The 57061-nt window shown below is 64.9% G+C and carries 49 protein-coding genes and 1 riboswitch (1 of these 50 only partly in view); of the genes, 18 read left to right on the forward strand and 31 right to left on the reverse strand.

Features of this window, described 5'->3' with window-relative positions; genetic code table 11:
* Genes artQ through ACB033_RS12845 form a run of 3 tightly spaced genes read right to left on the reverse strand, consistent with a single transcriptional unit; the run spans position 1 to position 2158 of the window.
* Positions 1-651, reverse strand: a complete 651-nt coding sequence (gene artQ / locus ACB033_RS12835) for an arginine ABC transporter permease ArtQ (RefSeq protein ID WP_017765288.1) — start codon at positions 649-651, stop codon at positions 1-3.
* 3 nt (positions 652-654) lie between these two features.
* Entirely contained in the window at positions 655-1392 is a 738-nt protein-coding gene (locus ACB033_RS12840; protein WP_005308673.1) for a transporter substrate-binding domain-containing protein, read from the reverse strand.
* Between the two features lie 25 nt (positions 1393-1417).
* Positions 1418-2158: an ATP-binding cassette domain-containing protein gene (locus tag ACB033_RS12845; protein ID WP_113995212.1), complete on the reverse strand. Its 741-nt coding sequence runs from the start codon at positions 2156-2158 to the stop codon at positions 1418-1420.
* 201 nt (positions 2159-2359) lie between these two features.
* Between ACB033_RS12845 and argR the strand changes: the two genes are divergently transcribed.
* Positions 2360-2830, forward strand: a complete 471-nt coding sequence (argR, locus tag ACB033_RS12850) for a transcriptional regulator ArgR (RefSeq protein WP_005308670.1) — start codon at positions 2360-2362, stop codon at positions 2828-2830.
* A gap of 82 nt (positions 2831-2912) precedes the next feature.
* Here the strand turns inward: argR and ACB033_RS12855 are convergent, their stop codons facing one another.
* The 5 genes from ACB033_RS12855 to glnK form a co-directional block, all read right to left on the reverse strand.
* A complete protein-coding gene (locus tag ACB033_RS12855; RefSeq protein ID WP_139725756.1) occupies positions 2913-3818 on the reverse strand; it encodes a Dyp-type peroxidase in 906 nt (301 codons plus the stop codon).
* Positions 3819-3921: 103 nt separating this feature from the next.
* Positions 3922-4956 (reverse strand): ABC transporter ATP-binding protein, encoded by a 1035-nt coding sequence (locus ACB033_RS12860; protein ID WP_042051430.1) that lies wholly within the window; start codon positions 4954-4956, stop codon positions 3922-3924.
* Between the two features lie 82 nt (positions 4957-5038).
* The gene (locus ACB033_RS12865) at positions 5039-6664 is read right to left on the reverse strand and encodes an ABC transporter permease (protein ID WP_371140544.1); all 1626 of its coding nucleotides are present in this window, start codon (positions 6662-6664) and stop codon (positions 5039-5041) included.
* A 39-nt stretch (positions 6665-6703) separates the two neighbouring features.
* Complete coding sequence (locus tag ACB033_RS12870; protein WP_214454305.1) at positions 6704-7711, reverse strand: Fe(3+) ABC transporter substrate-binding protein; 1008 nt, start codon at positions 7709-7711, stop codon at positions 6704-6706.
* A gap of 206 nt (positions 7712-7917) precedes the next feature.
* Positions 7918-8256: a P-II family nitrogen regulator gene (gene glnK, locus ACB033_RS12875; protein ID WP_005308655.1), complete on the reverse strand. Its 339-nt coding sequence runs from the start codon at positions 8254-8256 to the stop codon at positions 7918-7920.
* Between the two features lie 201 nt (positions 8257-8457).
* Between glnK and arfB the strand changes: the two genes are divergently transcribed.
* Both arfB and ACB033_RS12885 read left to right on the forward strand, forming a co-directional pair.
* Positions 8458-8874, forward strand: a complete 417-nt coding sequence (arfB, locus tag ACB033_RS12880) for an alternative ribosome rescue aminoacyl-tRNA hydrolase ArfB (RefSeq protein ID WP_139725759.1) — start codon at positions 8458-8460, stop codon at positions 8872-8874.
* 23 nt (positions 8875-8897) lie between these two features.
* Positions 8898-9392, forward strand: coding sequence for a methylated-DNA--[protein]-cysteine S-methyltransferase (locus ACB033_RS12885; RefSeq protein WP_017765282.1), 495 nt, complete (start codon positions 8898-8900; stop codon positions 9390-9392).
* A gap of 345 nt (positions 9393-9737) precedes the next feature.
* On the opposite strand, the gene ACB033_RS12890 is transcribed toward ACB033_RS12885, so the two are convergent.
* The 7 genes from ACB033_RS12890 to ACB033_RS12920 form a co-directional block, all read right to left on the reverse strand.
* Positions 9738-10934, reverse strand: a complete 1197-nt coding sequence (locus tag ACB033_RS12890) for a NupC/NupG family nucleoside CNT transporter (protein WP_005308649.1) — start codon at positions 10932-10934, stop codon at positions 9738-9740.
* Positions 10935-11116: 182 nt separating this feature from the next.
* Positions 11117-12052, reverse strand: a complete 936-nt coding sequence (locus ACB033_RS12895; protein ID WP_162519917.1) for a LysR family transcriptional regulator — start codon at positions 12050-12052, stop codon at positions 11117-11119.
* A gap of 82 nt (positions 12053-12134) precedes the next feature.
* Positions 12135-12671 (reverse strand): glutathione peroxidase, encoded by a 537-nt coding sequence (locus tag ACB033_RS12900; RefSeq protein WP_139725761.1) that lies wholly within the window; start codon positions 12669-12671, stop codon positions 12135-12137.
* A 62-nt stretch (positions 12672-12733) separates the two neighbouring features.
* Positions 12734-13297: an NnrU family protein gene (locus ACB033_RS12905; protein WP_139725762.1), complete on the reverse strand. Its 564-nt coding sequence runs from the start codon at positions 13295-13297 to the stop codon at positions 12734-12736.
* A gap of 210 nt (positions 13298-13507) precedes the next feature.
* On the reverse strand, positions 13508-14641 hold the full coding sequence (locus tag ACB033_RS12910; protein ID WP_139725763.1) for a glycerate kinase: 1134 nt from the start codon (positions 14639-14641) through the stop codon (positions 13508-13510).
* Between the two features lie 9 nt (positions 14642-14650).
* A complete protein-coding gene (locus ACB033_RS12915) occupies positions 14651-15913 on the reverse strand; it encodes a GntP family permease (RefSeq protein ID WP_017765278.1) in 1263 nt (420 codons plus the stop codon).
* A gap of 119 nt (positions 15914-16032) precedes the next feature.
* Positions 16033-17148, reverse strand: coding sequence for a sugar diacid recognition domain-containing protein (locus ACB033_RS12920; RefSeq protein ID WP_139725764.1), 1116 nt, complete (start codon positions 17146-17148; stop codon positions 16033-16035).
* Positions 17149-17470: 322 nt separating this feature from the next.
* On the opposite strand from ACB033_RS12920, the gene ACB033_RS12925 reads away from it, so the two are divergent.
* The 5 genes from ACB033_RS12925 to ACB033_RS12945 all read left to right on the forward strand — a co-directional run bounded on the left by ACB033_RS12925 (position 17471) and on the right by ACB033_RS12945 (position 21467).
* Positions 17471-17845 carry a YacL family protein gene (locus ACB033_RS12925; RefSeq protein WP_139725765.1) on the forward strand — a complete coding sequence of 125 codons (375 nt, stop codon included), beginning with the start codon at positions 17471-17473 and terminating at the stop codon, positions 17843-17845.
* A 62-nt stretch (positions 17846-17907) separates the two neighbouring features.
* Positions 17908-18201: a hypothetical protein gene (locus ACB033_RS12930; RefSeq protein WP_005308637.1), complete on the forward strand. Its 294-nt coding sequence runs from the start codon at positions 17908-17910 to the stop codon at positions 18199-18201.
* Positions 18202-18362: 161 nt separating this feature from the next.
* Complete coding sequence (locus ACB033_RS12935; RefSeq protein WP_139725766.1) at positions 18363-19193, forward strand: CPBP family intramembrane glutamic endopeptidase; 831 nt, start codon at positions 18363-18365, stop codon at positions 19191-19193.
* A gap of 172 nt (positions 19194-19365) precedes the next feature.
* A complete protein-coding gene (locus ACB033_RS12940) occupies positions 19366-20682 on the forward strand; it encodes a sphingomyelin phosphodiesterase (RefSeq protein WP_017765275.1) in 1317 nt (438 codons plus the stop codon).
* On the forward strand, positions 20679-21467 hold the full coding sequence (locus ACB033_RS12945) for a hypothetical protein (RefSeq protein ID WP_139725767.1): 789 nt from the start codon (positions 20679-20681) through the stop codon (positions 21465-21467). Before ACB033_RS12940 ends, ACB033_RS12945 begins: the two co-directional genes overlap by 4 nt.
* Before the next feature lie 39 nt (positions 21468-21506).
* Here the strand turns inward: ACB033_RS12945 and ACB033_RS12950 are convergent, their stop codons facing one another.
* Both ACB033_RS12950 and ACB033_RS12955 read right to left on the reverse strand, forming a co-directional pair.
* Positions 21507-22988 (reverse strand): alkaline phosphatase D family protein, encoded by a 1482-nt coding sequence (locus ACB033_RS12950; protein ID WP_371140545.1) that lies wholly within the window; start codon positions 22986-22988, stop codon positions 21507-21509.
* Between the two features lie 158 nt (positions 22989-23146).
* Positions 23147-24367, reverse strand: a complete 1221-nt coding sequence (locus ACB033_RS12955; protein WP_017765272.1) for a DEAD/DEAH box helicase — start codon at positions 24365-24367, stop codon at positions 23147-23149.
* A gap of 158 nt (positions 24368-24525) precedes the next feature.
* On the opposite strand from ACB033_RS12955, the gene ACB033_RS12960 reads away from it, so the two are divergent.
* Positions 24526-25335 (forward strand): ABC transporter substrate-binding protein, encoded by an 810-nt coding sequence (locus tag ACB033_RS12960; RefSeq protein ID WP_371140546.1) that lies wholly within the window; start codon positions 24526-24528, stop codon positions 25333-25335.
* A gap of 68 nt (positions 25336-25403) precedes the next feature.
* Here the strand turns inward: ACB033_RS12960 and tpx are convergent, their stop codons facing one another.
* Positions 25404-25904: a thiol peroxidase gene (gene tpx / locus ACB033_RS12965; protein ID WP_005308624.1), complete on the reverse strand. Its 501-nt coding sequence runs from the start codon at positions 25902-25904 to the stop codon at positions 25404-25406.
* A gap of 217 nt (positions 25905-26121) precedes the next feature.
* On the opposite strand from tpx, the gene ACB033_RS12970 reads away from it, so the two are divergent.
* On the forward strand, positions 26122-28533 hold the full coding sequence (locus ACB033_RS12970; RefSeq protein ID WP_371140547.1) for a zinc/cadmium/mercury/lead-transporting ATPase: 2412 nt from the start codon (positions 26122-26124) through the stop codon (positions 28531-28533).
* Between the two features lie 195 nt (positions 28534-28728).
* On the opposite strand, the gene pulA is transcribed toward ACB033_RS12970, so the two are convergent.
* Complete coding sequence (gene pulA, locus ACB033_RS12975; RefSeq protein WP_139725769.1) at positions 28729-32763, reverse strand: pullulanase-type alpha-1,6-glucosidase; 4035 nt, start codon at positions 32761-32763, stop codon at positions 28729-28731.
* Positions 32764-33043: 280 nt separating this feature from the next.
* On the opposite strand from pulA, the gene ACB033_RS12980 reads away from it, so the two are divergent.
* Positions 33044-33454, forward strand: a complete 411-nt coding sequence (locus ACB033_RS12980; RefSeq protein ID WP_010635173.1) for a hypothetical protein — start codon at positions 33044-33046, stop codon at positions 33452-33454.
* Positions 33455-33516: 62 nt separating this feature from the next.
* Here the strand turns inward: ACB033_RS12980 and dmeF are convergent, their stop codons facing one another.
* On the reverse strand, positions 33517-34458 hold the full coding sequence (gene dmeF, locus ACB033_RS12985; RefSeq protein ID WP_139725770.1) for a CDF family Co(II)/Ni(II) efflux transporter DmeF: 942 nt from the start codon (positions 34456-34458) through the stop codon (positions 33517-33519).
* 71 nt (positions 34459-34529) lie between these two features.
* On the opposite strand from dmeF, the gene ACB033_RS12990 reads away from it, so the two are divergent.
* From ACB033_RS12990 to ACB033_RS13000, 3 genes are all read left to right on the forward strand, one after another.
* On the forward strand, positions 34530-34805 hold the full coding sequence (locus ACB033_RS12990; protein ID WP_005308614.1) for a metal/formaldehyde-sensitive transcriptional repressor: 276 nt from the start codon (positions 34530-34532) through the stop codon (positions 34803-34805).
* A gap of 168 nt (positions 34806-34973) precedes the next feature.
* Positions 34974-36170, forward strand: a complete 1197-nt coding sequence (locus ACB033_RS12995; RefSeq protein ID WP_139725771.1) for an amino acid aminotransferase — start codon at positions 34974-34976, stop codon at positions 36168-36170.
* 123 nt (positions 36171-36293) lie between these two features.
* Positions 36294-37217 (forward strand): LysR family transcriptional regulator, encoded by a 924-nt coding sequence (locus ACB033_RS13000; RefSeq protein WP_371140548.1) that lies wholly within the window; start codon positions 36294-36296, stop codon positions 37215-37217.
* A gap of 43 nt (positions 37218-37260) precedes the next feature.
* Here the strand turns inward: ACB033_RS13000 and ACB033_RS13005 are convergent, their stop codons facing one another.
* The 6 genes from ACB033_RS13005 to ACB033_RS13030 all read right to left on the reverse strand — a co-directional run bounded on the left by ACB033_RS13005 (position 37261) and on the right by ACB033_RS13030 (position 41971).
* Positions 37261-37584 carry a DUF1820 family protein gene (locus ACB033_RS13005; RefSeq protein WP_043169320.1) on the reverse strand — a complete coding sequence of 108 codons (324 nt, stop codon included), beginning with the start codon at positions 37582-37584 and terminating at the stop codon, positions 37261-37263.
* A 179-nt stretch (positions 37585-37763) separates the two neighbouring features.
* Positions 37764-38615: a YjjW family glycine radical enzyme activase gene (locus ACB033_RS13010; protein WP_139725819.1), complete on the reverse strand. Its 852-nt coding sequence runs from the start codon at positions 38613-38615 to the stop codon at positions 37764-37766.
* Between the two features lie 37 nt (positions 38616-38652).
* A complete protein-coding gene (locus tag ACB033_RS13015) occupies positions 38653-40179 on the reverse strand; it encodes a YjjI family glycine radical enzyme (RefSeq protein WP_139725772.1) in 1527 nt (508 codons plus the stop codon).
* Between the two features lie 116 nt (positions 40180-40295).
* Entirely contained in the window at positions 40296-40637 is a 342-nt protein-coding gene (locus ACB033_RS13020) for an AzlD domain-containing protein (RefSeq protein WP_010635181.1), read from the reverse strand.
* 2 nt (positions 40638-40639) lie between these two features.
* On the reverse strand, positions 40640-41359 hold the full coding sequence (locus ACB033_RS13025) for an AzlC family ABC transporter permease (RefSeq protein WP_139725773.1): 720 nt from the start codon (positions 41357-41359) through the stop codon (positions 40640-40642).
* Between the two features lie 135 nt (positions 41360-41494).
* On the reverse strand, positions 41495-41971 hold the full coding sequence (locus tag ACB033_RS13030; protein ID WP_005308598.1) for a murein L,D-transpeptidase family protein: 477 nt from the start codon (positions 41969-41971) through the stop codon (positions 41495-41497).
* Positions 41972-42231: 260 nt separating this feature from the next.
* On the opposite strand from ACB033_RS13030, the gene ACB033_RS13035 reads away from it, so the two are divergent.
* A complete protein-coding gene (locus ACB033_RS13035) occupies positions 42232-45378 on the forward strand; it encodes a S41 family peptidase (RefSeq protein ID WP_139725774.1) in 3147 nt (1048 codons plus the stop codon).
* A gap of 100 nt (positions 45379-45478) precedes the next feature.
* Here ACB033_RS13035 and ACB033_RS13040 read toward each other — a convergent pair whose 3' ends face one another.
* Positions 45479-46822 (reverse strand): zinc-dependent metalloprotease, encoded by a 1344-nt coding sequence (locus tag ACB033_RS13040; protein ID WP_139725775.1) that lies wholly within the window; start codon positions 46820-46822, stop codon positions 45479-45481.
* Positions 46823-46842: 20 nt separating this feature from the next.
* Positions 46843-47505, reverse strand: a complete 663-nt coding sequence (locus ACB033_RS13045) for a hypothetical protein (protein WP_162519912.1) — start codon at positions 47503-47505, stop codon at positions 46843-46845.
* Positions 47506-47837: 332 nt separating this feature from the next.
* Between ACB033_RS13045 and ACB033_RS13050 the strand changes: the two genes are divergently transcribed.
* Positions 47838-50033 (forward strand): glycoside hydrolase, encoded by a 2196-nt coding sequence (locus ACB033_RS13050; RefSeq protein WP_371140549.1) that lies wholly within the window; start codon positions 47838-47840, stop codon positions 50031-50033.
* A gap of 21 nt (positions 50034-50054) precedes the next feature.
* Here the strand turns inward: ACB033_RS13050 and ACB033_RS13055 are convergent, their stop codons facing one another.
* Both ACB033_RS13055 and ACB033_RS13060 read right to left on the reverse strand, forming a co-directional pair.
* Positions 50055-50846, reverse strand: coding sequence for an ABC transporter substrate-binding protein (locus ACB033_RS13055; protein WP_139725778.1), 792 nt, complete (start codon positions 50844-50846; stop codon positions 50055-50057).
* A gap of 77 nt (positions 50847-50923) precedes the next feature.
* Positions 50924-52771 (reverse strand): M3 family metallopeptidase, encoded by a 1848-nt coding sequence (locus tag ACB033_RS13060; protein WP_139725779.1) that lies wholly within the window; start codon positions 52769-52771, stop codon positions 50924-50926.
* Positions 52772-53063: 292 nt separating this feature from the next.
* On the opposite strand from ACB033_RS13060, the gene ACB033_RS13065 reads away from it, so the two are divergent.
* Both ACB033_RS13065 and gbpA read left to right on the forward strand, forming a co-directional pair.
* Positions 53064-54755: a methyl-accepting chemotaxis protein gene (locus ACB033_RS13065; protein WP_126881070.1), complete on the forward strand. Its 1692-nt coding sequence runs from the start codon at positions 53064-53066 to the stop codon at positions 54753-54755.
* Positions 54756-55020: 265 nt separating this feature from the next.
* A riboswitch (cyclic di-GMP riboswitch) is annotated at positions 55021-55106 on the forward strand.
* A 61-nt stretch (positions 55107-55167) separates the two neighbouring features.
* Positions 55168-56592, forward strand: coding sequence for an N-acetylglucosamine-binding protein GbpA (gene gbpA / locus ACB033_RS13070; RefSeq protein WP_371140550.1), 1425 nt, complete (start codon positions 55168-55170; stop codon positions 56590-56592).
* 82 nt (positions 56593-56674) lie between these two features.
* Here the strand turns inward: gbpA and cbl are convergent, their stop codons facing one another.
* A protein-coding gene (cbl, locus tag ACB033_RS13075) for an HTH-type transcriptional regulator Cbl (RefSeq protein ID WP_005308577.1) crosses the window boundary here: on the reverse strand, positions 56675-57061 show its 3' portion. The gene runs 561 nt beyond the window's last position; 387 of the gene's 948 nt are visible here — the last part of the coding sequence; its start codon lies beyond the right edge, outside the window; its stop codon occupies positions 56675-56677.

Here is a 57061-nt window from a genome sequence, read left to right on the forward strand (position 1 = left end):
TCAACCTCCGTAACGGCGGGTGTAACGGGCAGCCTGCTTCAAACCGAACTCACTCACCAAGCTGATAGCCAGATAGATGAGAGCGGCAGCGGCATACCAGGTGAAGGGTTGATAGGTACTGGCCGAGGCCATCTGGGCCTGGCGCATCATCTCGTTCACCCCAATGAGGGAGACCAGTGCGGTGTCCTTGAGCAGCACCAGCCACTGGTTGCCGAGTCCCGGCAGGGCGTGCCGCCAGGCCTGGGGTAGCACGATGCGAAAGAAGATGTGACGCTTGCCAAGGCCGAGCGCCAACGCCGCCAGCCGCTGCCCGGCGGGCACCGCATTGAGGGCGGCCCGCAGGGTCTGAGTGGCGTAGCTGGCGAACAGCAGGGAGAGCGCCAGCACGCCGCAGGCGAACGGGCTGAACTCCACGTACTCGCCGGTGATGAGGAACAGCACCTGGGTCGAGCCGAAGTAGATGAACAGCACCACCAGCAACTCGGGCAGGCCGCGAATAAGCGTGGTGAGGGTGGCCACCGGCCACACCAGCCACCGCTGCTTGCTCAGTTCGGCGGCGCTGAACGCCAGCGCCAGCACCATGCCCCCGACCAGGGAGGCCAGGGCCAGCCCGAGGGTCATCCAGGCTGCATCCAACAACAGGCTCAACATGGCTTAGTGCGCGAAATATTTGTCGTAGATCTTCTGATAGGTGCCGTTGGCCTTGATGTCGGCCAGCCCCTTGTTCAGCTGGGTCAGCAGTTCCTGATTGCCCTTGGCCACCGCGATGCCAAAACCGGTACCGAAGTACTTGGCGTCAGTCACAGGCGTGCCGATCACGGCATACTCTTTGTGCTGCTTGAGCCAGTCGGCGGCGACCGCGGTATCGGCAAACACGCCGTCGGTGCGGCCATTCATCATGTCGAGGAAGGCACTCTGGTAGCTGGCGTAGGGCACGGTCAGCAGCCCCTTGCTCACCCAGTTGTCCACCAGATAGGACTGGTGGGAGCTGCCGTTCTGCACGCCGACAGTCTTGTCCACCAGGTCTTCCGGCCCCTTGAAGGCGTCCTTCTTGGTCACGAACACGGCGGAGTTCTGGTAATAGATGTCGGAGAAGTCGACCTGGGCGGCCCGCTCTGGAGTCACGTCCATGGCGGCGATGGCGGCGTCGTAGCGACGGAATTTCAGGCTGGGGATCAGGCTGTCAAAAGCCTGGTTGTGGAAGCTGCACTCCAGCTTGGCCTGTTCACAGATGGCGCGGGCCAGATCGATGTCAAACCCCTGGAACTCGTTCTTGTCGTCCAGGTATTCGAACGGTGCGTAGGTGGCCTCGGTGGCGAACTTGATCTCTTTCGCCAGCACCTGGGTGCTCAGCAGGCCCATGGCCGCGATCAGCAACAGACTCTTTTTCATGACAGCTTCCTTATCGATTTTAATATCAATGCATCAAGAATTCGGCAAACCGGCTGGTTTGCGGGGTTTGGAAAATGGCGGCGGAACCCGCTTCGATGATCCGCCCCTTCTCCAGATAGATCACCTGGCTGGCCACCTTGCGGGCGAACTCCACCTCGTGGGTCACCACCACCTGGGTAATGCCGGTCTGGCCAAGGTTGCGGATGATCTCCGCCACTTCCTTGGTGATCTCGGGGTCGAGGGCCGCGGTCGGCTCGTCAAACAGCAGCACCTGGGGGTCCATCATCAGGGTGCGGGCGATGGCCACCCGCTGCTGCTGACCGCCAGACAGCCGCGCCGGCCAGGCGTCGCGCTTGTCGGCCAGCTGCAGCTGGGCCAGCAGATAGCCCCCCTTCTCCATGGCCGCCGCCTTGCTCATGCCGAGCAGCTTGACCGGCGCCTCGATGAGGTTCTCCATCACGGTGAGATGGGGCCACAGATTGTACTGCTGGAACACCATGCCCACCTTGCGCCGCAGCGCCTGGGTCTGGCGGTTGAACTCGGCGGTGGAGAGGCTGGAGGGGAAAGAAAATTCACTTTCACCGATGCGCAGAACACCGGCATCCGGGGTGTCCAGCAGGTTCATCATGCGCAGCAGAGAGCTCTTGCCGGCACCGCTCGGACCCAGCAGCACCAGGGTTTCACCGGGCGCGGTCCGAAAGCTGACCTGTTGCAGTACCGGCACCTTGTGCCAGGATTTTTCGATACCGATTAATTCAATACCCATACAGCCCAATTGAATAAGTTTTCAAAATTTCGTCCTGATTCTAACGCTGGCATGGGTGGATGCAAGCTATATTTGAATCAATATGCAGAACAAGCGCCGCTTCCTTGCAAAAATAGGCATATGAATGCAAAATGGGCACGCTGTTCATATCTGCCGCCTGAGCGTGACAGGCAGCCAAACCTCCTCATTCGTGAGTCCAAGATGAAGCATAACGACAAGCAAGAAAAACTGGCCAAGGCCTTTAAAGCCTTGCTGAAAGAAGAACGATTTGGCTCCCAGGCAGAGATAGTGACTGCCCTGCAAGAGATGGGCTTCGAAAACATCAACCAGTCCAAGGTATCGCGCATGCTGAGCCGCTTCGGCGCCGTTCGCACCCGCAATGCCAAGATGGAAATGGTTTACTGCCTGCCGGTGGAACTGGGCGTGCCCACCACCTCCAGCCCGCTCAAGAATCTGGTGCTGGATGTCGACCACAACGGTGCCCTGGTGGTGATCCACACCAGCCCGGGTGCGGCCCAGCTGATCGCCCGCCTGCTCGACTCCCTCGGCAAGGCTGAAGGGATCCTCGGCACCATCGCCGGTGACGACACCATTTTCATCACCCCGACCAGCGACACCGACATCGAGGAGCTCTACCTCTCCGCCCTCGAGTTGTTCGAACAGACGCCGTAAGGGAGGCAACCGCCCTGTAGCGGTTGCACCAGAACGCAAAATCCCGGCCAAGGCCGGGATTTTTGTTATCTGCTGGTCGGGCTTATTTGCCCTGCCCTACCAGAAAATCTTCTGAAGGGGCGAAAAAGGCCGCGCCGGTCACCGCCCTGGTGAAGCGCAGCAGGTGATCGAAGTGACTGCCCTCCCCCTTGTACATGCTGGCCAGCATGGCGTTGAAGTGCTGCGGGGTGCGACAGCAGGAGATGAAGTAGAGCCCCTCCTCGGTCATGGTGCCCCAGGGCATGCTCTGGCGCAGGATCTCCATGGACTCCCCCTTCGGGGTCTTGAGGTTGACCCGCTTGATGTGGGCGGTCAGCGGCTTGTCGGCCGACTCGTACTCGATGTTGTCGACCTTGGTGCGACCTATGATGTCTTCCTGCTCTTTTTGCGCCAGCTTCTCCCAGTCGCTCATGGCGTGGACCCAGCGCTGCACGTGGATGTAGGAGCCGCCGGCAAACTCGCCATCGGCCAGCAACGCCACTTCGGCGCGGTGCTCATCTTGCGGGTTCTCGGTGCCGTCGACGAAACCGGTCAGATCGCGACAGTCGAGGTTGCGAAAACCGCGCACCTCTTCCGCCAGATCTACCAACCCGGCCAGCAGAGCCATGACGCGCTGACCGGCGTGGTGCAGCACATCCACCCGATCGGCGCGCAACTGCACGAACAGATCGAACGGGGTGTTGGGGGCCTCCTGACCGTTGGCGGATTGCGCCATGAAGCCGCGGAACTGGGGCGGACGGGCGGCGGGATAGAGGCCATCCCAGGCGTCGGCACCGACGGCGACCAGACCGCTGAAGCCGGCAGCGGGGAAATCGGCGGCCACCGCCTCCCACAGAGCCGGCAGCCTGGCCAGACGGGCCACCAGCTCGGCGGCGTCACCGGTGCGGTTGAACATCAGATAGAGGGCGTGCAGATTGGGCTCGGCACAGATCCCGGCTTGGGCTTTCATATATCTCTCCCCTGAACAGACATTGGCGATATGGGCGGTTAGCGTTGCGCGATTATAAACCAGCGCGGTTCCAGTTCATTGATTTCACGACGATATCACGCGTTCAGGGTAAAGGGTCAAACAACACCAGGGCGTGAGGGGTCACCCTGACCCGCGCCCGCGCGCCCTCCAGCGGCTCGCCGATGCTCGCCTCCAGCCGCAACTCGCCGCTCTCGAACAGCACCCGGCAGTGGTGGCCTAAGAACTGCTGCTCCACCACCTTGAGCTCGCCATCCGCGGCGCTCTCCAGCAGCAACTGCTGGGGCCTGAGCATCAGTTGCAGCAACTCACCCACAGCCCGGCCGTGAGGCTCGCTGCCGCAGATGACCCCGAGCGCCGTGCGCACGCAGTGGCTGTCCACCACCTCGGCCGCCAGGTAGTTGACCCCGCCGAGAAACTCCGCCACGAAGCGATTCTGCGGGCGACGATAGAGCTGCTCAGGCTGGCCCACCTGCTCGATGTGACCCGCGCGAAACAGCGCCAGCCGATCGGCGAAGGCAAAGGCCTCTTCCTTGCTGTGGCTGACGAAGATGGCGCCGATCCCCTGCTGCTTGAGCAGGGCGCGGATCTCAAGGATCAACTTCATTCGCACCTGGGTGTCGATGTTGGAGAAGGGCTCGTCCAGCAGCATCAGCCGCGGCTTGCACACCAGGGCGCGGGCGATGGCCACCCGCTGCTGCTGGCCGCCGGAGAGCTGGTGCGGATAGCGATCCCCCAGCCCCTGCAGATTGACCAGCGCCAGCGCCTCGTCCACCTGCTGCTGGCGGACACGGCGATCGAGCCGGGTCAGACCGAAACCGACGTTGTCCGCCACCGTCAGGTGGGGGAAGAGGGCGTAATCCTGAAAGATCATGCCGATGTTGCGCGCCTCGGGCGGCACGCTGGCCCCCGGCCCGTCGAGCAGGGTATCGCCGAGGCGAATCGTGCCCTCCGCCAGTGGCAGCAGGCCGGCAATGGCCTTGAGCAGCGTGGTCTTGCCGCAACCGCTGGCCCCCAGCAGGCAGACGATCTCGTTGTCGGCCACCGTCAGGGAGAGCTGTTCCAGCACATTGCGGCCGTTGTAACGGCAACTGACATTTTCAACCTGCAAACAGGACAAGGCTGACTTCCTCTCATTTCTGGCGGTGTGCGGCCTTTCGGCTCAGCACACTGCATGCAATTTCATTGGCCGACGTGGCGACTCAGTGCCCAGCCCCATCCAGGTTGCGATTGACCCAGATGAGCGGCAACAACCCCACCAGCACAATGACGATGGCGCCAAGCGCGCCGCGCTCCAGCATCTCGTCCGACACGAACTGGTAGACATGGGTCGCCAGGGTATCGAAGTTGAACGGCCGCAGCAGCAGGGCGGCGGGCAGCTCTTTCATGGATTCGATGAACACCAGCATGGCACCGGCAAACAGGCCGCGCCGCACCAGCGGCAGGTGCACCCGCCGCAGCATGGCGCCATCCCCCTGCCCCAGGGAGCGGGCCGCCATGTCGAGGCTGGGGGAGATCTTGCCCATGCTGCTCTCCACCGAGCCGATGGCGATGGCCACGAAGCGCACCAGATAACCGAACACGATGGCGGTGAGGGTGCCGGTCAACAGCAACCCAGGCCCCTGACGCCCCAGCCACTCGGCCAGATCGTTGATGGCAAAGTCGAGGGCGGTGAGCGGCACCAGTACCCCGATGGCGAGCACGGTACCCGGCATGGCGTAACCCATGGCGGCGATGCGCAGCGGCAGCAGGCTTTTGAGCCCGCCATCGAGGCGGCGGCAGAAGCCGAGCAACAGGGCGATGCCCATAGCCAGCAGGGCGGTCAGTGCCGAGATAGCCAAGCTGTTGCCGGCGAAGCGGACAAACTCCGGCGTCCACGACAATTCGAAGTAGCGCACGCCGTAATCCAGCAGGATGACGAACGGCAGACCGAAGCCGGCCAGCACCAGCCCCCAGCACCAGATCGCAGCCAGCCAACGGCGGAGCCCCTTGAGCGGGTAGCGCAGCGGCTGTTCGTGGCCCATGGACTTCTGGAACACCTGCTGCCGGCTGCGGGAGCGGCGCTCCAGCGCGATCAGCAATACCACCGCCAGCAGCATCAGGCAGGAGAGCTTGGCGGCGGTGGCCAGACTGCCGTAGCCGAGCCAGGTGTCGTAGACCGCCGTGGTCAGGGTGTTGATGGCAAAGAAGTGGACGGTGGCAAAGTCCGCCAACGTCTCCATCGCCACCAGGGATACCGCCACCATGATGGCGGGGCGTGCCAGCGGCAGGCTGAGGCGGCGAAAGCTCTGCCAAGGGCTGCAACCGAGCAGGCGGCTGGAGTGAATGAGGCTGACCGACTGCTCCAGAAAGGAGGCCCGGGTCAGCAGATAGACGTAGGGAAACAGCACCAGCGCCAGCACCCAGGCGGCGCCGCCGAGGGAGCGGATGGCCGGAAACCAGTAATCGGCCGGACTGCTCCAGCCAAACAGCTGCCGCAGCCCCGCCTGCAGCGGCCCCGAGTAGTCGAGCAGATCCGTGTAGACGTAGGCGACTATGTAGGAGGGCATGGCCATGGGCAGCATCAGCGCCCACTGCAGGGCACGGCGACCCGGCACCTGGCACATGGCCACCAGCCAGGCGGTCGGCACGCCGAACAGCAGGCTGAGCAGCGCCACCCCGACCACCAGCCCCAGGGTATTGGCCAGATAGTCGAACAGTACGGTATCGGCGAGGTGGCTAAACAGATCTCCGTCGGCCGAGAAGGCGGAGAAGACCAGGGCAAGCACCGGCAAGGCCAGCAGCAGGGCGCTAGCCCAGCTGCCGGTAATCCATCCAAAATTTTTCATGAAACCACAGAGGTTGATGGGGCCATTGGCCCCATCTGATTACAAGTCGAATTTCACTTCATCCAGCAGCTGCAAGGCGTCCTTGCGGTGCTTGGCGTAATCGTTGACCGGCATGGGGTCAGACTTGAAACTGCCCCAGGACTTGACCATGGCGGAAGGCTCGACCCCGGCCTTGACCGGATACTCGGCATTCACGTCCGCATACATGTGCTGGGCGGTGTCGCCGGCCAGAAACTCCATCAGCTTCTGGGCCTCGGCCTTGTTCTTGGCATACTTGGTCATGGCCACGCCGCTCACGTTGACGTGGGCACCGCGATCCCCCTGGTTCGGGAAGTTGATGTAGACGGCATCGGCCCAGGACTTCTGCGCCGGATCCTTCAGCATGGCGCCCAGGTAGTAGCTGTTGCCGAGCGACACGTCACAGATACCATCCTTGATCGCCTTGACCTGATCCCGGTCATTGCCCTGCGGCTTGCGAGCCAGATTGGCCTTGACCCCTTCCAGCCAGGTTTTTGCATCCGCCATGCCGTGATGAGCGATCATGGAGGAGACCAGCGCCACATTGTACTCATGCTTGCCGCTGCGGGTGCAGATTTTTCCTTTGAATTCAGGCTTGGCCAGATCTTCGTAGCTGATGGTGTCCAGCTTGCCGAGGCGATCCTTGCTGGAATAGATGGCGCGCACGCGGGTGGTCAGGGCGAACCAGCGGTTGTCCGGATCGCGATAGATGGCGGGGATGTTCTCCTGCAGGATCTTGCTGTCCACCGGCTGCACCAGCCCCTTGTCCACCAGATCGGTCAACCGGCTGATGTCGACGGTCAGCATCAGATCCGCCGGGGAGAGCTTGCCTTCCCGCTCCAGACGCTCGTTCAGACCCTCTTTGGCGAACACCACGTTGACCTTGATGCCAGACTCTTTCTCGAACTGCTGGATGATGGGCTTGATCAGCTCATCCTGGCGGTTGGAGTAGACATTCACTTCCCCTGCTGCAAACGCCGACTGAGCCGCCAACGCAGAGAAAGCCAGTGCCAACATCTTCATTTTCATCATCCATTCCTTGAGTTGCTATATCGAGTGAGAACCATTGCTGTTTGCATTTTGCATTGAGCTCGACAGCAGGATCAAGAAATCCTGACGTTGCGGGATCACATATTTAAACGCCGTTCAAACAAAGGGGCCGGATAGAATCCTATCCAGCCCCACCATGGAGTCAATCAGCGACACCCCATCGACCACCAGCCCCGTCAGGGCCGTCAGAGCGCCTCGTCGTCGTTCTCGCCGGTCCGAATGCGCACGGCCTGCAGCAGGTCATAGACGAAGATCTTGCCGTCACCTATCTTGCCGGTGTAGGCGGCCTTGCAGATCGCCTCGATCACCCCTTCGACGTTGTCATCGGCGGTGGCGATCTCCAGCTTGACCTTGGGCAGGAAGTCGACCTGATACTCGGCTCCCCGGTATAATTCGGTGTGCCCCTTCTGGCGGCCAAACCCTTTGACCTCGGACACGGTCAGACCCTCGACCCCCAGGATGGCGACGGCCTCGCGCACGTCATCCAACTTGAAGGGTTTGATAATCGCAGTAATCAGCTTCATCTGGTTGCTCCCAATCCATGGTATGTCATGAATGGGGAATCAATTCTTGTGCCAAGTCTTTTTATTGTTTAATTTCAAAAAGATAGCATTTACGTCTGGAGCAGGACTCTCCCGACATCACCAAGGGAGCGCAGCTCGCCCCATTATGAGGCACCAAGCTGAACCAGCCAGCGCCGCTGCACCAAACAAGAGCACAGCAGTATGTTAGTCATCTCCAACAGCGTCACCCTGCCCTGGCATGAGCTGCAATTCCAGACCATGCGGGCACAGGGCAACGGCGGCCAGCACGTCAACAAGACCGACTCCGCCGTCTGGTTGCGCTTCGATTACCGCAGCTCCCCCAGCCTCACCCCGCTCTACAAGGAGGGGCTAGACAAGCTGAGCGACAGCCGGGTTCACGACAGCTTCATCCTGATCCGGGTCGAGACCCATCGCAGTCAGGACATGAACCGCAAGGAGGCGATGAACCGCCTGGTGGAGCTGCTGAAAAAAGCAGCATGGCGCCCCAAGGCGCGCCACGCCACCAAGCCGACCCGCAGCTCCCAGCGCAAGCGGGTCGATGCCAAGAAGCGCAAGGGGGAGATCAAATCGACCCGCGGCAAGCCGGTAGTGGACTAGGCCCGACACCCGAGGATGACAACATGCAATACAGTTTTTGCGACAGCGCCCATGGCCCCCTGCTCATCGCCATCGATCGGGACGGGCTGCGCTACGTGGAGTTCGTGCGAGGCGAACAACCGGTGACGCCGACCGACCAGTGGCAGCGGGACGATCAGGCGCTCGCCCCTTTCATCGAACAGTTCGCTGCCTACTTCGCCGGTCGCCTGCGCCGCTTCGATCTGCCGCTCGCCGCCCGGGGCACACCTTTTCAGCAATCGGTATGGCGCGCCCTGGGCGACATTCCCTACGGTGAGACCGTCAGCTACCTCGAGATAGCCCAGGCCATCGGCAATCCCAAGGCGGTACGGGCGGTGGGTGCCGCCAACGGCCGCAACCCGCTCAGCATCATAGTGCCCTGCCACCGGGTGATCGGCCGTAGCGGCGAGCTGACCGGTTATGCCGGCGGCATCCCCATCAAACGCTGGCTGCTGGCACTGGAGCAGCAGACTGCCGATCATTTTGTGCTGACCCCCTGAGCCGCGGCCGGCATCCCGTTAGCAATCTGGTTGCCGGCGCTGGAACAGCAGACCGCAGACGACGTCGCGCTGCCTCCCTGAGCCTCTGAGCAGTCAGTCCCATTGCGTTTAGCAAAATGAACATAGTATGAAGAATCGCCTCAGAAGGGCTTCAGACAGCCTCAGGCATCATGGCTTCACACTTGGATGGCATGGCTCATCCCTCATTCAAGTGGCACCCATGTGACGCTTCCAATCTGTCTTTTCCCCCGCGCCTCCCTGAGGCGCTTTTTTTTGCCGGCAGACGGGCGCAAAAAAGCCCGCCGAAGCGGGCTCTGACCGGAAGGTGCTAACTTCTGGGGTCAATCAGAGGGCGAGGAACAAGCCAGCCAACGAGGCACTCATCAGGTTCGCCAGCACCCCCGCCAGGATGGCGCGCATGCCGTAGCGGGCGATGAAGGATTTGCGCTCGGGCACCATGGCACCCAGGCCACCGATCAGGATCGCCATGGAGGAGATGTTGGCGAAACCGCACAGGGCGAAGGTGACGATGGCCTTGCTCGATTCGCTCAGGGTCTGGTCCTGCACCAGGGCGATGAAGGCGACGAATTCGTTCACCACTATCTTGGTGCCGATCAGGGCGCCGGCGGCCTGAGCCTGCTCCCAGGGGATGCCGATCAGCCAGGAGACGGGGGCGAACAGCCAGCCCAGGATGATCTGGAAGCTCAGCTCCAGCCCCACCAGGTCACCGGCCCAGCCCAGCAGGCCGTTGAGCATGGCGATCACACCGACGAAGGCCAGCAGGGTGGCCCCCACGGCGACCGCGATGTTGAGACCGGACATGGCACCATCGGCGGCCGCTTCAATCACGTTGGTGGCGCGCGGGATCACCACGTCCTGATGATGGTCCTCTTCTTCGGCGGCAGGCGGCACCAGGATCTTGGCCATGGCCAGACCGGCCGGCGCCGACATGAAGGCCGCCGCGATCAGGTATTTCAGCTCGACCCCGATACTGGCGTAACCCACCAGGGTACCGCCGGCCACGGAGGCGAGGCCGCAGCTCATCACCGCGAAGAACTGGGAATCGGACATCTTGGAGAGATAGGGTTTGACCACCAGCGGCGCCTCCACCATGCCGACGAAGATGTTGGCGGTGGCGGAGAGGCTCTCGGCGCGGCCGGTGCCCAGCAGCTTCTGCAGGCCGCCGCCAAGCAGGGCGATCACTTTCGGCATCAGGCCGATGTGGTAGAGGATGGCGATCACCGCGGAGAAGAAGATGATGACCGGCAGCACGTTGAAGGCAAAGATGAAGCCCAGCTTGAACTTGGCCAGATCGCCGAACAGGAAGGCGATCCCCTCCTGACCGTAACCGATCACGCTGCTCACGCTCTCGCTCACCCCGTTCAGCACGTGCTGACCGGCGGGCAGCCAGAGCACCAGGCCGGCGAAGAGGATCTGCAGGCAGAGGGCCAGGCCCACTGTTCGCAACGGGATACGACGACGATTATCAGAGCAGAGCGTGGCCAGGGCCAGGATGCTCAGGATGCCGAGCAGGGCAATCATAGGGACTCCATCAGGTGGGGCAAAAGATGGGCGCGGATTCTGCTCTCCCAGCCTCGCCACTGCAAGTCCAGTTGGTTACAGCCCTGTTAGCAAAAACGTTTTCACGATACCGGTTGCGGCAACTGGCTGATTTGGCTCGATTTTGGTATCAAGCGAAAGCCAGTGTTTTTATATAGAAACGATTATTCCTCCATACCGGACAATTTGCCGCCGAGCCAGGGTGCCAGCCGCTGTTCCCAGTAGGGATGGGGGCCGAAACCCTCCTTCAGAAAGTCGATGAACAGCCGGATCTTGGGATCCAGGTGCTCGCGCCTGGCATAGACGGCGTGCACCGCCATCTTCTGGTTTGGTCGCCACTGGGGCAGCAGCGGGATCAGCTGGCCGGTCTGCAGCTCCTTGTCCAGCAGGTAGTTGGCTACGTAGGCGATGCCGAGCCCGGCCAGGGCGGCGTCGCGCACCGCCTCCGCCAGATCCACCCGGTAGTTGCCGGCCACCTGCACCGTCTGGCGCTCCTTGCCCTGGCGAAACGACCACTCGTGGTAGCGCCGCTCCCGGCTCTGGTAGGTGATGCAGTTGTGCTGGGCCAGATCCTTGGGATGGAGCGGGGTGCCGTGGCTCAAGAGATAATCCGGCGAGGCCACCAGCACGAAGCCGATGTCCGCCAGCCGCTGCCCCACCAGGGCCTCGGGTTTGTCCTCGTAGGTGGTGATCCAGAGATCCAGCCCCTCATCCACCAGATTGGTGCGGTGATCGAACAATGAGACTTCCAGCTCCAGCTCGGGGTAGCGATCCTGAAACGCCTTGAGGCGCGGGATCACGTGCAGCCGGCCGAAGGATTGACCGACCCCCAGATGGAGCACGCCGCTCACCTTGCCGCGCCGCTCCGCCACCATGGAGTCCGCCTCCAGCGCCACCGCCACCAGGGCACGGCAGTGGCGGGCATACTCCTGGCCGAGTTCGGTGAGGGAGAAGCGGCGGGTGGTGCGCTGCACCAGCTGGGCGCCGAGTTCGGTCTCCAGCTGGGCCAGCTGCTTGCTGATGTGGGATTTGGAGACGCCGAGCCGCCGGGCGGCGGCAGAGATCCCCTGTTCACGGACCAGGGCATCGAAGATCACCATTTGGGGCAGACGTTGCAGCACGGGATTACCAGAGAGAAGAGCGGGCCCCCATTATTCCAGAGCGGCCCGCCGCGGGGTAGCGCTATAGGCCGAGCGCCCGTTTGACCTCTTGTTGCAGGGGATCGTCCGCCGGATTCTGGTTGGCACCGTAGCTGCCGATGAGCTTGCCGTCGCGCCCCACCAGGTATTTGTGGAAATTCCAGTCGGGGGCATCGCCATCGGCTGCCGCCGCCAGCCCCTTGAACAGGGGTGCCGCATCCGAGCCCCGCACCGCCACCCGGTTGAACATGGGGAAGGTGACACCATAGTCGCGCCGGCACACCTCGGCGGTCTTGTTCTCGTTGCCCGCCTCCTGTCTGAAGTCGTTGGAGGGGAAGCCCAGCACCACCAGTCCCTGCTCCTTGTAGCCCTGATAGAGCCGCTCCAGATCCCGAAACTGGCCGCTGTAGCCACAATAAGAGGCGGTGTTGACCACCAGCACCACCTTGCCCTCGGTCAGCTGGCAGAGGTTGTGGCGCTGGGTGCTATTGAGCTCCCGCATCTCCACGTTGAAGTAGTCGGGGCAGGCGGCGCCGGCCATGCCGGATGCCAGCGTCAGCAACAAGACAATCCTTTTCATCGAGTGACTCCTGTCAGGCAGATGAGTGACATACGCGCGAACACGCCGGCCGGTTCACCGGCTCAATAGAGGGGGATGCCGGTGAGCATGCCGTGCCCCCAGAAGATCAGCAGGGCGGTGAGCGCCAGCCCGGCCCCCACGCTGAGCCCGGTGCCGTACCAGTTGGCCGCCGGACGGGGATGACGCTGCCAGTCCCGCACCGAAATCCAGACAATGCCCACCAGTGCCCACAGGCCGATGCCGCCAAACAGCACCAGGGAGCGAGCCTCGCTGTTGACCGCCAGATGGGCACCGGCCCAGAGCAGGGTGCCGAGCAGTTGGGGATGCACCAGCCAGCGCCGCAGGTGGTTGGGGCCCTGGCCGGAGCAGAACAGGATCAGGGCGATGGGCATCACCGCCATCATCAGGGTCGGTCCCCAGGCGGGCAGAAAATAGAGCGGCAAGGGGCTGGAGGTGCGCCAGCCGGCGATGATGCAGGCGATGCCGATGAACAGCACCAGCGAGAAGAGTCCCTTGTAGCGATGCTCTCCCAACCGCTCGCGCAACCGGATCCTGTGGTCGGGCGCGAAGCAGGGGTAGAGGTGAGTCAGGGTAAACAGCAGTACCCCCAGGGTCAGCAAGATCATGGGTGGCTCCTTGTACTATGGGGGATCACTATGCCGCAAAGTCGGCGGCCAGAATACAGAAACCGCAGAAAAGCACTGGGGATACAGCAGGATAATGAAAAAAGCCGATCATCTGATCGGCAAGGTGTTTCGGGCTGACCAGCAGTTGAGCGGGTCGTCACCGCGACACGGGGCGGGGTTGGCCGGCGCCAGGCACCGGCCAGAAGAGGGTCAGGATCGCAGCAGGTAGAGCACCGCCACGTTGCGGGCCGTGAGCTGCAGGTTGGTGGTGGCGGTGGCCAGCGCCTCCGGCAGGGACATGGCGCGGTTGACCACGGCAAACACCGCATCCAGCCCGTGCTCGTGCACCACGCCGCAGTCGTCGGTCAGACAACCCGCGATACCGATCACCGGCTTGCCGAACCGCTTGGCACATCGTGCGACACCGATTGGCGTCTTGCCGTGAATGGTCTGGCTGTCGATGCGCCCCTCGCCGGTGATGACCAGATCCGCGTCGGCCACCGCCTCGGCCAACTTCAACGCCTCAATGACGATCTGGATGCCGGGTTTGAGCTCGGCGCCGAGCAGGCCCACCAGGGCCGCCCCCATGCCACCGGCGGCACCCGCCCCCGGGATCTCCTTCACCTGCTTGCCGAGGGCCTGCTCGATGCAGTCGGCATAGTGGGCCAGGTTGGCATCCAACTGCGCCACCATCGCGGGAGTCGCCCCCTTCTGCGGACCGAACACGGCGGAGGCCCCTTTCGGCCCGCACAGCGGGTTGTCCACATCGCAGGCCACTTCGATGGTGATCTTGGCAAGGCGCGAGTCCAGCCCGCTCAGATCGATGGTGGCCAGCTCGGCCAGACCGGCGCCGCCCGGCGCGATGGGGCTGCCGTCGCGTTTGAGCAGCTTGCCGCCAAGCGCCTGGATCATGCCGGCACCGCCGTCATTGGTGGCGCTGCCGCCGATGCCGAGGATCAGGTGCTTCACTCCCATGTCGAGGGCCGCCAGGATCAGCTCGCCGGTGCCACTGCTCGAGGTGTGCAGCGGATTGCGCAGCTCAGGCGCCACCAGATGCAGGCCGGAGGCCGCCGCCATCTCGATGACGGCGCGCTCGCCATCCCCCAGCAGACCGACGAAGCCCTCTACCTGGTTGCCGAGGGGGGCGGTCACATGGAAGGGCAGAATGCGGCCGCCGGTGGCATCCACCAGGGACTGCACCGTCCCCTCGCCGCCATCAGCCATCGGCAATTTGACGTAGGTAGCGTTCGGCAGCACCTGCTTGAAACCGGCCTCGATGGCATCGGCCACCGCCATGGCGCTCAGGCTCTCCTTGAATGAATCGGGGGCGATAACAATTTTCATATCAATTCCTTAGGCGAGGCCAAACACGCCAAACATCAGGGTGGAGACAACGGCGATGGTCAGACCGACCGCGGTTTCGTAGGGGATGAGCTTGAGCCGCTCACCCACGCCCATGTGGACGCTGCCGCCGGTGGCATGGAAGAAGGAGCCGTGGGGCATGTGGTCGAACACGGTAGCACCGGCGTGGATCATGGCGGCCCCCGCCAGGCTGCTGATGCCAAGCTCGAGCAGGGTGGCGCTGAACACGTTGGAGGCTACCACTGTACCGGCGGTGGTCGAGGCGGTCGCCAGCGACATCAGGGCACCGGAAATGGGGGCCAGCAGGTAGGAGGGTAGGCCGGAGGCGGTCAGGCCGCTGATCAGCACATCCTTCAGGCCGGAGTTGGCGATGATGCCCGCCAAGGTACCGGTACCCAGCAGCATGATGGCCACCGGCGCCATGCGGGCGAGACCCGAGACGGCAAACTGGTTCACCTTGCCAAACTTGCCCATCATCAGGGCGCCAACCAGGCCACCGAGAGGCAGTGCGATGAGCGGATCCACCACTATGCCGGCGATGGGGCGCAGGGCCAGCAGCAGGATGGCTACCAGCGGCGCACTGATGGCGGCGGCAAAGCCCGGCAGCTTGCTGCCATCGAAGCTCACCACCTCGTCGGCGGCGACCTTGCTGCCCTTGTTGTTGAGGCGCTTGGCCAGCCAGTAGGCCATCACCAGCCCGAACAGGCCCGGGATGATGCCGGCCGCCATCACCGAAGTGAGCGGCAGGTGGAAGGCATCGGCTGCAGCGATGGCATTGGGGTTGGGAGACATGACGTTGCCCGCCTTGCCGCCGCCGATCATCGCCAGCAGGATGGCCGCCTTGGAGAGATCGGCACGGCGGGCGATGGCCAGCGCAATGGGGGCGACCGTGATGACGGCCACGTCCACGAATACGCCGACCGCGGTCAGGATCAGGGTGGCCAGCGCCAGCGCCAGCAGAGCGCGGGTTTCGCCCAGCTTCTTGACGATGGTCTCGGCGATGGTGGTGGCGGCGCCCGATTCGATCAGCACGCCGGCCAGTACGCCCGCCGCCAGGATCCGCATCACCGCCGTGGTGATCCCCTGGGCGCCGCCGATCATCAGGGCGACGGTCTGGGTCAGATCGGCGCCGCCGATCAGGCCGCCGGCCAGGGCGCCGACGATCATGCCGTAAGCGGGTGGCACCTTCTTCAGGATCAGGAAGATGGCGATGGAGAGCGCCGCGAGGGCGCCAAGGGCTGTAACCGGGGTCATGACGGGCACCTTTCTAGTGAGTGAATGGTGGCCATTATGGTGATCCGGGATCGGAATGATTTGGTCAAAAAACCAAATATCAGCTTTTAAAAACGCAACTTTCTGTATATATGAACAATTCAACTGTCGAGATTGAGCCCGAGATAGAGCAGGAACTTGTCATCTAACTTGTTGAAATTCAACCCGGTTATCTGCTCGATCCGGGTCAGCCGATAGCGCAGGGTATTGGGGTGGATGAACAGGGCTTCGGCACAGGGATGCAGATCACAATCCTGCAAGAAATATTGGCGCAGCGTCTTCTGCAGTGTTCCCTTTGTATCCTCCTGTGCCAGCTTGTGCAGCGGAGCCCGCAGCTGATCCGCCTGCCAGGAGTCCGCCAGACTGCCGAGCAGTACCGGCAACCGGTAATCCTCGAAGAAATAGACCTGCTTGCGCGGCGCCTGCCGCATGCCGCGGCGCAAGGTGTCCCGCGCCGTCTGGTAGGATCGCGCCAGCCCGTCGGTGCCGGCGAAGTAATCACCCACCCCGATGCGCACCCGAAAGTGGGGGATGCGGGCCAGCAACTGCTTGATGCGACTGCGCTCCTGCTCTGACTGCCAGACGCCGTCGCTGAGCTGGGCAGGCTTGAGCACCACTATCTCGTCCAGGCCGTTGATGGCCACCAGATTGTCCCGCTCCGGGTTTTCCAGCAGATGCACCAGCTCCCGCAGCCGGGTCGGGTCGGCCTCCTCCAGCGCCAGCACCGCCACCACCCGCGGCTGGGCCAGATCCAGCCCGAGGAAGCGGGCCGCCTGCTGCAGCTGATCTTCGCGCCCTTCACCACGGATGAGCTGCAGCACCAGCTCCTCCTTGTGGCGCTTGTCCCACTGCAGCTGCTCGGTGAGTGCCGCCTGCTCCAGAATGAGCTCGGCGGTCATGCGCACCAGCTCGGCGTAAGCGCGCACTTCGTCCGGATCGCCCGAGATGCCGATGACCCCGAGCAGCTCCCCCTGATAGGCGATGGGCAGGTTGATGCCGGGGCGCACCCCCTTGAGCTCGCGGGCGGTGGCGTCGCTGATCTCCACCACCCGGTTCTCGGTCAGCGCCAGCACAGCCCCCTCATGGCGCTGATGGAGCCGCTCCGGGTTGCCGGACGCGATGATCAGGCCGTGCTCGTCCATCACGTTGACCGAGAAAGAGAGGATCTTCATGGCCCGGCTGACAATCTGCCGTGCGAGGGTGTCATTGAGCTGCATAGGTACTCCGCTGAACGAACCGGGCATAGCTTGAGGCGATGATGAGTCTCTGTGGCTCGTCCATCACCTTGACCGAAACAGAGAGGATCTGTATCGCTCGACTGACTATCTGGCGTGCGAGGGTATCGTTTAGCTGCATCACATCTCCAAAGCGGGGGCCAGACCGGCCACAAAGCGCCTGCACCGGGGCAAAGATGCCACATCTTCAAGACAAGCGAGGGGGGGCTCGCTAGAATAGGCCACTTTACGCTATATGCGCCCCGCCATGGAGCAGGATTTTCCCCTGCCCATGACGACTCACCCTTCCGCTATGGACTGAACTATGGATTATGAATTTCGCCGCAACCCGTTCGGCGGTTATCGCGCCCGGTTCTCCATGGGCCACGAGGCCATCGGTCAGTGGCTGATCGACGAAGTGGGCAAGGACGAGGAGAAACTCGACGAGCTGTTCGCCATCATCGATCAGCTCTCCAGCCGGGCCCGCACCGAATACCGGCTGCTTGGCGGCGACTACTCCCTGCTGCTGACCCACGAGGAGGCCGAGGTGAAGGCCAACGTCCTCAATATCGAGCAGGATGAGGATCTCGACGATCTCGCCTACTACGATGATGAACAGCTGGCCATGTGCGGGCTGGAAGATTTTGCCCAGGTGCTCGTCTCCTGGCGCGCCTTTATCCGCAACGAGGATATGGGCTGATTGACCCCATCGGAACAACCACGTCGGGCTCAAGGCCCCTCGCCCAACCAACAGGATTGACTATGTCTATTTACGATTTTGATGACGAACTGCCGGAAGACGAGCTGGAAGAGCAGCCGAAGAAACCCGCCCAGCCCAAGAAGAAGGGCAAGCAGGTGCTGAATACCCAGGTCAACCTGAGCCCGCGCGATGCCAGCCGCCTGAACGGCCTGCACGTGGAGGCCATCACCACCCTGGACGACGTCAGCCTGCCGAAGAACGTGATCTTCAAGGCCGGCCTGATCGCCCTAGGCGAGCTGGACGCCAACCTGCGGGCCGACATCATCGCTCGGGTGATCGCCGAATCCGGCCGCTGATAGCGTCGCATCCTTGCCAAAACCGGAGCCCAGCTCCGGTTTTTTTATGGTCGCTCGCCTGCTCTCTCCTGCCGCGTGGGGATCCGACCAGCTTATTGAGCCTTGTCTCATGGGATGTCCCATTGTTAAGGTGCGGCACTTTCATCGGCCCTGGAGACTCAATGTTACCTCTACCTGATTCACTCATCTGGGGAGCACTGGCGCTGGCCGTCTTGCTCTGTCTGGCCCGGCAGCGTCTGCCCGGCTTCATCATGCTGGCGGTCGCCCTGCTGGCGGCTCTCGGCCTCGGCCACCTGAGCCCAATTGCCCTGCTGGCCAGCGCGGCGGGTCTGCTGCTGGCCTGGCGTACCCCCACCCTGCCCCAGCCCTGGCGCGCCGTCGCCCTGGGCGCCGTACTGCTGTGGGCGGTGGCGCTGATGCTGCACCTCATCCCCGGCTTCACTAACCTGAAGGTGCTGGATCAGGTGCAGGCCGGCCCCGCCAGCGTGCCCTTCAACATGTACCTCAACCTCGACAAGCCGCTGGTCTTCTTCGGCCTACTGCTGGCCTGGCCCGCCCTGCTGGGCCCGGGCGGCGCCATTCAGTGGCGCAGGCTGGCGCTGCTGCTGGTGCCGCTGGCGGCCCTGCTGATCGCCGCCTGGCAGCTGGGAGCCCTCAAGCCCGAGGTGGGCCTGCCCGGCTGGTGGTGGCTGTTTGCCATCAACAACCTGCTGTTCACCTGCGTGGCGGAAGAGGCGCTGTTTCGCGGCTTCCTGCAGCAGGGGATCGCCGAGCGCAGCCAGCGCTGGCTTGGGGTGCTGGTGGCGAGCCTGCTGTTCGGCGCCGCCCACCTGGCCGGTGGCCCGCTGCTGGTGCTGTTCGCCGCGCTGGCCGGGGCCTGCTATGGCCTGGCCTTCCTGCTGAGCGGGCGCCTCAGCGTCGCCATCGCGATCCACTTCCTGTTCAACTTCGCCCACCTGGCCCTCTTTACCTACCCGCTGGCCAGCCGCTGATCCCCTCTGGGCGTGCCAACCGGCACGCCCCACCTCTTCGCCTACCTGTCCGCTCGCCCTGCCTCCCCATATGGGGCCTTTCATTTATTTGTAACAAAAATGTAAATAAAATGACCTCTGTGCCCGCCATAACAGTCACTTTCCTACGTGTCTCAACCAAAAGGACTTCATGATGCACAAGCCCGTCAGTTATGCCGCCCTGCTGCTGGCCAGCCAGTTTCCGCTGCAGGCGCTGGCCGATACCGATGTCTACCTCACCAACAACAGCCCGGATCCGGTCCAGCTGGAGATCCGCCAGAGCGGCTCCGGCGAGCTGCAGGCCGGCAGCCAGTGGATCCAGCACAGGACTGAGCTGGGCCCCTGGGAGAGCGCCATGGTGCTCAGCTTCAACCGCTACGAGGGGGTGAAGGCGGGCAAGAGCTATCTGTTCGAAACCCGGGTCACCACCCCCAGCGGCGACACCTATCGCCTCAACCAGCGGATGGAGGGCACCTGGTGGAACAGCACCCTGCAACACGGCGGCGAGACGCCGGCAGACAACTCAGGCTGGCAGAGCGATCGCGCCATTCACCGCCTGAGCGGGCCGCAGGAGCTGGCCTTCGCCGCCAAGTTCACCGGCCGCTACGACGATCTGCACTACATGCTGACCCCGCCCAAACAGGTGGAGCAACCCGAACCTGCCGAAACCAGGTTGAAGGTGGCCAGCTACAACGTCTGGGCGCTGCCGGTGATCGCCTCCAGCATCGGCGAGCGGCTGGCGCTGCTGCCCGAACACCTCAAGGGCTATGACGCCTTGCTGCTGCAGGAGGTGTTCGACGGCCGCCGCGAAGGCTTCCTGCAGGCGCTGGCCAAAGAGTACCCCTACCAGACCAAGGTGCTCGACAAGCCGGGGGTCAACATCCACGACGGCGGCGTGGTGATCGTCAGTCGCTACCCCATAGTGCGCGAGGCCCAGCTGGTCTATCCCCAGTGCACCGGCACCGACTGCTTCGCCGACAAGGGGGTGATGTATGCGGAGGTGATCAAGGGGGGCAAGGCCTGGCACCTGTTCGCCACCCACACTGCCAGCTTCGACACCGACGAGGCGCGCCGGCTGCGCCAGATCCAGTTCGGCCAGATGCGCACCCTGGCCGCCAGCCTCAATATTCCCGCCAGCGACACCGTCATCTACGGCGGCGACTTCAACGTCAACAAGCGCAAGTTTGCCGATGACTACGCCGGCATGCTGGCCAATCTCGACGCCGACGAGCCGGCCTACGGCGGCTACACCGAGGCCACCTTCGATCCCAGGATCAACCCCTATGCCGGCGGTCCGCTCTCCGGCGGTGCCAACGTGGAGTACCTCGACTATCTGGTGGTGAGCCGGGAGTACGGCGCCGCAAGCCACAACCTCAACAGTGTCTGGATCCCGCGCAGCAGCGACGGCAGCCTCTGGCCCGCCAGCAACCTCTCCGATCACTTTCCGGTCAAGGGAGAGATCAGTCGATGAAGCGCCGTTACGGCTTGCTGGCGCTGGCGCTGCTGGCCTTGTTGCTGCTCAACCTGGGCGCACAGGAGGAGCCGGCGCGCCCGGCCTCCACCAGCCAGGCCCCATCGGGCGCCGCTGCGCCCGTGCAGGCACAGCTGCCGGACTCCCCGGCGCTCGCCTCGCCGGTTGCCGCCACACAGGCCGGCTCCGAGCCGCCTCCCGCCAGCTGGCGGGCCATGCCGGAGGCGCTGAGCCAGCAGCTCGCCAGCGAGGTAAGCGACAGCGATCTGCCGCTGGCCGAGCGGCTGGCCAATCTGGAAGGTGCAGAGGCCAGCTGGCTTGGCGAGGGGGAGAGCCTGTTTCGGCTGCAGGGGCGCTACGCCCTGGCGCTCGAGCAGCTGGCGCAGGAGAGCGAGCAGCTGCCGCTGGCCGAGCGGCTGGATGCCCTCAGCCGCTTGCAGGATGAGTGGGTAGTGGAGCACCCGGATCTGGCGACTGAACTGTTCAACCCGGCGGCCCGGCTGCAGCAGGCACGCCAGCTGTGGGGAGACGAGGAGCTCGCCACCCTGGCCCACCACTTCCTGCCGGCTGCACAGGCCGAGGCGACCCTGCAGTTTGCCGCCAGCCGCCAGCAGCAGCTGGATCAGCGCAGCCGCTACCAGCAGCAGTTGACCGAGCTCGAGCAGCAGCTGGCAGCCAGCCGGGGCAACATGGACGAGGCGAGCTGGCAGCAGCACAGGGAGGCGGTGCTCGGCCAGTTCCGGCGCGACTTCTTCGCCCGTGACTCCGCCACACCAACGCAATGAAAAAAGGGCCCTGACGGGCCCTTCGTATTTCCCCGGCCATCAGGCCAGCGGGTAGCTGGCCGCCAGTCCGTTCTCGCAATGCCAGTTGGCCCACAGCTTGTCGTCACTGCCCATCAGCAGGGTGGCGAAGTTGCGGGTACGCAGGTAGACGGGGGCGCCGAACGGCTTGATAAGCTCGGCGCGGATCAGCCGGCTCTCATCGAGGTATTCGGGATCGTCGTTGGTCATGGCGAGGATCCCCATCCACTGGAACTGGGTGGGACAGGGGTGGACGATGCCGGAGGAGACCAGCTGGTGTACGTTGAGCCCCTCCCGCTTGTCCTGAATAACCCCGAGGCAACCCACGTGCACGTCGCCTGAGAGGATCAGGGTCTTGCAGCCAGGCTCCTTCTGGCGCCGCTGCCTGGCGTTGTCCAGCAACCGCATGATGAGGCGGGCCCGCTCCCCCTGATGGGCCTTGGCCCGCCAGTGATCCTTGAGATCGTCGGTCAGCTCCTCCTCCCAGGGGGTGGCATCGAACGCCGCCTCGGTGAAGGAGAAGTCGCGATAGACCACGGGCACCCCCGCCAGTACCAGCAGGTGGCCCGTGTCGCAGGCCGCCAGCGCGGCGTTGACCAGATCCCACTGGGACGGGCTCATCACCTGATCGCGGGTGCGATTGGCCCGGTTGTCCAGCGCCAGGATCTGGTAGCCCCGAAAACCGAGCAGCCAGGAGTGGTGATTCAGCGTCTTGTCCAGCAGCGCCCCGTTGGCACCGGTGCGCAGCTGGAACAGCCGGAAGTACTTGGTGGCGGCGGCATAGATGGCCTGATAGACCTCGCAGCGCTGCAGATCCTCGGGGTAGCTGCCCCAGCCATCGAAGATGTCGTGATCGTCCCACATCATGGCGCTCGGCACCCGGGCCAGCATGAAGGCAACCTCGAGGCGGCCCCACTGTTTGCAGTAGAGATCGCAATAGAAGCGGTCGAGCTGCTCCACCATGGCCCGGGTCGCCTTGCGCTTGACCTTCTCCGCCCGGTCCAGCTCGTTCCAGGCCTTGAGGGTCGGCACGCTCGTCCAGAGGGAGTCCGCATAGACCTGATCTCCTCCCATCAGCAACAGGGAGAAGGGATGGGCCTTGTGCTCCGCGGCCAGCTTGTCCCACATGACGTAGGGGGCCGGGGTGGAGGTGAGCAGCTTGAAGTCGGAGAAACCGTTGCAGGAGGCGTAGCCTATCCGCACCGGCTCCTTCTTGCCCGGCAGATGGAACTGCCACTTGTCGTATCCCGCCAGATCCTGCGCCGGCTTGTTGTCCAGCAGGATCTCGTAGTCGACGGGGGTGCCGGCCTTGCTCTTGGGACTGGCCTGCCAGACCAGCCGCCAGAAACCGCCTCTCGGGGTATCCGCCTGCTTGCTGGCGGCCAGCAGCTCGCCGTTGATCCGCACGGCTGCACTCTTGCAGCTGGCCTGCGCCATAAAACAGATGCTGTACTCGGTCTCTGACTCGAGGCCCAGCAGGGGCCCCATTACCAGACTGGTCATTTGTCATCCCTCCATGGTGAAACCCATGGAGCATAGCGAAGCGACCGCTATTTGATAGTGACCAGGTGGGCAAACAGAACGGGCCAGGGTTTGGCCCCGGCCCTTTCTGTTTGGTGCTGCGATGAACCGGCCTGTCACACCGGCCATGGCGAGGGGCGCTACGCCTTGCCCTTGAACTGCTTGACGCTGCGCTTGGCCTGGGTGCGACGGTTGGCCTGTTTGTCGCGGGGGGCGCGCTTGCCCTCCCCGCTGGCTGGCTTGTCGGTCACCGGGAAGCCGGTGAGCTCGGCCAGCGGCAGCTCACGCCCGGTGAGGGTGCGGATCGCCGCCAAGGTGTCGGCCTCGCCATGGCAGGTGAGGGAGATGGCGAGCCCGCTGCGCCCTGCCCGGGCGGTGCGGCCGATGCGATGCACGTAGACGGGGGCGCTGGCGGGCAAGTCCAGGTTGATCACCAGCGGCAGCGCCTCCACGTGAATGCCGCGCGCCATCAGATCGGTGGCCACCAGCACCCGCACCTTGCCCGCCTTGAAGTCGCCAAGCGCCTGCTCACGCACCGCCTGCTCCTTCTCACCGTGCAGGGCCGCCACCGCGATGCCCGCCTTGGCCAGCTTGCGGGCCACTCCGTCGGCGTCGTCCCGCGCGCTGATGAAGACCAGCACCTGCGGCCACTCGTGGGCCTTGAGCAGGCTGATGAGCGCCGGCACCTTGCTGCTCTTGTTGACCAGATAGAGCCGCTCCTCGATGTCGTCGGCCACGCTGTTGCGAGGATCCGCCTCCACCCGAGCGGGCTCTTTCAGCAGACCGGTAGCCAACGCCTCCAGCTCGGCGGGCAGGGTGGCGGAGAAGAGCATCTGCTGCCGCGCGTCCGGCATCGCCTTCATCAGCCACTGGATATCGGGCCAGAACCCCATCTCCAGCAGGCGGTCCGCCTCGTCCAGCACCAGAGTGCGCAGGCCGGCCAGGGTCAGCAACTGCTGGCCCAGCAGATCCCGCAGCCGCCCCGGGGTCGCCACCAGCAGCTGCGGCCCCAGCGCCAGCTCGGCCTGTTGCTGCGCCTGTTCCACCCCGCCGCACAGGGTCACCAGCCGCAGACCCAGCCCGGCGGCCGGCCCCTGCAACGCCTCGCTCACCTGCACCGCCAGCTCGCGGGTCGGCACCAGCACCAGCCCCTGCACCTCTGCCAGGGCGGGATCCAGCCGCTGCAGCAGCGGCAGGCCGAACGCCAGTGTCTTGCCGCTACCGGTGCGGGCCAGCGCCAGCAGATCCCGTCCCGCCAGCGCGGCGGGAATGGCCAGTTGCTGCACCCGGGTCGGGTGCTGAAGATTGGTTGGCAAGGCCGCCAGCAGGGCGGGGGCAAGGGCGAGTTGGTCAAAAGTCATGGCACGGTACGGATAAGCAAGTGGGAGGGCGAAGTCTAGTGAGCGGGGGCCCATAAGTAAAACCCAATCCTCCCAGGTGCCGGTTCCGGGCCGCCCCGCCGCGCCAGGGTGCCGCTGGCTACACTTCAGAAAACCTCTCAAGGCGGAGCGACCCGACCATGACCCGATCCCCCACCCTGCCCCTCTTGCTGCTGCTCGCCCTGCTGGGGCTGACCAGCCTGGGGCTCTCCCGCGCCGATCCCCAGGCCGCCCCCGCCGCCAAACCGGTGCGCATCATCAACGCCCACCTCGGCGAACTGCCTGGGCTGATCAATGCCGACAAGACGGGTCCTTTCGTCGATCTGGTGCGCGCCATCGACGATCTCTATCCGGATATCAGCATCCGGATCACCATCTATCCTCTCGCCCGGGCCATGGCCGGGGTGATCGCCGGCACCGCCGACTTCAGCCTGCCCGCCATCCGCAACCTGCAGGATGCCGACCTGCTGCCCTATCGCTTCAGCACCCGCAGTTTCGGCAAGGTGACCCACGTGCTCTACAGCAATACCGACCACATCATCACCCCCGACATGGCCTACGGCATAGTGCCCACCAAGCGGGATCTGCTGATCGAGGCGACCCCCGGCTTTCTGCCCATTCCACTGCAGCGGTCGATGAGCATAGAGCAGTCCCTGCGCAAGCTCTCCCGCGGTCGCATCGATGCCTTCATCTGGGCCCAGGAGGAGGCCGACCTGATGTTGCGCCGGCTCAAGCTCAGCAACATCCATCGGGAACATCTGGGGGATTTCGAGGATGTCTTCATCATCGCCAAGGGGCCCGCCGGCGACGAGATGGATCGCTTCCTCGGCGAGGCGATTGACCGGCTCGCCGCCTCCGGCAAGCTGGCCGAGATCTACGCCAGGTTGCACCGTCCCTATGTGGAGTGGCAACTCAAGCCCTCATCGCAGCCAGTCGCCACGTCCCCCTGACGGCAGCCGCCCATAAAAAAATCCCGCCGGGGCATGGCCCCGGCGGGATTTTTGTCGACCCGACGCGATTACAGCACGGCCAGGGCGGCGGCGTAGTTCGGCTCGTCGGCGACTTCGGCCACCAGCTCGCTGTGCAGCACCTTGTCGTGCTCATCCAGCACCACGATGGCGCGGGCAGCCAGACCCACCAGCGGGCCGGAGGAGAAGGCCACGCCGTAGTCCTGCAGGAAGGAGACGCCACGCAGGGTGGACAGGTTCACCACCTTGTCCAGACCCTCGGCGCCGCAGAAGCGGGCCTGGGCGAACGGCAGGTCGGCGGAGATGCACAGCACCACGGCGTTGTTCAGGCTGCTTGCCTGCTCGTTGAACTTGCGCACTGAGGTGGCGCAGGTCGGGGTATCGACGCTCGGGAAGATGTTCAGGATTTTGCGCTGACCGGCGAAGTTCGCCAGGGTCACGTCACAGAGATCCTTGGCCACCAGGGAGAAGGGCTTGGCCTGTTCGCCGGCAACCGGGAAGTGGCCGGCGACGGAAACCGGGTTGCCTTGCAGAGTAACGGTATTGCTCATGTTATGTCCTTGATTATCGAGGGAGGATCAGGGCCTCCAGTATAGGCCCGCCGGGCGGGGACAAACACCCGCCAATCACAGGGATATAGGATCGCCAAAGCACCCGTCTGGAGGAGCAGAGAGAAAGGGGGTTGACCTTGGACTTAACACCAAGGTTTACACTCGGCTCAGTCATCCAGGATCCCGCAGGGGCGGGGTCCCTCAAGAGGAACGCACCATGAGCAAATCCTGCTGCAGCCATCAGCACGCCGCCCCCATCAAGGCCGTCAGCAAGGCGGCCGCCTCCCAGGCCGAGCACAGCCACACCAGCCACTGCTGTGACAACACGGCAACGGCCAGTTGCGCGGCCACCCCGGCTCCCCACGATCATCAGGCGCGCGGGGTCGCCGACGTCCCCGGCGACGAAGAGCCCCCCAGAGGGGGCTGCTGCACCGACACCAAACACGACCACGGCCATCACCATGAGCAGGGTCATGCGCACGATCACGCCTCCGCCGCGGACGAGCCGCCGCTGGACGCCCCCGAGCAGAACAGCCGCCGCCACAGCTGGCAGGTGCTGGGGATGGACTGCCCCAGTTGCGCCCGCAAGATAGAGACGGCCGTCAGCCGGGTGAGCGGCGTGCAGCAGGCCCGCGTGCTGTTTGCCACCGAGAAGCTGGTGGTGGATCTGGCCCCCGGCCTCTCCCCCGATCCCGTCACCGCCGCCGTGCTGGCCGCCGGCTTCCAGCTCAAGGGCGAGCGCGCCGCCAAGCCGGAGTCTGGCCGCGAACGCGGCCCGCTGCAGACCCTGCTCAGCAAATATTGGCAACCGCTGTCGCTGGCCGGCCTGATGCTGGTAGCGGCCCTGCTGCCGAGCCAGATCGGTCAGCCACTGTTTACCCTGGCCACCCTGTGGGGGCTGTGGCCCATCTCTCGCAAGGCGTGGGCGCTGACCAAGAGCGGCTCCCCCTTCGCCATCGAGACCCTGATGACGGTCGCCGCCGTGGGGGCCCTGTTCCTCGGTGAAACCGCCGAAGCGGCCATGGTGCTGCTGCTGTTCATGCTGGGCGAACACCTGGAGGCCTACGCCGCCGGCCGCGCCCGCGCCGGGGTCACCGCCCTGATGGCGCTGGTGCCCGACAAGGCGCTGCGCATCCGCACCACTGCCGAGGGCGAGGTGCGGGAAGAGGTGGCTGCCGATGAACTGCGTCCAGGCGACATCATCGAAATCGCCCCGGGCGCCCGTCTGCCGGCCGATGCCCGCCTGCTCGACGCCCTCGGCGCCTTTGACGAGAGCGCCCTGACCGGCGAATCCATCCCGGTGGAGCGCCGCCAGGGTGACAAGGTGCCCGCCGGCAGTCTGGCGGCGGATCGGGTGCTGCGCCTCGAGGTGGTGTCAGAGCCCGGCAACAACGCCATCGACCGCATCCTGCATCTCATCGAGGAGGCCGAGACCCAGCGCGCCCCCATCGAGCGCTTCATCGACCGCTTCAGCCGCTGGTATACCCCGGCCATGATGCTGGTCGCCCTGCTGGTGGTGCTGGTACCGCCACTCGCCTTCGGTCAGAGCTGGGACGAGTGGGTCTATCGCGGGCTGGCGCTGCTGCTGATCGGTTGCCCCTGCGCCCTGGTCATCTCCACCCCGGCGGCGGTCACCTCGGCGCTGGCGGCAGCCACCCGGCAGGGGGCCCTCATCAAGGGGGGCGCCGCGCTGGAGCGCCTCGCCCACATCGATACCCTGGCCTTTGACAAGACCGGCACCCTGACTCTGGGCAAGCCGCAGCTGACCGAACTGGTGAGCCTCAATGGCCAGCCTGAGGCCGAGCTGCTGGCGCTGGCGGCGGCCATCGAGCAGGGCTCCCACCACCCGCTGGCCCGCGCCGTGGTGATGGCGGCCGGCGAACGGGGCCTCAGCCCCGCTGCGGCCCAGGAGCTGCGCGCCCTGCCCGGTATGGGGGTGGAAGGTCGCATCGACGGCACCCTCTGGCAGTTGCTGGCACCGAGCCGGGTCGCCACCCTGGATGCGGCGATGCAGGCCCGGGTTGCCACCCTGGAGCAGCAAGGCAAGACGGTGGTGGTGCTCGGTCAGCCTGATGCCGCTCCGGCCGCCCTGCTGGCTCTGCGCGACCAGATCCGCCCCGAGGCGGCCCCGGCCCTGCGCGAGCTGAGCGAGCTTGGCCTGCAAAGCATCATGCTGACCGGTGACAACCCCCGCGCCGCCGAGGCCATCGCCGGCGAGCTCGGCATGGGCTGGCGCGCCGGCCTGTTGCCGGAGGGCAAGGTCGATGAGATCGCCAAGCTCGGTCTGACGCAAAAGGTTGCGATGATCGGCGACGGCATCAACGACGCGCCGGCCATGAAACGGGCCAGCATCGGCATCGCCATGGGGGGCGGCACCGACGTGGCGCTGGAGACCGCCGATGCGGCGCTGACCCACAACCAGCTCGGCGGGGTCGCCGCCATGATCCGGCTCTCCCGCGCGGCACTGGCCAACATCCACCAGAACATAGCGCTGGCGCTGGGGCTCAAGGCCATCTTCCTGGTCACCAGCCTGCTCGGCATCACCGGCCTGTGGATTGCGGTGCTGGCCGATACCGGCGCCACCGCCCTGGTCACCGCCAACGCCCTGCGCCTGCTGCGCAAGCGCTAAGCCGGCCGTTAACGGCACAACTTAAAGCCTCCCCCAGTGGGCGGCTTTTTTATTGCACCGCCTTCGACGGCAAAGAAAAAGCGCGGCTGCCGGTCGGCAGTCGCGCTTTGCTTACTCTCTCGGTGTTATCCCACCCTTGGCAAGGTGGAATTCAACCCTGGGCTGCCGAGCCAGCCCCGGGCTCGATGGGAATGACTACTTGGCGCTGCACTCCTGGATCACCGCGGTACCCGCCTTGGCACCGGCCGGGTCAACCTTCACCAGCACGCTCCACAGCCCTTGCGGCAAGGTGATGCTGTTGTTGGCGCTACCCGCCTGGGAGAAGGCGAACGGGTAACCGGTCTCCGCCTTCAGCGCACCGCCACCGTTGAGCAGGTACTCCTTGCTCCAGTCCTCATTGGCCACCTTGAACTCGGTGCTGCCGGTGTAGTTGAAGGCCGCCTGATAGATGGCGAGATCGCCATCCATCCCCTTGTAGCTCAACTGGTACTGGGGCTGAGCGGCCCAGCCGGAGAGCTCGCCCTTGACGAACAGGTTGTAGCCGAGCGGATTGCCCGCCACCGTGTCCAGCACCTTGCAGCTCTGCACCGGCTCGGTGAAGCTGACGCTCAGGGTGGGCTTGTCCTTGTTCATGGCGGTAAACACGAACTTGTAGCTGCCCGCCTTGGCCAGATCGAGCCCGATGTTGCCGGTATCGCCACCCTTGCAGAGGGTCAGCGGGGTGCCGACCACCAGCTTGTCACCGGCGTTGCAGCTGCCGTAGTTGAGGGGACCCCAGCTGGCATCCGCGATCTTGACGTTGGTGGTGCCCAGCTTGTCGCTGCTCACCTCGGTGGTGAACTCGTACATGAAGTTGCTGGTGAAGGTCATCTGGTTGGTGTTGCCCCACTCATCGAGGAACCCCTTCAGATAGACGGCGGTGTCACCGAACGGCGGTACCGTACTCAGGTCAGTCTTCTTGCCGACCGGCAGGCCGCTGCCCTGGGCACCGCTCTGCGGCTTGACGAACACCGCCGCCGACCAGGCCCCCAGGGTCAGGGTACCGCCATTGACGGCGGCATCGCGGGCGATGCTCTCGCCGCCGTGGTGGGCCGGGCTCAGCTGCAGGCTGGTCAGATCGATGGGCTGATCGTTGCCGTCACGGAAGTCGCTGATGCTCTGGGGAGCATTGGTGGCGTTGATCATCACCACCAGGCCGTCGATGGCCGGATCCAGATCCGCACCCGCATTGACGCCGTCATCCACCGTCATCACGATGAGGCCGGGCACCTGATCCGGGCCGGTATTGCGAAAATCGACCCGCTTGATCACCTCGGCGCCACTGCCCAGACGCAGCAGACGGGAGGATTGACGCAGCTCGGCCAGCTCCTGATAGAAGCCCACCATGGTCGCCATGTCGGCACCGCTCGGCTTGACGTGCTTGCCGAGCACCTGCTCGATCAGCGGATAGTTGTCGCCATCCTTGTCCTTGCGCGGCAGCCCCTTGTCGAAGTTGTTGTCGGCCAGGGTGTAGTCGACCCGGTTGTACCAGTCACCGGAGTCGTAGCTGTCCCGCTCCATGGATTTGGAGCGCAGCAGCTCGACACCGGCGTGGGTGAAGGGAATGCCCTGCCCCAGCATGGCGGTGGCGAGCGATACCCCCTGCATCCGCACCAGATCGGCCCCTTGCGGCGCCTTGTAGATCAGGTTGTCGAACAGGGTCTGGTTGTCGTGCTTGTCGACGTAGTTCTGGATTTCGGTCGGATCCTGGGCATAGCCCGCCGGCTGACCGTTGTAGTCGATGTCGGCCCCCTTCTTCGGCATCCCGTCCTTGTCGGTCAGAATGAAGTCCTTCAGGTTGCCGGCCATGCCGAGGCGCACCAGGTCGCTCTGATGCAGGGCGGTGGCGCGATCGACGCCGTCCATCTCGTTGGCATCCACCAGGGCGCCGTTGCCAAAGCCCTGGGTCTTGCGAATGGTGTCGCCGCCGTCGAACGGACTGCCACCGCGCACCGCATCCCGCAGCCGGTCGGAGAAGGAGCCGATGCCGGTGCCGGCCAGGTGTTTCTGGGTCGCCTGCACGAAGCGCTTGTCATCCTGCACCTCGCCGAAGTTCCAGCCCTCGCCGTAGAAGTACATCTCCGGGTTGACCTTCTTCACCGCAGCCAGCGCCTGCACCATCTGATCTTTCGGGTGGTGGCCCATCAGGTCGAAGCGGAAGGCATCGATCTTGTAGTCGCGGGCCCAGGTGACCAGGGAGTCATCCATCAGCTTGGCGAACATGGCGTGTTCCGGCGCCGTGTTGGAGCAGCAGGTGGAGTTCTCCACCGAGCCGGTCTCCGGATTGAGGCGCTGATAGTACCAGGGCACTATCTTGTCGAGCACCGACTTGGGCCCCAGGCCCGCCTCGTTGGTGTGGTTGTAGACCACGTCCATCACCACGTTCATGCCGATGTTCTGCTTGATGGCCTTGACCATTTCGCGGAACTCCAGGATGCGCTGGCTGCCCTCGGCGTTGGTGGCGTAGGAGCCTTCCGGGGTGGTGTAGTGGTAGGGATCATAACCCCAGTTGAAGGAGTCGACGCCGCGCAGGTAACCGTAAAGCTCCTGCACCTGCGGGTTCTCCTTGCTGTCGCCCCCTTGCAGATCGCCGAGCACGGCTGCGATGGTCTGGCCGCTGCTGCAGTAGCCGGCAAACTTGGAGTTCTGTACCTCGGGGTTGACCTGGCACAGCTTGCCGAAGTCGTCGCCGATGTTGGCGACCTTGGCCGGATCCTCGTTGACGGTGGCGATGTCGAACACCGGCAGCAGGTGCAGGTGGCTGACGCCGCTCTTGGCCAGCGCCTGCAGGTGCTTGACCGGCGCCGTGTCGGTATCGGTCAGGCCGAGAAACTTGCCGCGGTGCTCGGCCGGGGTGGAGTCGTCGTTGCCGGTCAGATCGCGGACATGGGCCTCATAGATGGTGATGTCGGCGGGGTTCTGCTGGCTGTGGGGCGCCTTCAGGCTGTCCCACCCTTCCGGCTTGAGGGCCGGATCGTCGAGATCCACCACCTGGCTGAACTCGGAGTTCATCGCCAGGCTCAGGGAGTAGGGGTCGGTCACCTGATAGGATTCCAGCTTGCGGCTGACCGGGTGATAGACCTGGATGTCGTAGCGGTAGAACTTGCCCACCAGCTCGCTGCCCCCCTGCACGCTCCAGCTGCCGCTGGCCTCGTCCAGGGTCATGGTGCGCTCGCCGAGCGACTTGTGCTGCTCGTCGAACAGCGCCAGCTTGACCGATCTTGCGGTCGGCGCCCACAGCCGGAAGGTGACATTGCCCCCCTCCACCACGGCGCCATAGGTCAGCTTGGTGGCCACCTCGCTGTAGAGGGCATCGAGGGCGCCGGCGCTCTGCACCAGGGTCGCCCCCTGCAGAATACCGTCGGCATCGGTGCCGATGGCCACCAGTTCACCCTTGAGCAGCGGCTTGAGATCTTTCCCGGCCGGCAGGGCGAAGGCGGCGGCATCCTTGAGATGCGGATACTTGGCCTGCTGCTCGGCAGTCAGGCTGGTCGGGGTAAGGGTGATGTAGGGGAAGTCGAACACCCCTTCCGCGTTGGCCTTGATGGTGCCGGAGTCGGTGTAGTAGAGACGGACATGGGGCTTGTCCTTGCCCCCTTGCCAGATCAGGGTGTTGCCGTCGATCAGGTGGGCACTGGCCCCCGCCACGCCGAAGGCGGCGGTGAAAGCCTCGGCCCGGCTGCCGAAGATCTCGTTCTTGCCGGCGACGATGGCCACGGTGCGGTCCGGATGATCGCTGAAGACCACCTTCATGTCGCTGCCGGTCAGGTTGGCCAGATCGCCGTTGCGGGCGATAAAGTTGATGCACCCTTCCACCTTGCTGAGGGGCACCACCCAGCTCGGACCGAAGCCGTCGACCGCGGCCGGGGTGTTGGCCTTGTCGTCCCAGCCCGCGTTGAGGCCGCTCTCGGCGGTGGCGTTGCAGGCGTCGTTGTTCCACAGGTGCAGGCTGTAGTTGGCGAAGGGGCCAGTGACCCCGCGGGCGGCGCTGGTCTGGGTATCCACCAGGGCGATCACCGCCTGATCGGGCCCGGCCACCAGCTGTTCGGCCGGGGGTTGTACATTGGGCAGACGGGCGACTGGGCCGTCCGAGGGTTCCGGGGTGGGGGAAGTGCTGTTGTCATTGCAGCCGGACAAAAGCGCGAGCAGTGAGGCTGTTACCAGCGCCACCTTGGTCTTTTTCATATCCATTTTTTTATAATTCCCGCTGTAGTTAGTCTCGATATTCGAGTACCCGGTCATTGCCGAGCGGGGCCATATTAATCAGCTGAAATCGTTTCAAATGTGAGCAGGAAGGCAAAAAAGTTAACCTCTTTCAACAAGATAACGTTTTCATAACGAAAATCGGATCGGGCTCACAGACCCGTCGTCCGTTTCGGCCCATACCAGCGGAAGGCGCGTCCAATTTCGGAAAAAAAGATTTCCGATCAAATGGATAAGTGAACAAGAGCGAGCAAAGGAGCAACCGGAGATGAAACGGATTGAGGAGCAGGCCAGGCGGCTGGATCAGGAGTATCAGGGGATTGCCCAGCTGTTCGACCAGTTCTGCCAGCAGGCGGGCACCCTGGCCGAGCAGTACCACTTCTTCAACTGGCCGGATTACGAGGATACCCCGCCCCTCGCCCGCGCCTTCACCCTGCTGGGGGAGCCACGGGAGCTGCGGCTGCGCTGCCAGCCGGGAGAGCGCGGCAGCCTGAGCGGTCTCATCCAGGTGTGCGGCGAGGATGGCACCGTCCACGCCAGCCTCGGCTTTCATCCCGACGGCCAACTGCAGCTGGAGTCGGGCCGGCTGCTGGACAATCCGCCCGGGCTGCTGCTCAAGCTGCTGCTCGGCGCCATCTGGCAGCACAAACCGGACGATATGCAGGGCCCGCCGCACTGATCCAGAAAACAGGAAGGGGCCTTGGCCCCTTCCTGCTGTTGCGGGCGACCCACCGGCCAGGATCAGGGGGTGCCCACCTCTATGGTGACGTGCACCAGCTCCTCGTGGATGGCGAGCCGGGCGCGGATCTCGCTGGCGGAGAGCGGCGCCGCCATCAGCAGGGAGAGCACGCAGGCATACTGCTGCTGGCCCACCCGCCAGACGTGCAGATCGCGGATCTCGGTCTGTGGCAGCTCGGCTATCACCTCGCGGATCTCTGCCACCAGCGGCGCATCCATCTCGGCATCCAGCAGCACCCGGCCGGAGTCGCGCAGCAGCCCCCAGGCCCACACCGCCACCAGCACGGCGCCCACTATGCCCATCAGAGGATCGAGCCAGTCGGCCCCCCACAGCATGCCCCCCACCAGCGCCAGAATCGCCAGCACCGAGGTGGCCGCATCCGCCAGCACGTGGATGTAGGCGGCGCGCAGGTTGAGATCCTGATGGCCGTGATGATCGTGTGAGTGATCGTGATGATCATGATGGTGGTCGTGGTGATGGTGGTGATGACCGTGATCGTCCTTGAGCAGCCAGGCACAGGCCAGGTTCACCAGCAGGCCGACGATGGCGATGGCGATGGCCTGCTGGTAGTGGATCGGGCTGGGATCCAGCAGCCGGAACACCGACTCGAACAGCATCATGCCGGCCACCCCCACCAGCAAGAGGGCGCTGGTGAACCCCCCCAACACCTCGATCTTCCAGGTGCCGAAGCTGAATCTGTGGTCGCGGGCGAAGTGGCGGGCGGCGCGGTAGGCCAGCACCGACAGGCCGAGCGCCAGCGCATGGGAGCTCATGTGCCAGCCGTCGGCCAGCAGTGCCATGGAGTTGTAGAACCAGCCGCCACCGATCTCCGCCACCATCATGATGACGGTCAGCAGCACGGCCCAGCGGGTCTTCTGTTCGGCCAGCGGATTCCCTTCGTGAACGACGGGTTGGTGGCAGTGGGATGAGGCGAGGGATGACATGGATTTCTCCTGAGGACGAGCATGCAATATACTATACCCCAGTATAGTTTTATTGATCGAGAGGATCCTGCATGTCACACACCATTCACGGCAAGAAGAAGCTGTTGGCGCGGGTGCGCCGCATCAAGGGGCAGGCAGGGGCACTGGAGAGCGCGCTGGAGCAGGAGAGCGACTGCGCCGCCATCTTGCAGCAGATCGCCGCCATTCGCGGCGCCGTCAACGGCCTGATGCTGGAGGTGCTGGAGGGCCACATGCGCGAACATCTCGGCGCCGAAGAGGCGACCCCGGCCGAGCGGCTGGAGGATCTGGATCAGGTGGTGCGGGTGTTGCGATCCTATCTGAAGTAAGGCCGGTGGAGGGGGCCGCGAGCGGCCCGCCTCATCCCGTTTACGGCTGGGCGGCATCGCTCCGCCAGCCCCCTCCCCTTTCAGACTTGAGCCCTCGCCGGCTTTACGCCATGATGACCGCCGATCATTGATCGCCATACTCTGGATTCCATTTCGCAAGGACCCCCCATGTTTGAACACGTCGATGCCTATGCTGGCGACCCCATCCTGACCCTGGTCGAGACCTTCCACAAAGACACCCGCGAGCAGAAGGTGAACCTGGGGATCGGCCTCTATTACGACGAGCTGGGACGCATTCCGCTGCTGGCCTCGGTGCAGCAGGCCGAAGCGCAGCGCGCCGCCGCCCCAGCCCCGCGCCCCTACCAGCCGATGGAAGGCGCAGCCAACTACCGCACCGCGGTGCAGCACCTGCTGTTCGGTGCCGACCACGAAGCGGTCAAGGCGGGTCGCATCGCCACCATCCAGACCATCGGCGGCTCAGGCGCGCTGAAGATCGGCGCCGATCTGCTCAAGCGCTACTTCCCGACCTCAGAGGTGTGGGTCAGCAATCCCACCTGGGACAACCACAAGGCGATGTTCGAGGGCGCCGGCATCAAGGTGCACGACTACCCCTACTACGATGCGGCCACCGGCGGCGTGCAGTTTGACGCCATGATCGACTGCCTGAGCGCCCTGCCGGCGAAAAGCATCGTGCTGCTGCACCCCTGCTGCCACAACCCGACCGGGGTGGATCTCTCCCGCGCCCAGTGGGACCAAGTCATTACACTCGTGGTTGAACGCCAGCTGATCCCCTTTATGGATATCGCCTATCAGGGCTTTGGCGACGGGCTGGAAGAGGATGCCTACGCCATTCGCGCCATGGTGGCCGCCGGCGTCAGCTTCTTCGTCAGCAACTCCTTCTCCAAGAACCTCTCCTTCTACGGCGAGCGCTGCGGCGGCCTGTCGGTCATCTGCCAGGATGCCGAAGAGGCGGGTCGGGTACTTGGCCAGATGAAGGCCACCGTGCGCCGCAACTACTCCAGCCCCCCCACCCACGGCGGCCAGATCACCGCGGCGGTGATGAGCCAGCCCGAACTGCACGCCATGTGGGTCGGTGAAGTGACCGAGATGCGCACCCGCATCAAGGCCATGCGCCAGAAGCTGTTCGAGGTGCTGAGCGCCAAGGTGCCGGGCCGCGACTTCAGCTACTTCATCAACCAGCGCGGCATGTTCAGCTACACCGGCTTCACCCCGGAGCAGGTGGACCGCCTGCGCGAGGAGTTCGCCGTCTATCTGGTGCGCTCCGGTCGCATGTGCGTGGCGGGCCTCAACAGCCGCAACGTCGACTATGTGGCCGACGCCATGGCCGCCGTGCTCAAGGGCTAAGCCCGCAGCCCCGCTCAGGCGGGGCTTTTTGTTTGTCCCGTTTGCTTGTGGAGTCCCTATGAACCTGATCGCGCCGTCTCCATTGCACCATCCGGCCCGCCTCGTCTCGCAGCAGGAGGCCTCATGGATCTGATCGCGCTGTCGCGACTGGGCGGCCGCCACCTGGTTACCCTGCACCTGCTGCTCGACAGCCAGAGCGTCACCCGCACCGCCGAGCGGCTCTGCACCACTCCCTCCACCGTCAGCAAGACCCTCAACCAGTTGCGGGATCTGCTCGGCGATCAGCTGCTCTACCGCCAGGGCAACCAGCTGTTGCTGACCCCGTTCGCCGAGCGGCTCGGCCCCACCCTGCACCGGCTGTTGAGCGAGCTCAACGGCCTCACCGGCCAGGGCGGCTTCGATCCCGCCAGCTGGCAGGGGCAGCTGAAATTTGCCCTGCGCGAGAGCGGCATGGTCTGGCCCATGGGGCCCATCCTGGCGCAGCTGATGCGCGAGGTGCCGGGCCTGGTGCCCGACATTCGCAACAAGGATGAGCAGGGGCTGGCGGCCCTGGCGGCGGGCAAACTCGACTTCGTGATCCTGCCCCACGATCAGAGCCAGCCCCTGCCCCGCCAGCAAGGGCTGGTGTGGGAGACGCTGCGCGAGGACAAGCTGGTCTGCCTGCTGCGCGCGGATCACCCGGCGCTGGCGCGGCCCTGGGATCTCGATGCCTATCTGAGCTGGCGCCATATCGCCATTCGTGATCAGGAGCTGGCCAACCCCTTCTTCGAGCAGAGCCTGGCCCAGTTGCAGGTGCGCCGGCAGATCGCCGCCATCCTGCCCGATTTTGGCAGTGCGGCGACCCTGCTGCGCCAGAGCGATCTGATCCTCACCGCCGTCAACGGCTGGGCCGAGCAGGCGGTCCCGCAAGGGCTGGTGAGCAGGCCGGTACCGTTTGATTACGGCGCCGTCACCCACAGCCTGGTGTGGTACGGCCCGGCCGGAGAGGAGCCGGCGCGGCGCTGGTTTCGCCAGCGGATCCTGCAGCTGGCCCGCGAGCTGGCATGATGAGGGCCGTACCCGGCACAACCTGTGCCGGGTACGACCGTACTCAGGGTTTCTTGGTGTAGATGGGACCGGGGAAAGGAGAGACGTTGCTGCCCAGCTCGGTGATGCGGGCAGCCCCCTGCTTGCGCACCTGATCGACCCGCAGCACGTGGTGCATGGGGATCATGGTGCGATTGACGTCGGCAAATTCACTCTTCAACTTCTCGTGGCTGGGGTCGACGATAAGCGCAGTGTGGTTGTCCCACACGAAGTTGGCGATCTCGATAAAGCCGAACAGCTGACCCTGGCTCACTTCCCTGACATAGACTTCGTAACGCTCGTTGTGGCAAATGAACTGCACTCGATATAAGGCGTTGGATTCACTCATGTTCGTCTGTTGATGGTGGGCGATTGACCCATTCTAGCCGCCACCTCGCAGAGCTCAAATAGACAGCAATCACAGTTACGTCATCTCAAGACTCAGGCAGCAAAAAAGCCGGCCAGCTCGTCGCAACCTTCATCAATAAACATGAAACTCCTTTGCGATCAGTGCATTGAATAAATCTTTCAGAGCAAGGGCGGCAGAGTGACGGGGCCAAGCCCCGCCGCCGCCAGCGCCGCGGCCAGTTGCTCCAGCTCCTCTCGCGTCGCCTCTGGCCAGCCCTGCGCCGTCCCGCGCACGCCGTGATGGCGAAAGCCGTTGAGGCGGATGGGCACGGGCCCCAGAGAGTGCAAGAAGGCGGCGAGCCCGCCATCCAGCGTGCCGTCGGCGGCGAGATAATCGCTCTGCCCCGGCACCTGCAGCAGGCGCACCTCCGCCAGCTTGCCCGCCTGCGCCAGCAGTTGCAGCGAGGCCAGCACCCGCTCGCGGCAATAGCCGGTCAGCGTGTGATGCACAGAGTCGTGCCACCCCTTGAGGTCGATCATGGCGCCGTCCAGCACCGGCAGCAGCCGCTGCCAGCCTGCCTCGGCGAGCGAACCGTTGCTGTCGAGCAGGCAGCCGAGATGGGCCAGATCCGGCGCCCCCTTGATGGCCGTGAACAGCGCGATCACGAACGGCAGCTGGGTGGTGGCCTCACCGCCGGAGACGGTAATGCCGGTCAGCAACGGGCCGTAGCGGCGCAGCAAGGCCAGCACCTCGGCCACCGTCATGGTGGCGGTCTTGGGGCTGGCGCTGCGGGGGCACACATCGAGACAGGCATCGCAATCGGTGCAGCACGCCGCCTGCCAGCTGACCCTTCCTTCGTGCAGGGTCAGGGCCCCGCTCGGACAGCCCGGCACACAGTCACCGCAGTGATCGCAGAGGCCGATGGTGTGCGGGTTGTGACAGCCGGGGCAGGCGAAGTTGCAGCCCTGCAGAAACAGCACCAGCCGGTTGCCGGGGCCGTCCACGCAGGAGAAGGGCAGCCAGCGGCTCACCGTCGCACAGCGCGCCGCCCCTGCCCGCCTGCCGCACTCAGTAGTCACACAGGGTCGCCTCGCGTCCCACCACCCGCGGCGCCCGCTGGCGGATCCCGGTCAGCTCGCTCGCCTCGGCGCCGAGGCAGGTGGTCTGCAGCCGCGAGCCTTCTGCCGCGAAGCGGGCCACGTCGCTCTTGCGGATCATGTAGCCGGTCACCCGCACCAGGTCGCTGTCCGCCACGTTGGCGGTGAACTCGCGCATGCCGATGGCGAGCGCCCCCTTGCAGAGCTGCAGCAGCGCCTGCGGGTTCTGGCGGATGGTGGGATCCAGGGTGAGGATCTCGCTGATCCCGGAGTGATAGAAGCCGTGGTGGGGCGCCAGCGCCAGCATGTGGCTGGCGGGATCCGGCTCCTCGCCATAGGGGATGCGCACCCCGGGGGTCACCCCGCGATCCACGCTGAGCCCACCCTGGGAGTGGAGCAGGGCGCGGCCGCCCCAGGCGTGGCGCTGCGGCGTTTCGCTCACGTGGCGGGCGAGCTGGGCCGAGATGCGATAGCCCAGCTGGTTCGCCTCCTCGTCACGGCCGTAGCGCTCCGGCAGATTCTCCTTGTCCATCAGAAGGTTGACCGCCTCGGCCATGCCGTAGATACCAAACATGGGCACGAAGCGCCCCTCCTCCAGCAGCCCCTCCTGCACCAGGAAGCTGTCGAAAAAGCCGGACTCCTGATGCAGGAAGGCGGCCCGCGCCTCGATCAGACGGGAGGCGAGGCGGCAGTAGTGGGGCAGCAGGCAGCCCAGGAAGTCGTCGATGCCGTGGGCCTGCTCGGCCACCCGCTTGAGGGAGACCCGTACCAGGGTATTGGCGCCGCCCGCCTGGGGCAGGGCGTTGTAGCAGCTGACGATGCCGAAGCCGCGCTCGTCGAAGGTGTTGCGATGCAGCGGGTAGTTGGCGATGTGGGGCTTGCTGCAGGCCGCTATGTTCTGCACCCCCTGCAGCAGCAGGCTGTCCGGGGTCTGCGCCGGATCGTGGAACAGGGTGAGGTTGGGGGCCACCTGCTTGAGCTCGCCGTCGATGCGCAGGATCAGGCGGCAGAGCCGGTTGTCGTCCGGGCCGATATTTACGTGCATGAAAGCATCCGGCAGTACCCGGTCCAGGTAGATCCAGAACCCCTTCAGCTTACGATAGAGCGCCTCGTCATCCAGCTCACCGACGAAGGGCAGCAGCAGGTGGTCGAGCCGGCCCAGCCAGACCGGCATGCCGGTGACGGAAGGCACGTGGTGGTAGAGGATGCGCAGGGCATCGAGCGCCTCGTCAAAATCCTGCGGCGGTGCCAGCTCCAGCCAGGCGGAGCCCTGGCGCAGAAACTTCTCGTAATCCGGCAGCACATAGCGCGGCTTGTAGGGAGCGTGTCCCTCGAACATGTCGCAGACAAAGCCCTTGGCCATCGCCTCGCTCACCTCGGCGGGCAGCTCGGAATAGGGCAGCGCATTCTCGGCGGCCAGCGCCAGGGAGTGGCTCTTCTGGGCTGGTGACAACAGGGGATCGCGCACGATGCGCTGGCAGGTTTCGGTGAAGGACATGGCTCGCTCCTCGACGGATGGGAGCTAAATCCTCACACTTGGGAGGTGTTTTTTGAAGTGACATTCACAACATGGCGGATATCCAATGAAGACATCCGCCATGCAGGATCACGGGCCTAGCCCAGCCAGGGCAGCAGCTGGGCCACGCCCCCCTGCCAGCGCAGCAGGAAGAAGCCCCCCATGCCGACCACCACCACCAGCAGGGTCGGCAGCCGCAGCAGGGTCAGCGCCGTCACCAGCAGGGTGGCGACCAGGTAGTCCGGATCCCAGCTCAGCCCAGTGCCCGGCTGATAGCTGAAGACGATGGGCAGCCAGATGGCGGTCAGCACCGACTGGGCCGAGAAGCTGAGGAAGGCCCCCATCTCGGCGCCTGGCTGATAGCGGGTCAGCCGCGAGAAAAAGGCGAAGCGGTTGAAGAAGGTGATCAGGGCCAGCAGGCCTATCATCAGCCAGCTCATAATTACCTCCTCATCCGGTGCAGCACATAACCCACCAGCATGCCGGAGAGCGCCGAGATGATGATGTAGACCTCCGCCAGCAGCGGCTTGGTGAGCAGCGCCATGGCCCCGCTCACCAGGGTGGCCGCCACCATGGGCAGGTTCTTCATGGCGGGAATGGTCATGGCGATGAAGGTGGCGGCGATGGCGAAGTCCAGCCCCATCTGATCCAGCCCGTCGATGTACTGGCCGGCGGCGATGCCGAGCAGGGTCGCCACATTCCAGAACAGATAGAAGACGAAGCCGGCGATGAGCGCGTAGGCCGGATCGAAGCGGCCGCTGCGCTCCCTGTCTTTGAGCGCCACCGCGAACATCTCGTCAGTCAGGAAGAAGGCGAGACTGGCGCGCCAGCGCAGGGAGAGCGGCAGCACGTCGCGGCGAAAGGTAAAGCCGTAGAGCAGGTGCTGGGAGGTGATGACGAAGGTGGAGCCCATGATGGGCAGCAGCGGCGTGCCCGCCCCGAACAGGGTGGTGGCCGAGAGCTGGGCGGCACCGGCATAGACCAGCAGCGACATCAGCTGGGCCTGCAGCGGGCTCAGCCCCACCTGCAGCGCCAGGGCGCCGCACAGGATCCCCCAGGGGATCACCGAGACGGAGAGCGGCAGAATATCGATGGAGGCGCGCCACCAGAGCGCGCGGGTACTCTCGGCCCCGACGGACGGAGAGAGGGGTGCTGACGGCATGGGATCATCCTTGTTGCGGCCACGGCGAGCCGGAAAAACTAGCACAGCACGGGGACGGATACCAAGAGGCTGCGGGTAAAGAAAGGAGGGAGCCAAAAAACAGAACGCCACCCGAAGGTGGCGCGCTGCTGAGAGTCAGGGCTGAATGATGATGGGGGTGCCGGGTTCGATGGCGTTCCACACTTCGTCCAGATCCTTGTTGAGCATGGCGATGCAGCCATTGGTCCAGTTGGACGGCTGCAGGCGGGTGTTGCCTATGCTGTTGCGCTGACCGTGGATCATGATCATGCCGCCCGGTCGCACACCCATCTCGTTGGCCGCCTTGATGTCGTCCAGATTCGGGTAGTTGATGTGGATGGCCTTGTAATAGTTGGAGTTGGTCTTCTTGTAGTCGAGGATGTAACGGCCTTCCGGCGTGCGCTGATCCCCTTCCCGCTGCTTGTGCCCCTTGGGAGCCGGACCCAGAGCGATCCAGTAGCGTTTGACCTCCTTGCCATCCTTCATCAGGGTCAGGCTATAACTCGATTTCTTCACCACCACCATATCGGCGGACAGGGTGGCAAAACTCAATGCGGGCCACAGCCCCAGCAAACACAGTAATACGGCTCTCATTCCATCCCTCGGCAAGCCTCTGGTAAGGGCTTTTCTGTTACCAAATCATCTGAACTGCACCGCCTGGTGTGGCGGGCGAGCGCCATCATATTGGATCGCCATCAATACTCAATATATCCAGAGAAACATATCCCGCGCCATCTTTTATAGATTGTTACAATTAACTGCCAAAACAACGGGATAACCCCCCTATCTCGGGATAGTCCCGGGCGGGACATTGGGGGAAGATAAGGCGCTTTTCACCTCTCAGGAACCTCACGATGCGATACCGACTCTCCCTGCTGCTCTTGCTGATCTGCTCCCCCCTGCAGGCGGCCGAGCCACTCTGGCTGCGCGAGCCCGCCCTCTCCCCCGACGGCAAGCAGCTTGCCTTCACCTGGCAGGGCCGCGTCTACCTGAGTGCGGGGGATGGTGGCAGCGCCGTGCCCCTCACCGACGGCAGCTATCTGAGCCAGCGCCCGCTCTGGTCGCCGGATGGCAAGCTCATAGCCTTTGCCGCCAACCTCTACGGCAACGAGGACGTGTTCGTGGTGCCGAGTCGCGGCGGCGAGATGGTGCGGCTGACCCGCGACTCGCTCCCCGATCTGCCCCAGGCCTTCAGCGCCGATGGCAAGCAGCTGCTGCTGAGCAGCCAGCGCCTGACCAACCCCGACGCCGATCACTTCGTGGCGGAGGGGTATCGGGCCAGCAACCTCTACTGGACGCCAGTTACCGGCGGCCCGCTGACCCCGGCCCAGCCCCTGCCGGCCACCCTGGCCCGCCCCCACGGCAACCAGCTGGCCTACCAGATGCCGGGCATGGACCAGCCGTTTCGCAAGCATCAGCACTCGTTCGCCGTCTCCCGGCTCTGGCTGTTTGACGGCAAGCAGCATCGCCAGCTGACCGAAGACAGGGTAGCCGCCAGCGATCCGGTCTGGGATGAGCAGGGCAAGCAGCTCTACTACCTGAGCGAGCGCAGCGGCGACTTCAACGTCTGGCAACGGGATCTGGCCAGCGGCCAGGATCGCCAGCTCACCCACTTCAAGGGTCACCCGGTGCGCGGCCTCAGTGCCTCCCGCCAGGGGGATCTGGTCTGGTCCTGGCAGGGGGAGCTCTACCGCCTCGATGCAGGCAGCGACACCCCGCACAAGCTCGCCATCCAACCGCTGTTCGCCAAGGTGCCGGCCGAACAGAGCTGGCAGCCCGGCCCCATCGACGAGGCCATCGCCCGCCAGGACGGAGAAGAGGTGATCCTGGTCAGCCAGGGGGATCTCTACGCGGTCGACACCCAGCGCGAGCGGGTACGCCAGCTCACCCGCCACCCCAGCGAGCAGTCAGCGCCGCGCTATCTGGATAAAGAGCAGACACTCATCTACCTCTCCGAACAGGAGGGGCCGGCGGCGCTGTATCGCCTCAAGAAGGCGCAGCCCGACACCCTGTTCAGCGCGCCCGGCACCCTGATCGAGGAGAAGCTGCTGGCAATCCCGGGCGCAGCCATCAGCGTGCCGACCCTCTCCCCCGACGGCAAACAGCTCGCCTTCGTGGTGGATGGCCAGGCCGTGCACCTGCTGGACTTGGCCAGCGGCAAGCAGCGCCAGCTGGTCGCCGCCGAGTTCAACCCCTCCCGCCATGCGGTGGAGCTGACCTTTGCCCCCGACTCGCGCCACCTGGCGCTGACCATCCAGCCCGACTCCAGCCAGCAGGAGATCGCCGTCATCGACACCCGGGATGCCAAGGCCAAGCCGGTCAACGTCAGCCTCAACGGCTATCGGGATGGTGAGCCGGCCTGGAGCCAGGATGGCGGCATCCTCTACTGGCAATCCACCAAGTACGGCGTGCTGGGCGCCGATGGCGAGCCCCTCGGCGGCAGCCTGCTCGGTCTCTACAGCAGCCGCGCCGCCAGAAGCGATTTCCTTGCCGAACAGGCGCCGCCCAAGGCTGGCTACGGCTTCGAAACCGACCGGCTGGCACACCGAGAGGCGCTGCAGTTGCAGCCAGAGGGCACCGTCCTCGCCAGCCGCATCGTCGACGATCACCTGGTCTATCTGGTGGAGACCAGCGGGGCCAACGGCGAGAGCGAGATCAAGGGCTACGCCCGGGATCTGCGCAAGGGCGAGACCAAGCTGCTGTTTGCCGAACAGCCGGGGCCGGCGCTGGCCAGCCTCAACCAGGATGCCAGCCTCGCCACCCTGGTGCGGGAGGGGGAAATAGCCCTCATCGATACCCGCTCCGGCGAGGCCAGCAGCCACCCCTTCAATCTGCTGATCACCGCCAGCTGGCAGGATCGGATGAGCGCCGCCTTCGACCAGATCACCCGCCTCACCCGGGACGAATTCTACCGGGCCGACATGAACGGGGTGGACTGGGACAGCTACGTGGCCGCCTATCGCCGCCTGCTGCCCGGCATCAGCAACGAGCGTGACTTCGGCAACCTGCTGGCGGAGCTGGCCGGCGAGCTCAATGTCTCCCACACCTGGGGCAGCGTCCCCGACTCCTCCCTGCGCATGCCGGACGACACCGCCAGCCTCGGCGGCTACTGGCGCGAGCGGCAGGGAGCGGTCGAGCTGACCGCCCTGCTGGCCGGCGGCCCGCTGGAGCAGGAGACGGACCTGGCGCCGGGCGCCCGTCTGCTGGCCGTCAACGGCACCGAACTGCACAGCCTCAACGAGCTGGATGCCCTGCTCAACCATCAGGCCGGCCAGCGGCTGGCCCTCACCCTGCTGCCCAAGGGGGCCAAGGAGCCGCACCAGCTGGAGGTCACCGCCATCGACCAGCAGCAGGAGTATCAGCTGCAGCTCGACGGCTGGGTCGCCAAGCGCCGCAACCAGGTAGAACAGTTGAGCCAGGGGCGGGTCGGCTACGTCTATCTGCCGGGGATGAACAGCGCCGTCTATGAGGAGGTGGTGGCCGACGCCCTCGGTCGCCAGCGCAACCGCGAGGCGCTGATCGTCGACGTGCGCTTCAACAAGGGGGGTTATCTGGCCAACACCCTGGTGGAGTTCCTGACCGGCAGCGGCAGCGCCCAGGGCATGGCCAGCAGCTGGCCGCGCCTTGGCAAGGGTGAGACGGACGCCGCCACCCGCCAGTGGACCAAGCCCTCGGTGGTGCTGGTCAATGCGGGCAGCTACTCGGAAGGCTCGGCCTTTCCCCAGTACTACCGCACCCTCAAGGTGGGGCCCATCGTCGGTGAGCCGGTGCCGGGCACCGGCACCATGGTGTACGGCCACACCTCCAGGCTGATCCCGGGCCTCGCCTACGGCATCCCGACCCTGGGACTGCGCAACCCCGACGGCACCCTGTACGAGAACCAGGAGCTGATCCCGGACGTGCAGGTGGCGCTGACCCCGGCCGACATGGTGGCGGGGCGCGATCCCCAGCTGGCAGCCGCGGTGCAGGCCGCCCTCGCCCAGCTACCGGCGGCCAGATAAGTCCGCCATAAAAAGAGGAGCCGGCCGGGCTTGCCCGGTCGGCTCCTTTGACAGACAGACATCAAGGGCGCCCCGCCTGTTGCGGGGCGCCCTTGTTGCATCAGGCCGGCTGCGTCTCGGCCGGCTGGCGGGCCAGTGCCAGCTGATACCTGTGCTCGGCCAGCTCCAGCTCACGGCGCGCCTCGTCCACCTTGCCGTCGGCACTCTTCACCGCGGCCACCAGCTGGTTGTAGCGATCCCAGCTGCCGTTGTACTCCTTCACCTCGGCCTGGTAACGCTGGCTGATCTCGTTGGACTGGCGAATGATGGCGTTGTTCTCATCGTGCAGCTGATCGATGCGGGTGCTCAGGCCCGCCTGGATGGCGCGGATCCGGCGATACTCTTCCGGGCCGTAGCTGCCGCTGTAGCTGTTGTACTCGCGCACCAGCCGGTTGATCTCCTGCACCGTCTGGCGGTTGCGCTGGTTCAGCTGGTTCAGCTCGCGCTGGTAGCGATCAAAGTTGCCCTTGAGCGTCTGCTGGCGATCCTGCAGGGCGGTTCTGGCCGCCACCTGCTGGCTGTAGTGCTCCTGGGCCGCCGCCAGGTCCTGGCGCCGGGTTTCGAGGGAGCGTTCCAGCTCGCCCAGATCCGGCAGCGCTTCCGTTACCATGGTGGGGTAGAAGGCGGCGATCTGCGGCGTGGTCACCTTCAGCGCCCGCACCGCATCGGCCCCGTTGGCCTGATCCCGGTAATCCACGCCGCACGGCTGCCCCTTGCAGACCAGGTCCGGGCTGGAGAACTTGTACTCGTGGTTGTAGACCCCGAAGCTGGAGGGATAGGCCATCACGGTGGCGAAGGAACCCCGCACCCCGTGCCCCAGCGCATAGTGATAAGTGCCCCCCGTGCCATCTTGCAGGCGGGAGTGGTTGAGCCCCATGTTGTGACCCAGCTCGTGCGCCAGCACCACGTCGCCACAGCCGGTGGCCGTGACATGGCTGAACATGCTGCCGGCATCCTGGGAGACATCCCCGTCGGCATACGCCTTGCGGCCATCGCTATAGGTCGCGGAACCACCAACCCAGGCCAGCCCGCAGCTGCCGTGGTCACCGGTCTGGGGGCGCATCAGCACCACCATGTCGGCGCCATAACGGGTGCGCAGGGTCGGTACCTGCTTGAAAGCCGGATCCTGCTGGTAGGTCACCGCGTTGAGCGCGGATTCGTCGGTGCCGCCATCCGGGTAGTTGACCTGCTGGTCGTGCACGCTCCGCACCGTCAGATCCAGGCCGCTGGCGGCATAGATCTGGTTGGTGACGTTGATCATGTGCTGGATCCGGGTCTGCGCATCCCCCTGATAGCGGGCCGCCAGCCCCGGGCTGTGCAGCACCATCAGGTCGATGGTTTCCGCCAGCACCGGGGTCGCCCCGAGCAATCCCGCAATCATGATCCCCAAGGTAGTTTTCTGCATGTGATCTTCCTTTTCTGTTGTTATTGGTGAGTCGGGATCAGGGCGTCATCGCCGCCATGACCCAGATCCAGCGGCGGGTTCTTGTAAACCCAGCCCTTGCCTCCCAGGGTCTCGACGGAGTAACTGCCTTGCGGCGTGCCGATGAACCCGAAAGTCGCTTGCTTGCCGACGGTGAAATTGACCGGATAGCTGTCACCGTCGACCCGAATCTCCCCTTGCCAGTTGCGCTCCCCGCCCCGCTGCAGCTCGACCTTTGTCACCCTGGCCTGCAGGGTACTGCCATCCGGCAGCGGCAGGGCTACGCTGTCACCCACCTGGGCCCGCTCCAGATCGCTGCCCTGCAGGGCGATCGGCTGGGGTTGCTCGACCGCATCGCCGGGCTCCGCCAGCGGAAAGTCCGCATCCACCTCGGCCGCCTGCCAGGGGGTCTCCAGCTGCTGGCTGCCATCTTCCCGCAGCCGATCCGGCTTGGTGGGGGGCGTGACCGGCGCCGGCTTGAGTTCGGGTACCGGCATGGCGGCGAGTGGCGTCAGCTCCACCAGCGGGGCCGACTCTGCCGCACGCGCCTCATCCCCTGTCGTCACTGCGCCGGGCGCCACCGGCTGCGACCACAGCCACCAGCCGATCACCCCGGCCAAGAGGGCGCACAATGCCAGCCCAAGCCCCCATTTCGCTCTCTTCATACTGATACTCCAGTCAAAAACAATCCTTATAAAACAATGAATTGCATTCAAAGTGAGGGGGCATGCTAGAAACTGGCGACAAGGCTGGCACCCCCCTATATGGGGCGTCTGAAAAATCGACGCTAGTGTTTGCGCACATCCATTTGAGTCGACAAAGCCAGCGCTGGCGGGGGCTGAGGAAGGGTTCGAATGATGCTTTTTTACTGCGATAAAACGTCCGTGAAAGCGACCGGCATGACTCCCTTCACCCCATATGGGTTAAGCAGATTTGGCTGTACCGGGAGGCGGGCGGCGGCGTACCCTGATGGCATTGATCAGGTCAAGGATGTTGCATGAACGGTTTGCGGATAACGGCGCCAGCACTGGGCTGGCTGGCAATTTCATGGCTGGCGGCGCCGCTGGCCGCCGCCCCCCTGACCCTGCAGGGCGGGACTCAAAGTTACAGCATCGATCCCGATACCCTGGCCATTGCGGTGAACCGGATCCCGGTCAGCGCGGGCCAGCCCGCCCGCCAGGTCGATCAGCTGCAGCAGGATGACCAGCAGGCCAGCTGGCGCTGGCCCGCCCAGGAGGCCAGGGTGGAGGTCAGGTTGGATGGCGACGACCTGCTGCTGACGCTTGCCAGCGACAGTCCCCGTCAGCTGACCTGGTACAGCCTGCCGAGAAACCAGACCCACCTCTCCCTCGCCATCGGCGAGGGCAGCCGCTTCTCGGTGCGCGACAGCGACTGGCTCGGCTATGTCGGCGACGAGCTGGCCGAGCTCAACACCCACTACGACCTCAAGCTGCCGCTCTGGAGCCAGGATGCGGGCAAGCAGACCTACAGCTGGATCCTGCAGAGCCCCTACGACAACCGGCTCAAGTTCAGCCGCCAGGGGGGCCGGCTGCAGCTGAGCGCCAGCCACGAGTTCAGCAGCTTCAACGCTCAGGCGCCCATGGTGGTGCGGCTGAGCGTGGGGGATGACTGGCTGGCCGGCGCCCGCCGCTACCGGGCGTGGTTGCAGAGCGAGGGGGCCTGGCAATCCCTGGCCGACAAGATTGCCCGCGTCCCGGCCGGCCGGCGACTGATCGGCGCCAGCCATGTCTACCTGTGGGGGGATGCCCTGCTCGATCGGCAGGACGTGAAGGCGTGGCCCGCTCTGCAGGCCAGATTGCAGCAAAAGCCGGAGTGGCTGCAGACCTTCAATGCCGAGGAGCGGGAGGCGCTGGCCGCCGCCCATCCCGAGATCTGGCAGCAGAGCCTGATCATGGCCGGCCTCAACCGGCTGATTGCCAGCCAGCTGCCGCTGCCTGCCCAGCAGGGCCCGCAGGCCCAGAGCAAGGTGCTGGCCCTGCGCCAGCAGTGGGTCAAGGGTCAGCTGGGGGATCTGCTGGTGCCCCAGGAGCGCTGGGGCCAGGGGCTGTCGCTGCCGGTGATCGAGGCGCTGCAGCAGGCGGGACTGCGCAAGCTGTGGCTCGGCACTCCGCAGTGGACGGCGGCCCTGCAGCAGGGCTATGCCCTCACAGCCGCCCAGCGCCAGGGCTATCTGGTGGGCAGCTATGACTCCTACGACACCGCCATCGCGCTCGGCACCAACGACAGCTGGCTCACCGCCCAGCTGCCGCCGGAGATCGGCAAGCGCTGCGCCATCGTCGAGGCCAACGGCAAGCCCAAGCCGGGCTTTGGCGGCGAGGGGGTCTATCTCAACCCCGGCTGCACCCTGCCCTTTGCCAAGAGCCGCATGAGCGAGCTGGCCAAGGCCAGCGGCATCAACAGCCTGTTCCTCGACGTGGATGGCACCGCCATGGCCTCCAACGACTACAACCCGGCCCACCAGCAGGGCAGCCAGGCCATGATCGCCGACCGCAACGCCCGCATGAGCTGGGTGGGGGAGCACCTAGGCTTGGTGCTGGGCTCGGAGGATGGCAACGCCCTCACCAGCAAGCCGCTGCTGTTTGCCCACGGCATCCAGAGCTGGGGCTTTGGCTGGGAGGATGCCGCCATGCGCAAGCAGGCCAAGTCCCCCTACTACCTCGGCAAGTGGTGGCCGGACGAGGCGCCGCAAGTCTTCTTCCAGCCCGCCCGGCTCAAGCCGCGCTACCTGAAGACGGTGTTCAATCCGGCGGATCGGCTGCCCCTCTATCAGGCGGTGTTCCACGACTCCGTGCTCAACAGCCACCACTGGCTGCTGGACAACCTGAAATTCCCCGGCATCAAGGAGGAGCGCGCCCTGCTCGGCCTGCTCTACAACACCCCGCCGCTGGTCAACCTGAGCCGCAGCACGCTGGCCAGTCGCCTGCCGGAGCTGACCCGGCTGAGCGAGCAGTTCGCCCCGCTGCACGAGGCGCTGTGGGACAAGGCGCTGGTGGGCTTTCGCTGGCGTGACGGGGTGGGCCGGGTGCAGGAGACCCGCTTCTCCGACGGCAGCCGGCTGGTGGCCAACTTCAGCTACAACTCCATCATGATCGACGGCCACAAGCTGGCGGGCCGGCAGCTGCTGGTGGCGCTCAAGGGCAAACCGGTCAGCGTGCTGAAGATCCAGGGCTAGGCCCGGCGGGGTGACGGGGGATCAGAAAGGGGCTGCCCCGCCGAGCGAGACAGAGGGCTGCGAATGAAGGTTGAGCCAGCGCCGGCGTAGGGTCTCCAGCGAGCCATCCTGGCGCATCTGGTCGAGGGCCTGCTGCAGGGCCTGCACCTTGGCCGGCTCCGTCGCCAGGTTGAGGGCGAAGTAATACTGCTCGCTGTCGTCATAGACGAACAGCGGGGTGAGCGCCTCGAAGCCGTGCCCCAGCTGGTGCATGTGGAAGGCCGCCCCCAGATCCAGCGCCGTCACCAGCTCCACCCGGCCGCGCAGCAGCATGCGAAACTTGTCCTCCTCGCTGTTGACGCTGACCGGCGCCAGCCCCTGGCGGATCAGCTGCTGGGCCGAGGCTGAGTTGCGTACCACGGCGATCCGGTAGTCGCTCGCCTCCAGCAGGCTGCGGGGCTGGATGTCGGTGCGCGAGCTCAGCCGCCACACCCTGATGGTGCGCGGCCCGACCGGCCCCACCCACTGGAACTGGTGCTCCCGCTCCGGAGTGCGCGCCACCGAGAAGAGGATGCTGCCCGCCCGATAGCGGGCATTCTGATAGGCCCGCGCCCAGGGCAGCAGCTGGATGTCACCGCGCAGCGCCAGGCCGCTGCGCGCCAGCAGAGCCTGCAGCAGATCCACCGAGAAACCGCTCACCGGCTGGCCGGCCAGCTGGTAGTTGTAAGGGGGCATCTGCTCGGTCAGCGCCTGCAGTGCCCGGGCCGGCTGCGCCAGCGACCCCGTCAGCAGCAGCGTGGCCAGCAGCCACCTCCACCGCGCTCTTGTTCCCACCCTCGACTCCTTCCCATGAAAAACAGACCCCTGCCGTGGCAGGGGTCTGACATAACGCATGTTCACCGGCTTGCGCCTCAGTGACTGGTGGTCGCCTCCTGGTAGTGGTGGCGGATCCAGCGTTCGAAGCCGGCCAACATGGCTTCCTCTGAGTCGCTATTGTCGGCGATAAGCTGGTCGCCGTGAACTACCCGAATGCGGGCATCGAGCGGTGCCCCCTCGCCGGCCGGCGGACGCTGACGGGCCGCCGCCATGCAAGCCTCGGCCTGTTGCCACGCCTCGGCCACGCTCTGGTTGCACACCGCGGCCAGCGGGCCGGCGCTGAAGCCCTTGCCGGTCAGGCTGCGCAGGGTCTCGTCATGGGTCATGCCGTTGCCCGGTCCCCAGTAGTGGGCGGCCAGATCCGGCCCGATGCGCGGGTTGTCGGTGAGGTAGCCGTCGCGCTTCAGGAAATAGGCGCGGGTCTGCTCCACCGCCATCAGCGCCAGCAGGTAACCGTGATAGGCACAGGCCGACTCCTGGTTGAGCAGGTGCGGGATGGCCAGCAGCGGACGCGGGCTCTCCACCCCCAGGATCTGGCGCTCCCAGCGGCGGGCCAGCGCCAGCACGGCAGCCGGGGTGCGTTCAGGCTCGTCCATGGCGTAGAGATCCCGCTCAAAGTAAGCCACCAGCGCGATCTGGCGCTCGTTGAAGGCGCGAAACGGCTGGCGTGCCTCGATCATCGCCTTGATCAGCGCATCCGGGATCGGCTCCCCCGCCGCGTTCCTGGCGTAGCGCTTGAGCCAGTCCGCGTCATCCAGCAGGCTGTCGCAGAACATCGACTGGGTCTCGGCGTAGGCCATGGAGGTGGGCGGGAACTCCTGGGAGAAGCAGGGGGCGTTGCCGGTGACGTTGGCAAAGTGCGCCGCATGGCCCCCCTCGTGGAACAGGGTGTTGAGCCCGCTCCAGCCGCTGCCCACTTGGGCCGGGTCGGCCAGGCTGGTGAAGTTGACCACCGCCGGCACCCACTCCCCCTCCTGCCAGAAGCTCGGCACCGGGCCGTGGCAGAAGCCGTTCTCGTATTTCCCCTCCCGGGTCAGCAGATCCAGGGTGAGGCTGGCGCCGCGGTACTGGATGCCGAGGCGGCGGAAGCTCTCGACCCAATCCTGCAAGGCGCGGGAGAAAGGCACGTAAGGGTCGAGCTGGCGGGTCACGTCGCCGCTCACGCTGTAGCGCAGGTTGTGGGGCAGCAGAGCCGCTTCCCCCTTGGCCGCTTTCAGCTCGGCCAGGCTCTGGTGCAACCGCTGCTCGGTGCCGGCGATGAAGTCGTCGAGGATGGCGAACAGCTGCGCCGGGCTCATCTGCTCGTTCTTGTGCACCTTGTAGTCGAAGTAGTCGCGATACCCCATGGCCCGGGCGAAGCGGTTGCGCAGCGCGACTATGGCCAGGTAGCCGTTGTCGACCACCCAGTTTTCCAGGGTGTGGAACATGGCGAGCGCGCTCTGGCGCACCGCCTCGTTGCTACTGGCGGCCAATGCCGTGCTGGCGGCGGGCAGACTGCCGACCACCTCGCGGCCCTGTTCGTCCAGCAAGGTCAGCTTCAGCTCCCGACGGCGGGCGAACAGCGCCGCCTCGGCGGCCACCAGCTCGTCCATCAGGGCGGCGGCGTCCGGCGCCTCGATGACGTTGCATTCGAAGAAGGCGATCCAGCCTGCCAGACCGCGCTTGAGCTCGGTCTCCTCGGCCATGGCATGCATCTCCCGCAGCACCGGCAGGCGCGCCGGATCGGCGCAGAAGGCCTTGTAGGCCTGCTCGGCGGCGGTGAAACCTGCCTGATCGTCACTGGTGCCCATGTAGGTGGACCAGAACAGATCCTCCTTGCGCCTGTGCACCTGCAGGTAGTCGGCGTTGAGCTGGTTGAGATAATTCCTGGCAATGGAACTCATAAATTCCCTCTTGTTATGGGGCAGCACGGGGTGCCCACTCCTTTATTGGTGAAATGCTGACTCATTCACATTTTCTGCAAATAATCCGGCAAATGGTGCGCCGGGATGCGCGCGAACACGCTACCAAAAGCGAGGGTTTCTGTCTGCTGGCTATACTGGTGTCAAACTTCTCAATTGGCGTGCTGTCGCGCCAAGCCTTTGAAAGTTAATTAAATGTTAAATGAAAAATAATCAGGGCCAGCCGACAGACTGGTCACCACCAGACCCGCATGGGAAAGTTAAGGAAGAGACTATGTTCAAGCTCGGTGATATTGCCGTGAGCCGCAAATTGATGCTGTTGCTCTCACTGGCGCTGGTCGGCTTCATCGCACTGCTGCTCATCTCCGCCAGTGCCCTGCAGCGCAATCTGATGAGTGAACGGGAAGCCAGGCTGCAGGCCGTGCTGGATCTGGCCATGAGCCGGATCCAGGCGCTGGCCGCTACCCTGCCCGCCCCGCAGGCGCAGGCCGAGGCCAGGGCCATGCTCAACAGCATGCGCTTTGACGGTGACAACTACCTGTTCGTGCTGGACGAGAACCGCCGGATGCTGGTGCACCCCGTCCGGCCCGAGCTGGTCGGCCAGCAGATGGGCGAGAGCGGATCCGCCACCGCCGGCGCGCACTGGCAGCGGATGGTGGATCTCGGCAGAGGGGGTCAGCAGGGTCGGCTGGAGTACCAGTGGGTCTCCCCCTCCGGCGAATCGGCCCAGAAACTGTCGCTGGTGGCCGGCTATCAGCCCTGGGGCTGGATCCTCGGCTCCGGCGTGCTGCTGCAGGACATCCAGGCCACCATCTGGTCCCAGTATCAGCTGATGGGGGGCGCCACCCTGCTGGTGACCCTGCTGATGGGGCTGCTGGGCTTTGCCATCAGCCGCTCCATCGTCAACCCGCTGGCCGAGATCAACCGGGCCATGCAGCAGGTGGCCGCCGGCGATCTGGTGGTGAGCATCCCGGTGCACGGCAAAGATGAGTTGGGGGCCGTCGCCAGCTGCACCAACCAGGGGCTCAGCGCCATCCGGCACGCCCTGCTGGAGGCGAGCCAGGGGGCCGGCAACGTGGCAGATGCCGCCCTGCGCATCGCCGCCTCCGCCGAACAGACCAACCAGGCGGTCAACAGCCAGCGGGATCAGTTGGCCCAGCTCGCCACCGCCATGAACGAGATGAGCGCCACCATCGCCGACGTGGCCGGCCACGCCGAGAACACCGCCCGCGATACCCAGGACGCCACCAGCGAGGCCGGGCTCGGCAACCGGGACGTGCACGCCAGCGTGCACGGCATCCAGGCGCTGGCCAGCGAGGTGGAGCAGGCCACCCTGCAGGTCAACCAGCTCAAGGAGGGGGTGATGCAGATAAGCGAGGTGACGGCGGTCATCAGCGCCATCTCGGAGCAGACCAACCTGCTGGCCCTCAACGCCGCCATCGAGGCGGCCCGCGCCGGCGAGCAGGGCCGTGGCTTTGCCGTGGTGGCCGACGAGGTTCGCCAGCTGGCGAGCCGCACCCGCCAGTCCACCGAGGAGATCCAGAGCACCATAGCCCAGCTGCAGCAGCGGGCGGTGAGTGCGGCCGACGCCATGGACGCCAGCCGCAAGCTGGCGGAGAGCAGCGTCGGCCAGTCCGAGAAGGCGGGCCAGGATCTCTCCCTCATCGTCAACCACATCCAGCACGTCAGCGACATGGCGACCCAGATCGCCACTGCGGCGGAGCAGCAGAGCATGGTGGCGGAGGACATGAACCGCAACGTCAGCGGCATCAACGACTCGGCGCTGGAGATGTCCCAGTCAGCCTCCCAGCTGGCTCAGGAGAGCGAGCTGCTGGCCGGACTCTCCCGCAGCCTGGACGAGCGGCTGGCCCTGTTCAAACTGGGCTCGGCCAGCCACCAGCCGGCGACCCAGCCGCGGGTGCCGCAACCGCCGCGGCAGGAGGATCGCCCGCGCCTCCGCCACTGATCCGTCCTGGCTTGTCGCAGCGCACGCCCCCGCCAGATCGGCTGGCGGGGGCGTTTTTCATTGCGAAAAAATGCCAAATATTTGCATCTTGTCGACCTGTTCGACGAACTTGATGCCGTGACGCCGAGTTAATAGCCATTTAAAAACAGAAAGTTAAGTGTTTGCTCTACTCCGATGAGGTCAAGCTGTAAAGATTTACACTTAATTATTTAATCAAAAATAGTCATGATGAGTTGTCGCCAAACGCGACACCATGACCCTTTATGTAGTCATTTGGCAAACTGGTTGAAAGGCCAGGACGCAAAGCCTCCGGTCTAAAGACATGTCGTCCAGGATAGCGGGGTTGCCACACAGTGTTTCGGGGAACGCCCCTGCCAACTTGACTGCCCACATCTGTCGAACAGAGGAATGTATGGCAGCAAAAATTCAACTCAATCACGTCGCTGCAACCCTGGCCCTGCTGGTCAGTGGCAGCGTGCTCGCCCACGGCTACATCAGCCAGCCGGAGTCGCGCAACTATCTGTGCAAAACCGGCGGCAACAGCCAGTGCGGCGCGGTGCAATGGGAACCCCAGAGCGTGGAAGGCCCCTCCGGCTTCCCGAATGGTGGCCCTGCCGACGGCCAGATCGCCTCGGCCGGCAGCGCCAGCTGGAGCGAGCTGAACGCCCAGACCAGCGACCGCTGGACCCGCCGCGAGGTACAGGCCGGCCCCTTCGCCATCAGCTGGACCTTCACCGCCAATCACGTCACCCGCAACTGGCGCTACTACCTCACCAAGCAGGACTGGAACCCGAACCAGCCACTGACTCGCGCCTCCTTCGAGCTCACTCCCTTCTGCGTGGTGGACGGCAACATGACCCAGCCGCCCAAGCAGGTCACCCACCAGTGCAACCTGCCCGAGCGCACCGGCTATCAGGTGATCCTGGGAGTGTGGGAAGTGGGTGACACCAGCAACAGCTTCTATAACGTGATCGACGCCAACTTCAAGGGCGGCACCCAGCCACCGCTGGAATGGAGCCAGGGCGGCACCATCTACCCCTCCACCGAGCTGGCGGTCGGCGACAAGGCCAGAACCCTGGTGTTCGACGCCAACGGCGTGCGCCCCGATCTGCAGACCGAGCTGACCATCGCCAGCCCGGAGCAGGGCCAGAAGAACAACTGGACCCACGCCCTGGCGAGCAAGATCAATGCAGAGCAGAGCCAGATCCGCGCCGGCCAGCAGAGCGGTGAAGGCCAGTTCAACCCCGTCTACGGCCAGAACCCGGTCTACTTCAAGGCCGGCAGCACGCTGGAGCGGGTCGAGATCCAGCTCGAACAGCAGCAGCCACCGGTGAGCAACAGCGTCAGCGTGAGCGGCCTGGAGAGCGACTACCTGCTCGACGAGGGCAAGCTGACCCTCAACTTTACCGTGGCCGCCGAGGGTGATCTGACTGTCACCAACACCCTGTATGATCACGCTGGGGCCGCCAAGGGACAGACCAGCGCCGACATCAAGGACAGCAGCCACAGCTTCACCATGCCGCTCACCGGGCTCAGCGCCGGTCACCACCAGCTGGTGATCGAGGGCAAACCCAAGGCCGGTGGCGATGCGGTGCAGCAGACCCTGGATCTGATGCTCAAGGATCCGGCCGCCGGCGGTGACTACCAGTTCACCTTCCCGGAGGGGCTCAAATCCTACACCGACGGCACCAAGGTGCTGCAGCCCAAGAACGGCAAGGTCTACCAGTGCAAGCCCTTCCCCTATCGCGGCTGGTGCAGCCAGTGGTCGGCCAGTGCCACCCAGTATGAACCCGGGGTCGGTAGCAATTGGCAGGATGCCTGGATCCTGGTCAACTGATCCGCAGGCACAGCACGACACCATCAACAAAACGGGGAGCCACTGGCTCCCCGTTTTCTCTGGTGTTCTCTGCTGTGACAGCTCAGATCTGGAAATCGATGGCGGGCTCGCCGCCCATGGCGCGGGCCTGAATGTCCGCCAGCGCCAGCTCAGGGTTGCAGAGCTGGATGAACTGCCAGGCGAAGTTGTGCTGGAACTGCCCCTGCTTGAGGCCGATCCAGGCGGTGTGGGGCGCAAACAGCCGGCTGCCGTCCAGCTGCACCAGCCCCTTGTCGCGCTGGGTGTCGAACGCCATGTCCGCCAGTATGCCCACCCCCATCTCCAGCTCGACATAGGTCTTGATGACGTCGGAGTCCTGTGCGGTCAACAGGATCTGCGGGGCGATACCGGCCTCGGCAAACGCCTCGTCCACCCGCGCCCGCCCGGTCAGCCCGGCCTGATAGGTGATGATGGGCCACTGGGCCAGCGC

The organism is Aeromonas sp. S15(2024) (assembly GCF_041402265.1).
In the GTDB taxonomy this organism is placed as follows: Bacteria; Pseudomonadota; Gammaproteobacteria; order Enterobacterales; family Aeromonadaceae; genus Aeromonas; species Aeromonas dhakensis.

Excerpts from the sequence above, each read along its gene's own strand:
- ACB033_RS12885 (WP_017765282.1), top strand. The coding sequence starts at position 8,898 with ATGCAATACAGTTTTTGCGACAGCGCCCATGGCCCCCTGCTCATCGCC.
- ACB033_RS12955 (WP_017765272.1), bottom strand. The coding sequence starts at position 24,367 with ATGACTTTTGACCAACTCGCCCTTGCCCCCGCCCTGCTGGCGGCCTTG.
- ACB033_RS12970 (WP_371140547.1), top strand. The coding sequence starts at position 26,122 with ATGAGCAAATCCTGCTGCAGCCATCAGCACGCCGCCCCCATCAAGGCC.
- ACB033_RS12945 (WP_139725767.1), top strand. The coding sequence starts at position 20,679 with ATGAAGCGCCGTTACGGCTTGCTGGCGCTGGCGCTGCTGGCCTTGTTG.
- ACB033_RS13045 (WP_162519912.1), bottom strand. The coding sequence starts at position 47,505 with ATGAAGAGAGCGAAATGGGGGCTTGGGCTGGCATTGTGCGCCCTCTTG.
- ACB033_RS12840 (WP_005308673.1), bottom strand. The coding sequence starts at position 1,392 with ATGAAAAAGAGTCTGTTGCTGATCGCGGCCATGGGCCTGCTGAGCACC.
- pulA (WP_139725769.1), bottom strand. The coding sequence starts at position 32,763 with ATGGATATGAAAAAGACCAAGGTGGCGCTGGTAACAGCCTCACTGCTC.
- artQ (WP_017765288.1), bottom strand. The coding sequence starts at position 651 with ATGTTGAGCCTGTTGTTGGATGCAGCCTGGATGACCCTCGGGCTGGCC.
- ACB033_RS12845 (WP_113995212.1), bottom strand. The coding sequence starts at position 2,158 with ATGGGTATTGAATTAATCGGTATCGAAAAATCCTGGCACAAGGTGCCG.
- tpx (WP_005308624.1), bottom strand. The coding sequence starts at position 25,904 with ATGAGCAATACCGTTACTCTGCAAGGCAACCCGGTTTCCGTCGCCGGC.
- ACB033_RS12855 (WP_139725756.1), bottom strand. The coding sequence starts at position 3,818 with ATGAAAGCCCAAGCCGGGATCTGTGCCGAGCCCAATCTGCACGCCCTC.
- arfB (WP_139725759.1), top strand. The coding sequence starts at position 8,458 with ATGTTAGTCATCTCCAACAGCGTCACCCTGCCCTGGCATGAGCTGCAA.
- ACB033_RS13030 (WP_005308598.1), bottom strand. The coding sequence starts at position 41,971 with ATGAGAGCCGTATTACTGTGTTTGCTGGGGCTGTGGCCCGCATTGAGT.
- ACB033_RS12960 (WP_371140546.1), top strand. The coding sequence starts at position 24,526 with ATGACCCGATCCCCCACCCTGCCCCTCTTGCTGCTGCTCGCCCTGCTG.
- ACB033_RS13060 (WP_139725779.1), bottom strand. The coding sequence starts at position 52,771 with ATGAGTTCCATTGCCAGGAATTATCTCAACCAGCTCAACGCCGACTAC.
- ACB033_RS12935 (WP_139725766.1), top strand. The coding sequence starts at position 18,363 with ATGTTACCTCTACCTGATTCACTCATCTGGGGAGCACTGGCGCTGGCC.
- ACB033_RS12905 (WP_139725762.1), bottom strand. The coding sequence starts at position 13,297 with ATGATCTTGCTGACCCTGGGGGTACTGCTGTTTACCCTGACTCACCTC.
- argR (WP_005308670.1), top strand. The coding sequence starts at position 2,360 with ATGAAGCATAACGACAAGCAAGAAAAACTGGCCAAGGCCTTTAAAGCC.
- ACB033_RS13000 (WP_371140548.1), top strand. The coding sequence starts at position 36,294 with ATGGATCTGATCGCGCTGTCGCGACTGGGCGGCCGCCACCTGGTTACC.
- ACB033_RS12995 (WP_139725771.1), top strand. The coding sequence starts at position 34,974 with ATGTTTGAACACGTCGATGCCTATGCTGGCGACCCCATCCTGACCCTG.
- ACB033_RS13040 (WP_139725775.1), bottom strand. The coding sequence starts at position 46,822 with ATGCAGAAAACTACCTTGGGGATCATGATTGCGGGATTGCTCGGGGCG.
- ACB033_RS12980 (WP_010635173.1), top strand. The coding sequence starts at position 33,044 with ATGAAACGGATTGAGGAGCAGGCCAGGCGGCTGGATCAGGAGTATCAG.
- ACB033_RS12920 (WP_139725764.1), bottom strand. The coding sequence starts at position 17,148 with ATGCAGCTCAATGACACCCTCGCACGGCAGATTGTCAGCCGGGCCATG.
- ACB033_RS13065 (WP_126881070.1), top strand. The coding sequence starts at position 53,064 with ATGTTCAAGCTCGGTGATATTGCCGTGAGCCGCAAATTGATGCTGTTG.
- ACB033_RS12865 (WP_371140544.1), bottom strand. The coding sequence starts at position 6,664 with ATGAAAAATTTTGGATGGATTACCGGCAGCTGGGCTAGCGCCCTGCTG.
- ACB033_RS12895 (WP_162519917.1), bottom strand. The coding sequence starts at position 12,052 with ATGGTGATCTTCGATGCCCTGGTCCGTGAACAGGGGATCTCTGCCGCC.
- ACB033_RS13025 (WP_139725773.1), bottom strand. The coding sequence starts at position 41,359 with ATGCCGTCAGCACCCCTCTCTCCGTCCGTCGGGGCCGAGAGTACCCGC.
- ACB033_RS12870 (WP_214454305.1), bottom strand. The coding sequence starts at position 7,711 with ATGAAAATGAAGATGTTGGCACTGGCTTTCTCTGCGTTGGCGGCTCAG.
- ACB033_RS12990 (WP_005308614.1), top strand. The coding sequence starts at position 34,530 with ATGTCACACACCATTCACGGCAAGAAGAAGCTGTTGGCGCGGGTGCGC.
- ACB033_RS12915 (WP_017765278.1), bottom strand. The coding sequence starts at position 15,913 with ATGACCCCGGTTACAGCCCTTGGCGCCCTCGCGGCGCTCTCCATCGCC.
- ACB033_RS12930 (WP_005308637.1), top strand. The coding sequence starts at position 17,908 with ATGTCTATTTACGATTTTGATGACGAACTGCCGGAAGACGAGCTGGAA.
- ACB033_RS12925 (WP_139725765.1), top strand. The coding sequence starts at position 17,471 with ATGGATTATGAATTTCGCCGCAACCCGTTCGGCGGTTATCGCGCCCGG.
- ACB033_RS13005 (WP_043169320.1), bottom strand. The coding sequence starts at position 37,584 with ATGAGTGAATCCAACGCCTTATATCGAGTGCAGTTCATTTGCCACAAC.
- ACB033_RS12900 (WP_139725761.1), bottom strand. The coding sequence starts at position 12,671 with ATGAAAAGGATTGTCTTGTTGCTGACGCTGGCATCCGGCATGGCCGGC.
- ACB033_RS12940 (WP_017765275.1), top strand. The coding sequence starts at position 19,366 with ATGCACAAGCCCGTCAGTTATGCCGCCCTGCTGCTGGCCAGCCAGTTT.
- glnK (WP_005308655.1), bottom strand. The coding sequence starts at position 8,256 with ATGAAGCTGATTACTGCGATTATCAAACCCTTCAAGTTGGATGACGTG.
- ACB033_RS12910 (WP_139725763.1), bottom strand. The coding sequence starts at position 14,641 with ATGAAAATTGTTATCGCCCCCGATTCATTCAAGGAGAGCCTGAGCGCC.
- ACB033_RS13050 (WP_371140549.1), top strand. The coding sequence starts at position 47,838 with ATGAACGGTTTGCGGATAACGGCGCCAGCACTGGGCTGGCTGGCAATT.
- ACB033_RS12950 (WP_371140545.1), bottom strand. The coding sequence starts at position 22,988 with ATGACCAGTCTGGTAATGGGGCCCCTGCTGGGCCTCGAGTCAGAGACC.
- ACB033_RS12890 (WP_005308649.1), bottom strand. The coding sequence starts at position 10,934 with ATGATTGCCCTGCTCGGCATCCTGAGCATCCTGGCCCTGGCCACGCTC.
- ACB033_RS13020 (WP_010635181.1), bottom strand. The coding sequence starts at position 40,637 with ATGAGCTGGCTGATGATAGGCCTGCTGGCCCTGATCACCTTCTTCAAC.
- ACB033_RS13035 (WP_139725774.1), top strand. The coding sequence starts at position 42,232 with ATGCGATACCGACTCTCCCTGCTGCTCTTGCTGATCTGCTCCCCCCTG.
- dmeF (WP_139725770.1), bottom strand. The coding sequence starts at position 34,458 with ATGTCATCCCTCGCCTCATCCCACTGCCACCAACCCGTCGTTCACGAA.
- ACB033_RS13015 (WP_139725772.1), bottom strand. The coding sequence starts at position 40,179 with ATGTCCTTCACCGAAACCTGCCAGCGCATCGTGCGCGATCCCCTGTTG.
- gbpA (WP_371140550.1), top strand. The coding sequence starts at position 55,168 with ATGGCAGCAAAAATTCAACTCAATCACGTCGCTGCAACCCTGGCCCTG.